Annotated in this window: 51 protein-coding genes, 1 pseudogene and 1 riboswitch (2 of these 53 cut by a window edge); of the genes and pseudogenes, 25 read left to right on the plus strand and 27 right to left on the minus strand. The window is 69.6% G+C overall.

What is annotated here, in order from left to right; translation table 11 throughout:
• Positions 1-235: the 3' portion of a hypothetical protein gene (locus ACIQD6_RS27910; protein WP_401887366.1), read on the plus strand. 203 nt of this gene lie to the left of the window's left edge; only the last 235 of its 438 coding nucleotides appear in the window; its start codon lies beyond the left edge, outside the window; its stop codon occupies positions 233-235.
• A 33-nt stretch (positions 236-268) separates the two neighbouring features.
• On the opposite strand, the gene ACIQD6_RS27915 is transcribed toward ACIQD6_RS27910, so the two are convergent.
• From ACIQD6_RS27915 to ACIQD6_RS27940, 6 genes are all read right to left on the minus strand, one after another.
• Entirely contained in the window at positions 269-868 is a 600-nt protein-coding gene (locus tag ACIQD6_RS27915) for a hypothetical protein (RefSeq protein WP_401887368.1), read from the minus strand.
• Between the two features lie 181 nt (positions 869-1,049).
• A complete protein-coding gene (locus ACIQD6_RS27920) occupies positions 1,050-1,739 on the minus strand; it encodes a uracil-DNA glycosylase (RefSeq protein WP_401887370.1) in 690 nt (229 codons plus the stop codon).
• Positions 1,740-1,844: 105 nt separating this feature from the next.
• Positions 1,845-2,606 carry an SDR family oxidoreductase gene (locus ACIQD6_RS27925; RefSeq protein ID WP_401887373.1) on the minus strand — a complete coding sequence of 254 codons (762 nt, stop codon included), beginning with the start codon at positions 2,604-2,606 and terminating at the stop codon, positions 1,845-1,847.
• Positions 2,607-2,718: 112 nt separating this feature from the next.
• Complete coding sequence (fabG, locus tag ACIQD6_RS27930) at positions 2,719-3,480, minus strand: 3-oxoacyl-ACP reductase FabG (protein WP_401887376.1); 762 nt, start codon at positions 3,478-3,480, stop codon at positions 2,719-2,721.
• Positions 3,481-3,693: 213 nt separating this feature from the next.
• A complete protein-coding gene (locus ACIQD6_RS27935; protein ID WP_401887379.1) occupies positions 3,694-4,077 on the minus strand; it encodes a DUF3037 domain-containing protein in 384 nt (127 codons plus the stop codon).
• Positions 4,074-4,994, minus strand: a complete 921-nt coding sequence (locus ACIQD6_RS27940; RefSeq protein WP_401887382.1) for a HipA family kinase — start codon at positions 4,992-4,994, stop codon at positions 4,074-4,076. The genes ACIQD6_RS27935 and ACIQD6_RS27940 overlap by 4 nt, the downstream gene beginning before the upstream one ends.
• A gap of 337 nt (positions 4,995-5,331) precedes the next feature.
• On the opposite strand from ACIQD6_RS27940, the gene ACIQD6_RS27945 reads away from it, so the two are divergent.
• The 3 genes from ACIQD6_RS27945 to ACIQD6_RS27955 all read left to right on the plus strand — a co-directional run bounded on the left by ACIQD6_RS27945 (position 5,332) and on the right by ACIQD6_RS27955 (position 8,440).
• Positions 5,332-5,655, plus strand: coding sequence for a putative quinol monooxygenase (locus ACIQD6_RS27945; RefSeq protein WP_401887384.1), 324 nt, complete (start codon positions 5,332-5,334; stop codon positions 5,653-5,655).
• A gap of 220 nt (positions 5,656-5,875) precedes the next feature.
• Entirely contained in the window at positions 5,876-7,768 is a 1,893-nt protein-coding gene (locus tag ACIQD6_RS27950) for an SMI1/KNR4 family protein (RefSeq protein WP_401887387.1), read from the plus strand.
• A 219-nt stretch (positions 7,769-7,987) separates the two neighbouring features.
• The gene (locus ACIQD6_RS27955) at positions 7,988-8,440 is read left to right on the plus strand and encodes a VOC family protein (RefSeq protein WP_401887390.1); all 453 of its coding nucleotides are present in this window, start codon (positions 7,988-7,990) and stop codon (positions 8,438-8,440) included.
• A 160-nt stretch (positions 8,441-8,600) separates the two neighbouring features.
• Here ACIQD6_RS27955 and ACIQD6_RS27960 read toward each other — a convergent pair whose 3' ends face one another.
• Positions 8,601-10,019: a DEAD/DEAH box helicase gene (locus tag ACIQD6_RS27960; RefSeq protein WP_401887393.1), complete on the minus strand. Its 1,419-nt coding sequence runs from the start codon at positions 10,017-10,019 to the stop codon at positions 8,601-8,603.
• 470 nt (positions 10,020-10,489) lie between these two features.
• On the opposite strand from ACIQD6_RS27960, the gene ACIQD6_RS27965 reads away from it, so the two are divergent.
• The 3 genes from ACIQD6_RS27965 (at position 10,490) to ACIQD6_RS27975 (ending at position 12,332) form a co-directional block, all read left to right on the plus strand.
• Positions 10,490-11,152 (plus strand): transposase, encoded by a 663-nt coding sequence (locus ACIQD6_RS27965; RefSeq protein ID WP_401887395.1) that lies wholly within the window; start codon positions 10,490-10,492, stop codon positions 11,150-11,152.
• Between the two features lie 236 nt (positions 11,153-11,388).
• Positions 11,389-11,745, plus strand: coding sequence for a winged helix-turn-helix domain-containing protein (locus ACIQD6_RS27970; RefSeq protein ID WP_401887398.1), 357 nt, complete (start codon positions 11,389-11,391; stop codon positions 11,743-11,745).
• Positions 11,742-12,332, plus strand: coding sequence for an IS630 family transposase (locus ACIQD6_RS27975; protein WP_401887400.1), 591 nt, complete (start codon positions 11,742-11,744; stop codon positions 12,330-12,332). The genes ACIQD6_RS27970 and ACIQD6_RS27975 overlap by 4 nt, the downstream gene beginning before the upstream one ends.
• Positions 12,333-13,106: 774 nt before the next feature.
• Here ACIQD6_RS27975 and ACIQD6_RS27980 read toward each other — a convergent pair.
• Positions 13,107-14,141, minus strand: a complete 1,035-nt coding sequence (locus ACIQD6_RS27980) for a hypothetical protein (protein WP_401887403.1) — start codon at positions 14,139-14,141, stop codon at positions 13,107-13,109.
• 194 nt (positions 14,142-14,335) lie between these two features.
• Here ACIQD6_RS27980 and ACIQD6_RS27985 point away from each other — a divergent pair, with 194 nt between their 5' ends.
• Positions 14,336-14,833, plus strand: a complete 498-nt coding sequence (locus ACIQD6_RS27985) for a hypothetical protein (RefSeq protein ID WP_401887405.1) — start codon at positions 14,336-14,338, stop codon at positions 14,831-14,833.
• A 103-nt stretch (positions 14,834-14,936) separates the two neighbouring features.
• Here ACIQD6_RS27985 and ACIQD6_RS27990 read toward each other — a convergent pair whose 3' ends face one another.
• On the minus strand, positions 14,937-15,425 hold the full coding sequence (locus tag ACIQD6_RS27990; RefSeq protein WP_401887407.1) for a hypothetical protein: 489 nt from the start codon (positions 15,423-15,425) through the stop codon (positions 14,937-14,939).
• Positions 15,426-15,545: 120 nt separating this feature from the next.
• Positions 15,546-16,316, minus strand: coding sequence for a transposase (locus ACIQD6_RS27995; protein WP_401887409.1), 771 nt, complete (start codon positions 16,314-16,316; stop codon positions 15,546-15,548).
• A 22-nt stretch (positions 16,317-16,338) separates the two neighbouring features.
• On the opposite strand from ACIQD6_RS27995, the gene ACIQD6_RS28000 reads away from it, so the two are divergent.
• The 3 genes and pseudogenes from ACIQD6_RS28000 to ACIQD6_RS28010 all read left to right on the plus strand — a co-directional run bounded on the left by ACIQD6_RS28000 (position 16,339) and on the right by ACIQD6_RS28010 (position 19,405).
• Positions 16,339-16,773 (plus strand): hypothetical protein, encoded by a 435-nt coding sequence (locus ACIQD6_RS28000; RefSeq protein WP_401887413.1) that lies wholly within the window; start codon positions 16,339-16,341, stop codon positions 16,771-16,773.
• Between the two features lie 517 nt (positions 16,774-17,290).
• A pseudogene (locus tag ACIQD6_RS28005) lies at positions 17,291-18,052 on the plus strand (ATP-binding cassette domain-containing protein); the annotation flags it as partial.
• Between the two features lie 165 nt (positions 18,053-18,217).
• On the plus strand, positions 18,218-19,405 hold the full coding sequence (locus ACIQD6_RS28010; RefSeq protein WP_401887416.1) for a DUF418 domain-containing protein: 1,188 nt from the start codon (positions 18,218-18,220) through the stop codon (positions 19,403-19,405).
• Between the two features lie 60 nt (positions 19,406-19,465).
• Here ACIQD6_RS28010 and ACIQD6_RS28015 read toward each other — a convergent pair whose 3' ends face one another.
• Positions 19,466-20,899, minus strand: a complete 1,434-nt coding sequence (locus ACIQD6_RS28015; protein ID WP_401887418.1) for a M20/M25/M40 family metallo-hydrolase — start codon at positions 20,897-20,899, stop codon at positions 19,466-19,468.
• Between the two features lie 958 nt (positions 20,900-21,857).
• Between ACIQD6_RS28015 and ACIQD6_RS28020 the strand changes: the two genes are divergently transcribed.
• Entirely contained in the window at positions 21,858-24,059 is a 2,202-nt protein-coding gene (locus ACIQD6_RS28020) for a prolyl oligopeptidase family serine peptidase (RefSeq protein WP_401887421.1), read from the plus strand.
• A gap of 62 nt (positions 24,060-24,121) precedes the next feature.
• On the plus strand, positions 24,122-24,628 hold the full coding sequence (locus ACIQD6_RS28025; protein ID WP_401887424.1) for a Rieske (2Fe-2S) protein: 507 nt from the start codon (positions 24,122-24,124) through the stop codon (positions 24,626-24,628).
• 148 nt (positions 24,629-24,776) lie between these two features.
• Here the strand turns inward: ACIQD6_RS28025 and ACIQD6_RS28030 are convergent, their stop codons facing one another.
• On the minus strand, positions 24,777-26,108 hold the full coding sequence (locus tag ACIQD6_RS28030) for an aminotransferase class I/II-fold pyridoxal phosphate-dependent enzyme (protein ID WP_401887427.1): 1,332 nt from the start codon (positions 26,106-26,108) through the stop codon (positions 24,777-24,779).
• 35 nt (positions 26,109-26,143) lie between these two features.
• Here ACIQD6_RS28030 and ACIQD6_RS28035 point away from each other — a divergent pair, with 35 nt between their 5' ends.
• Positions 26,144-26,881 carry a pyridoxamine 5'-phosphate oxidase family protein gene (locus tag ACIQD6_RS28035; RefSeq protein WP_401887430.1) on the plus strand — a complete coding sequence of 246 codons (738 nt, stop codon included), beginning with the start codon at positions 26,144-26,146 and terminating at the stop codon, positions 26,879-26,881.
• Between the two features lie 120 nt (positions 26,882-27,001).
• Here ACIQD6_RS28035 and ACIQD6_RS28040 read toward each other — a convergent pair whose 3' ends face one another.
• The 3 genes from ACIQD6_RS28040 to ACIQD6_RS28050 form a co-directional block, all read right to left on the minus strand.
• Positions 27,002-28,006 carry an EamA family transporter gene (locus ACIQD6_RS28040; RefSeq protein ID WP_401887433.1) on the minus strand — a complete coding sequence of 335 codons (1,005 nt, stop codon included), beginning with the start codon at positions 28,004-28,006 and terminating at the stop codon, positions 27,002-27,004.
• 106 nt (positions 28,007-28,112) lie between these two features.
• Positions 28,113-28,664: a Clp protease N-terminal domain-containing protein gene (locus ACIQD6_RS28045; RefSeq protein WP_401887436.1), complete on the minus strand. Its 552-nt coding sequence runs from the start codon at positions 28,662-28,664 to the stop codon at positions 28,113-28,115.
• 267 nt (positions 28,665-28,931) lie between these two features.
• On the minus strand, positions 28,932-29,537 hold the full coding sequence (locus ACIQD6_RS28050) for a PadR family transcriptional regulator (protein ID WP_401887439.1): 606 nt from the start codon (positions 29,535-29,537) through the stop codon (positions 28,932-28,934).
• A 296-nt stretch (positions 29,538-29,833) separates the two neighbouring features.
• Between ACIQD6_RS28050 and ACIQD6_RS28055 the strand changes: the two genes are divergently transcribed.
• Both ACIQD6_RS28055 and ACIQD6_RS28060 read left to right on the plus strand, forming a co-directional pair.
• Complete coding sequence (locus ACIQD6_RS28055; RefSeq protein WP_401887442.1) at positions 29,834-30,223, plus strand: VOC family protein; 390 nt, start codon at positions 29,834-29,836, stop codon at positions 30,221-30,223.
• Positions 30,224-30,646: 423 nt separating this feature from the next.
• Positions 30,647-31,294, plus strand: a complete 648-nt coding sequence (locus tag ACIQD6_RS28060) for a DUF6518 family protein (protein ID WP_401887445.1) — start codon at positions 30,647-30,649, stop codon at positions 31,292-31,294.
• 282 nt (positions 31,295-31,576) lie between these two features.
• On the opposite strand, the gene ACIQD6_RS28065 is transcribed toward ACIQD6_RS28060, so the two are convergent.
• The 4 genes from ACIQD6_RS28065 to ACIQD6_RS28080 form a co-directional block, all read right to left on the minus strand.
• Complete coding sequence (locus ACIQD6_RS28065) at positions 31,577-32,653, minus strand: HEAT repeat domain-containing protein (protein WP_401887448.1); 1,077 nt, start codon at positions 32,651-32,653, stop codon at positions 31,577-31,579.
• A gap of 118 nt (positions 32,654-32,771) precedes the next feature.
• The gene (locus ACIQD6_RS28070; RefSeq protein ID WP_401887530.1) at positions 32,772-33,701 is read right to left on the minus strand and encodes a DMT family transporter; all 930 of its coding nucleotides are present in this window, start codon (positions 33,699-33,701) and stop codon (positions 32,772-32,774) included.
• 44 nt (positions 33,702-33,745) lie between these two features.
• Positions 33,746-34,354: a TetR/AcrR family transcriptional regulator gene (locus ACIQD6_RS28075; protein WP_401887451.1), complete on the minus strand. Its 609-nt coding sequence runs from the start codon at positions 34,352-34,354 to the stop codon at positions 33,746-33,748.
• Between the two features lie 131 nt (positions 34,355-34,485).
• The gene (locus ACIQD6_RS28080; protein WP_401887454.1) at positions 34,486-35,142 is read right to left on the minus strand and encodes a HEAT repeat domain-containing protein; all 657 of its coding nucleotides are present in this window, start codon (positions 35,140-35,142) and stop codon (positions 34,486-34,488) included.
• A 240-nt stretch (positions 35,143-35,382) separates the two neighbouring features.
• Here ACIQD6_RS28080 and ACIQD6_RS28085 point away from each other — a divergent pair, with 240 nt between their 5' ends.
• The 5 genes from ACIQD6_RS28085 (at position 35,383) to ACIQD6_RS28105 (ending at position 42,644) form a co-directional block, all read left to right on the plus strand.
• Positions 35,383-37,191: a sensor histidine kinase gene (locus ACIQD6_RS28085; RefSeq protein ID WP_401887456.1), complete on the plus strand. Its 1,809-nt coding sequence runs from the start codon at positions 35,383-35,385 to the stop codon at positions 37,189-37,191.
• Entirely contained in the window at positions 37,188-37,886 is a 699-nt protein-coding gene (locus tag ACIQD6_RS28090) for a response regulator (RefSeq protein ID WP_401887459.1), read from the plus strand. Before ACIQD6_RS28085 ends, ACIQD6_RS28090 begins: the two co-directional genes overlap by 4 nt.
• A 264-nt stretch (positions 37,887-38,150) precedes the next feature.
• Positions 38,151-38,936 (plus strand): ABC transporter ATP-binding protein, encoded by a 786-nt coding sequence (locus ACIQD6_RS28095; protein WP_401887462.1) that lies wholly within the window; start codon positions 38,151-38,153, stop codon positions 38,934-38,936.
• A 121-nt stretch (positions 38,937-39,057) separates the two neighbouring features.
• Entirely contained in the window at positions 39,058-41,631 is a 2,574-nt protein-coding gene (locus ACIQD6_RS28100) for an ABC transporter permease (RefSeq protein ID WP_401887464.1), read from the plus strand.
• A gap of 191 nt (positions 41,632-41,822) precedes the next feature.
• On the plus strand, positions 41,823-42,644 hold the full coding sequence (locus ACIQD6_RS28105) for a PhzF family phenazine biosynthesis protein (RefSeq protein WP_401887467.1): 822 nt from the start codon (positions 41,823-41,825) through the stop codon (positions 42,642-42,644).
• A 143-nt stretch (positions 42,645-42,787) separates the two neighbouring features.
• Here ACIQD6_RS28105 and ACIQD6_RS28110 read toward each other — a convergent pair whose 3' ends face one another.
• Positions 42,788-43,567: a CPBP family intramembrane glutamic endopeptidase gene (locus tag ACIQD6_RS28110; RefSeq protein ID WP_401887470.1), complete on the minus strand. Its 780-nt coding sequence runs from the start codon at positions 43,565-43,567 to the stop codon at positions 42,788-42,790.
• Positions 43,568-43,784: 217 nt separating this feature from the next.
• On the opposite strand from ACIQD6_RS28110, the gene ACIQD6_RS28115 reads away from it, so the two are divergent.
• Positions 43,785-45,560: a substrate-binding domain-containing protein gene (locus ACIQD6_RS28115; RefSeq protein ID WP_401887473.1), complete on the plus strand. Its 1,776-nt coding sequence runs from the start codon at positions 43,785-43,787 to the stop codon at positions 45,558-45,560.
• 92 nt (positions 45,561-45,652) lie between these two features.
• On the opposite strand, the gene ACIQD6_RS28120 is transcribed toward ACIQD6_RS28115, so the two are convergent.
• Positions 45,653-47,152 carry a glutamate--cysteine ligase gene (locus tag ACIQD6_RS28120; protein ID WP_401887476.1) on the minus strand — a complete coding sequence of 500 codons (1,500 nt, stop codon included), beginning with the start codon at positions 47,150-47,152 and terminating at the stop codon, positions 45,653-45,655.
• Positions 47,153-47,663: 511 nt separating this feature from the next.
• Between ACIQD6_RS28120 and ACIQD6_RS28125 the strand changes: the two genes are divergently transcribed.
• Entirely contained in the window at positions 47,664-48,272 is a 609-nt protein-coding gene (locus ACIQD6_RS28125) for a hypothetical protein (protein WP_401887479.1), read from the plus strand.
• Between the two features lie 295 nt (positions 48,273-48,567).
• Complete coding sequence (locus ACIQD6_RS28130) at positions 48,568-48,774, plus strand: DUF5999 family protein (RefSeq protein ID WP_401887482.1); 207 nt, start codon at positions 48,568-48,570, stop codon at positions 48,772-48,774.
• A gap of 299 nt (positions 48,775-49,073) precedes the next feature.
• Here the strand turns inward: ACIQD6_RS28130 and gcvP are convergent, their stop codons facing one another.
• Positions 49,074-51,959 (minus strand): aminomethyl-transferring glycine dehydrogenase, encoded by a 2,886-nt coding sequence (gcvP, locus tag ACIQD6_RS28135; RefSeq protein WP_401887484.1) that lies wholly within the window; start codon positions 51,957-51,959, stop codon positions 49,074-49,076.
• 177 nt (positions 51,960-52,136) lie between these two features.
• Positions 52,137-52,234, minus strand: a riboswitch (glycine riboswitch).
• Between the two features lie 113 nt (positions 52,235-52,347).
• Here gcvP and ACIQD6_RS28140 point away from each other — a divergent pair.
• Positions 52,348-52,746: a PRC-barrel domain-containing protein gene (locus tag ACIQD6_RS28140; RefSeq protein WP_401887486.1), complete on the plus strand. Its 399-nt coding sequence runs from the start codon at positions 52,348-52,350 to the stop codon at positions 52,744-52,746.
• On the opposite strand, the gene ACIQD6_RS28145 is transcribed toward ACIQD6_RS28140, so the two are convergent.
• The 5 genes from ACIQD6_RS28145 to ACIQD6_RS28165 all read right to left on the minus strand — a co-directional run.
• Entirely contained in the window at positions 52,698-54,239 is a 1,542-nt protein-coding gene (locus ACIQD6_RS28145; protein ID WP_401887488.1) for a DNA polymerase IV, read from the minus strand. The two genes, ACIQD6_RS28140 and ACIQD6_RS28145, sit on opposite strands and share 49 nt — an antisense overlap.
• A 114-nt stretch (positions 54,240-54,353) precedes the next feature.
• Complete coding sequence (locus ACIQD6_RS28150) at positions 54,354-54,923, minus strand: MerR family transcriptional regulator (protein WP_401887491.1); 570 nt, start codon at positions 54,921-54,923, stop codon at positions 54,354-54,356.
• A gap of 179 nt (positions 54,924-55,102) precedes the next feature.
• Complete coding sequence (locus ACIQD6_RS28155) at positions 55,103-55,576, minus strand: bifunctional nuclease family protein (RefSeq protein WP_006123076.1); 474 nt, start codon at positions 55,574-55,576, stop codon at positions 55,103-55,105.
• Positions 55,577-55,629: 53 nt separating this feature from the next.
• Positions 55,630-56,370, minus strand: a complete 741-nt coding sequence (locus ACIQD6_RS28160) for a MerR family transcriptional regulator (protein WP_401887493.1) — start codon at positions 56,368-56,370, stop codon at positions 55,630-55,632.
• Positions 56,371-56,386: 16 nt separating this feature from the next.
• On the minus strand, positions 56,387-56,458 hold the final stretch of the coding sequence (locus ACIQD6_RS28165; protein ID WP_401887533.1) for an FHA domain-containing protein. 750 nt of this gene lie beyond the right edge of the window; the window shows 72 of its 822 coding nt (coding positions 751-822); its start codon lies off the right edge, out of view — the gene reads right to left on this strand; it ends in the stop codon at positions 56,387-56,389.

A 56,458-nucleotide genomic window follows, 5' to 3' on the forward strand; every position in this document is an offset into this window, starting at 1 on the left:
CCCCTCCCCGGAGGTCCACCGGTCCACACCGGACCGGACACCCGGGACCGTACGGACCTCGGCCACGCCCCCGCCCAAGGATCGTCCGGGCGAGTGGCCGACGGAACGGTGGTCCCTCCGGCTCCCGACGGCCTCGGCGGCCATCACCGACGTCTGCGCCCTCGGCGAGACGTACGGCGACTGGCCGGCGGGCAGCCTCCAGGACCGTATCTGCCGCGAGGCACACCGGAATTGACCGGCCGCGCCCCTGTCGGCGGCCGGCGCTTCCTCACCGCTCCCGCAGCCGGCGCTCCAGCCGGTCGATCCCCGCCCGCACTCCGTCCCCGTATCCGTCGTCCCCCAGGGCGTCGGCCGCGTCGCGCGCCCGGTCGAGATGGAGCCGCGCCGCTTCCGGCCGCTCGAGCTTCACGTAGTCGGCGGCGAGGTTGAGATGGAGCGAGGGATAGAAAGAACGCACGGCCGGCGAGACATCAGCTGCCCTGACCGGCCGTGCCTCACCCCCGTCGCTCTCCCCACCCCCGTCGTTCTCCCCGCTTTCGCCGCTCCCTCTGTTTTCCTCGCTCCCGTGGCTTTCCTCGCCCTTGCCGTCCTCCTCGCCCCGGGCGTCGCCCGGGGCTCCCCCGTTCAGCCCGTCGGCAGCGGTCAGCGCCCGCAGATCCCAGGCCAGTTCATCGCCCGGGTCGTCCTGCGTGTCCGCCATGTAATGCGCGAGTGTGCAGCGGTGGAGGGGGTCACCCGCCTCCCCGATCTCCGTCCAGAGCTGGCCGAAGCGATTGCGCGCCTCTTCTCGGTCACCGCCGTGGAGGAGCATGGCCGCCTGGCCGATCCTGGTCATGACGGCGTCCTCCGACGCCTCCTGCTGCTCCATCGCTGCCGCCTTCGCTGCCGCCCGTACCGGGATGATCCGGATTCGACGGTAGCCGCCGTCACCGGCAATCCCCCTCAGGCTCGGGCACACGGCCCGAGCCTGTCGGCCGGCCCGGGCGAATCCCCCGTACCGCGAACCAGCCGTACCGCGAATCCCCCCTACCGCGAATCAGCCCAGATCCTCAGTGCGCGCCCAGATCGGGGATGCGCCAGTCGATGGGCTCGTGGCCCTGGGCCGCGACCGCCTCGTTGATCTGGGTGAACGGACGCGATCCGAAGAACTTCTTCGCCGACAGCGGCGAGGGATGCGCGCCCTTCACCACCACATGCCGCTCCTCGTCGATCAGCGGCAGCTTCTTCTGCGCGTAGGCACCCCAGAGCACGAAGACCGCCGGGTCGGGCCGCTCGGCCACCGCGCGGATCACCGCGTCCGTGACCTTCTCCCAGCCCTTTCCCTTGTGCGAGTTGGGCTCGCCCTCGCGGACCGTCAGCACGGCGTTGAGCAGCAACACCCCCTGCTCGGCCCATGGCATCAGATAGCCGTTGTCGGGAACCGGGTGGCCCAGCTCCTCCTTCATCTCCTTGTAGATGTTCCGCAGGGACGGAGGCGTCTTGACCCCCGGCCGGACGGAGAAGCACAGCCCGTGCCCCTGGCCCGCGCCGTGATACGGGTCCTGGCCCAGGACCAGGACCTTGACCTTGTCGTACGGAGTGGCGTCGAGCGCCGCGAAGACCTCGTCACGCGGTGGGTAGACCGGCCCCTTCGCCCGCTCCTCCTCGACGAACTCGGTCAGCTCCTTGAAATAGGGCTTCTGCAGTTCGTCGCCGAGGACGCCGCGCCAGGACTCGGGCAGCATGTCGGTGTCGGTCACGTCAACAACCTCCGGTAAGCGATCACTTGTCTGCCACTGAACCTACCGGTGACCACTGACAACGGCCCTCACCAGGCCTCTTACCGGAGAACGGCGGCAGTACCGTCACCCCACTCCGGCGTTGAGGAAGATCCCGCCGTCGACCACCAGCGTCTGGCCGGTGATCCAGTCCGACTGGTCTGAGGTGAGGAAGGCGGCGGCGCCGCCGACATCCTCCGGCACTCCGAGCCGGCCCAGCGGGTACGCGGCGGTCACCTCCGCCTCCCGGCCCTCGTAGAGCGCCTGGGCGAACTTGGTCTTGACGACGGCGGGTGCGATGGCGTTGACCCGTACGGCAGGCGCGAACTCGTGCGCCAGCTGGAGGGTCAGGTTGACCATCGCCGCCTTGCTCATGCCGTAGGCGCCGACGAAGGGGGACGCCGAAATCCCGGCGACCGACGCGATGTTGACGATCGCGCCGCCGTTCTCCTTCTGCCAGGCCCGCCAGGTCCGCTGGGCGAACCCGAGCGCCGAGATGACGTTCGTCTCGTACACCTTGCGGACCACGTTCAGGTCCAGATCCGCCATCGGCCCGAAGACCGGGTTCGTCCCCGCGTTGTTGACCAGGAAGTCGACCCGGCCGAACGCCTCCATGACGCGCTCGACGGCGACCGCCTGGTGCGCCTCGTCATGCGCCTTGCCCGCCACACCGATCACCCGGTCCGAACCGAGCTTCTCGACGGCCTCCTTGAGGGCGTCCTCGTTGCGTCCGGTGATGCAGACCCGGTCGCCGCGCGCGACGAGCGCCTCGGCGATGCCGTACCCGATGCCCCGGCTCGCGCCCGTGATCAGGGCGACCTTCCCACTGTCCTGCGGCTGCTCTGTCATGTTCGCCTCGTCCACGTGATCCGCCATGTTCCGTGCTCCGGGCCGCGGGCCGTACCGTCCGGCCTCCGATCACGGCCGTACTGTCGGGTCCTCAAGCCGTGCTGTCCGGCCGTCAGTTGAGGGGGCCGCCGGCGACGTACATCACCTGGCCGGAGACGAATCCGGCCTCGTCGCCCGTGAAGAAGGCGATGGCGTTCGCGATGTCCTCCGGCCTTCCGACGCGCTGGACCGGGATCTGGGAGGCGGCAGCCGTCTGGAAGTCCTCGAAGGCCATACCGACACGGGCGGCGGTCTGGGCGGTCATCTCGGTGACGATGAAGCCGGGCGCCACGGCGTTGGCGGTGATGCCGAACTTGCCGAGTTCCTTGGCGAGGGTCTTGGTGAAGCCCTGGAGGCCGGCCTTGACGGCGGCGTAGTTGGCCTGGCCCCGGTTGCCCAGCGCGGAGCTGGAGGAGAGGCTGACGATACGGCCGAACTGGGCGTCCACCATGTGCTTCTGGCACGCCTTGGCCATCAGGAACGCGCCCTTGAGGTGCACATTCATGACGGTGTCCCAGTCGGACTCGCTCATCTTGAAGAGCAGGTTGTCCCGGAGCACACCCGCGTTGTTGACAAGGATCGTCGGCGCACCCAGCTCGGCGACGACCCGCGCGACGGCTGCCTCCACCTGCCCGCTGTCGGAGACGTCACAGCCGACGGCGAGTGCCGTGCCGCCGGCCGCGGTGATCTTCTCGACGGTGTCCTTGCAGGCCGCCTCGTCGAGGTCGAGTACGGCGACGGCGCGGCCCTCGGCCGCCAGCCGTACCGCGGTGGCGGCGCCAATGCCCCGCGCCGCCCCGGTCACAACGGCGACACGCTGCTCGGTGGTGGACATCCCTGATCTCCTCGCCCTGGGGAATGTGCGGCTCTCACTCACTGAGCAACCGCTTAGTAGCTCAGCAGACGAGACGCTAGAAGCCCCGGCACCCGGTGTCAACGGCCCCTGGACCGACAGGGCGATCCGCCGGGGGACGTCACACCGAGGAGCGGCGCCGATCGGTGAACCGGGCGGCGGAGTGATCAGCGATCCGAGCCCTTCATCGGCTCGTCAGCGGACCAGCAGATCGAGCAGCCGTTCCGCCTCGGCCGCCGGATCGGCCGTCAGCCCGGTGTGTACCGGGCCGGGCTGTACGACGGTGGAGCGCGGCGCGATCAGCCAGCGGAACCGCCTGCCCGCGTCGTCGCCCGCGGCCTGTCCGGCCGCGTCGCCGCCGCAGCAGACGCTCTCGACGGCGCGGAGTGCCGCCCGTACCCCCACGACATCCACCCGCGGGTCGAGAGCCGTCAGCCTGGCCTCGTCCACATGCGTCCTGGCCGCGACATAGGACCGGGCGCGGCAGTAGACCAGCACCCCGGCGTTGACGAACTCGCCGCGTTCCACCCTCGGCACCACCCGCAGCAGCGCGTATTCGTAGACGTCCTTCGCGCTCACCGGCCGCCGCCCTTCGCATCGTTCATGGCCGTCGCGTCGTTCATGGCCGTCGCGCCGTCGGCGCCGGTCGGCTCGGCCCGTTCCGCTTCCCGTTTCGCGTGCGGCCGGGGAGTGAGGCGGTCGACCAGCCAGCCGGGGGCCTGCGAGGGCCTGCTCCGCTCCGGTGCGTCGAGTGTGATGCGCTCGTGGATCGTCGCGGCCCGCGCCAGCAACGGCTCCACGTACGCGCGGCGCAGCGCGTCGGCGGAGTCGAAGCCGGGCTCGCCGGCCAGCCACGCGTCCGGTACGTCGGCGGCCACCTCGGTCAGCAGCTCCTCCGTGACCAGCGGCGCCAACTCCTCGGCAGCCGCCGCGATCTGCGGGCCGAAGGGGGCGAGCACATGGTCGGAAGCGTTGTACGGCTTGGCCGCCGAAGCCTGCGCGCCCGGCCAGTTGTGGTGCCAGATCATGGTGGCTCCGTGGTCGATCAGCCACACATCACCGTGCCACACCAGCATGTTGGGGTTGCGCCAGGAGCGGTCGACGTTGTTGATGACCGCGTCGAACCAGACGATGCGCCCGGCCTCCTGCGGTCCCACTTCGTAAGCCAGCGGGTCGAAGCCGATCGATCCCGGCAGATAGTCCATGCCGAGGTTCAGCCCACCGCTCGCCTTCAGCAACTCCTGTACTTCCTGGTCCGGCTCGGACAGTCCGATGACGGGGTCGAGCTGCATGGTCACCAACTCCGGCACCCGCAGGCCCAGCCTGCGGGCGAGTTGACCACAGATGACCTCCGCGACGAGGGTCTTGCGGCCCTGCCCCGCGCCGGTGAATTTCATGACGTACGTACCGAGATCGTCGGCCTCGACGATCCCCGGAAGCGAACCTCCCTCACGCAATGGCGTGACATAGCGAGTCGCTGCAACTTCTGTCAACATTTTCCCAGGCCATCCGGCTCTCTAGCCTTACAATCAACGGTCAATTCCAGGCACGCACGGTCCAGGGAGTCATCCCGTCAACGACGGCGCGCGCCTTGCTCCCGGACCCCCGCCCCCGTACCCCCGACCCCCGACATGAAGTGAGCATAGTAACCGAGGGTGACAGCCGGTGAGGAGTGGCGGAGCCACCGCACCAAGGTCACCACGGGCCCCGCCGCCAGGCAACGCCCCTCGGCACAGCCGCTCCCATGCATGGGTGACGATCCGGCGGGCCGTGTCTCCGCCGTGGGCCGGCCGGGGCCAGGCCGCCCCTGTCGGAACGCCCTACGATGGACGGATGATTTTCATCGTCGTGAAGTTCCAGGTGAAGCCCGAGTACGTCGAGGAATGGCCGACGCACGTGGCCGCCTTCACCTCCGCCACCAGGTCCGAGCCGGGCAATCTCTGGTTCGAGTGGTCACGCAGCCTGGAGGCCCCGGACACGTACGTACTGGTCGAGGCGTTCCAGGACGACGCGGCGGCCGCCCATGTGAACTCCGACCACTTCCGCGCCGGCCTTGAGGCCATGCGGCCCCTGCTGAGCGGCACCCCGGAGATCGTGAGCACCACGATCGAAGGAGCCAACGGCTGGAGCGAGATGGGCGAACTCAAGATCGGCTGACGGGACGGCGAAGCCCCGCCGCGAAGCCCCGCCTCCCGAACCGACGCGGAACGGGAAGCGGGGCTGGACGGCGACGGAGCCGGACGGGTCACCGTCAGCCGGTGTCCCCGGGGTGGCTGTTTGATCCACACACTGGCGTTGGTGGCGCAGTGGTCGAGCCACGATCGCCGGAACCCACGTACCACTGTCGATGTCAGTGGTGGGTGGCAGCATCGGGCACATGACGGACAACACGGCATTCGACTGGCGGCCCTTCCTGCTCAAGTGGAGCGGGGAGTGGGCGGATTCCACGCCGGACGGCAAGACGCGGAGCGAGGACGACGAGGCCGCGCGACGGGCGAGGTGGCTGGGGTTTCCACCCGCGTCGGAGGAGCGGATCGCGGTCTTGGAGAAGCGCCTCGGCAGACGAATGCCCCCGTCATACCGGGAGTTCCTCAAGGTCAGCGACGGTTGGCGGCACGCGGGCGGGTCCGTGTGGCTGCTGGCGGGGACCGAGGCCGCGTGCTGGCACAACAACAAGTCGGGCCTCGCGGACATGCTCGAGGGGTACCTGAACGAGGATGCCGGGCCCGAGGAGCGGCGGGAGGCGGACATCTGGCGGCGCGGGCTGCAACTCGACGTCAAGTCCGATATCACGCACGTCCTCTTGGATCCCGAGGACGTGGATGAGGACGGTGAGTGGGCCGTGTACACGTGGGCGAGCTGGCGGGCCGAGTCACCCGAGCGGCACGCGAACTTCGTCGAGTTCATGCGGGACATGCACCGGCAGTTCCACAGCCTGCGGGCGCTGCCCGGCGACGGGGAGCCGGTGTTCGAGAACGACACGACGCGAACGCTGGACGGCCTGGTGGAAGAGGCCCGGCTGGAGGCGCTGCGTGGCGGCTGGGAACGGGCCGGCAGGACGCTGGACGAGGCCAAGGGATACGGCAGACCTCGGGCCGCCGGGATGGGCGACCAGATACGCCGCCTGCTCGGACAGACCCACTTGGTCCGTTTCGAGCACCTGGTGACGGACCCGCGGTACGCGCCCGATCTGCTGCCGCCGTTGGTCGCCGAGCACGCGGAGCACTCGTACCGGGACGACTCCACGCTGACGTTCCTTTTGCGGGGAGCCGACGACGACCTGCTGTCACTGGCTTACGCGATGCTGGATCAGGTGCGGAATGGCACCTACCGGTACACGGCGGCCGGACCCTTCGGGGAAGCGGCCGAGCGGGCGCGGGAGCTTGCGCGGTGGGGAGACACCGACGGGGCATGGCGGACGCTGAGGGACGCTCTGCCCCTGTGGGAGCCTCTGGGACCGGACCACCTGGCGCCGCTGGGGTGGGTGGCCGACCCCTTGCTGGGACGGCTGCTGACCCCGGAGCGGGGCCGCGAGCTGCTGTCCACTCCAAGGGGCGGGCAGGCGGGTGAGGCACCGAGTCCGACGGCCGGGCTCGACCGGGACGACCTGGCGTGGCTCGCTGAGCCGGACCCCGGCAACAACCGCACGTGCTACCGGTTCGTCCTGGTGGAGGGGGTGGAGCCGGAGGAGTTGCCCGGCCGTCTCGCGGACGGGGACGACACCGTGCTGAACGAATCCATGACCTTCTGGGAGGCGCGCGACAGATCGCTGCACAACAAAAGAGAGTTCTCGTCCTACGACGACAGGGCTCTCATGGCAGTCGGCCGGGCCGGCACCGGCTGGAGCTTCGCCTTCGACGGCAAACCTGCCTCGTTCGACCGGCGGCGGTTCGTCTCTCCGGCCACGGCCGCCGGCACGGGCACCCGCGCGGTGGTGGTGTGGAGCGGCCTGAGGACATGGCACGGGGAACCGTTCTTCCACCTTTCGGTGGCGCGAGACGGTGCCGAGCAGTACGCGTTCACGTACGCGGACAGGGAGGTCCGGTCAAGCGGGGAGATACCGCAGGCGCTGGACCCGAGCCGGTTCTTCGGTGACCTGGAGGACGGCGCCGAGGTGGAACGGTCGCTTCTGGAAGCGGTGACCGAGGAGTTCGGTGCCCGTCTGCCCCGTCATGCGATCGTGAACGGGCGGCTGCACACATTCACCTCCCGCTCCTGGACGCGACCGCCGAGGGACGGCGAGACGTACGCGGTGCTCCGCATCGAGTGAGAAGCCGCGCGCCCGGTGGATGGCGAGCGGACGGGAGACGACGGGGGCCTCCGTGCTGACGTGCCCGGGACCAGCGCCCGGGCCGCCGGCCACGGGCACGAGGGCACGGAGGGCCCGGAGGCAGGCACGGTCGGCTCTCTCCCGGCCGCGTTCCTTCGGGGCTACGTACCTCCATCCGCCACTATGTGGGGAAACATCCGATTCGCCTGGAGGCCTCGTATGCACCCTGATGGTTTTCCCGCCCCGGAAACCGGGCTCCTCCTCACTCACTTTCTGACAGTGGCCGACGTAGCCCGATCTCGCGCCTTCTACACCGACGTTCTCGGCGGTGAGGTGGTGCTCGAGGAGAATCCCTGCACCATCAAGCTCGCCAACGGATGGATCATCATGAACCCGGGCGGCGGCCCCACCCCGGACAAGCCGGACGTCACTCTGCGCCCGCCCACCGACCCGAGCACGGTCAGCAGCTTCTTCAACCTCCGCGTCGCCGACATCGAGGCATGTCACCGGGAGTGGAGTGCGAAGGGCGCCGAATTCCTCACGCCACCCATCGATCGCAAGGCCGAGATCCGGTGCTACTTGCGCGACCCGGACGGCTATCTCATCGAAGTCGGGCAGGCCACCGGCATGCTGCACGGCGTCTACGCCGACCCGCCCGCCGGTACGAGTTAGTGCCACGACCGGCAATGTTTGCGCGACGGGGCAAACATTGCCGGGAGGGACAGTGGATCCTTGGCCGGGTGATCGGCCCGGCCACCCTCGACGAACTGTCCGGCGGCCACGCGGAAGGCGCTCTGTCCAGCGGTGACTGCCCAGGGCTGCCGAGGGTTTGTCAACGCGCCCTGCGCACCCGGGCGGCTTTGCGGGCCTCGGCGACCTTCCGGGCTTCGGCGGCCTTGCGGCTCTGCTTCGCGGGAGGGCCGGTACGGGTGCCCATGCCCCTGAAGGGGGCGTTGGCGTTCTTCGCCGGCTCCCCCGCCGGGGGACGCTTGGCCCCTGTGATGCTGGTCAGTGTCTCCTCGCCGGACCGCACCCGCGTGACCGTCGGCCGGATGCGGGCGTCCGACATCATCCGGTTCACGTCGCGCTGCTCTCCGGGAGTGACCAGGGTGACCACACGGCCCGACTTGCCCGCGCGCGCCGTGCGCCCGCTGCGGTGGAGATAATCCTTGGGATCGGCGGGCGGATCCACGTTGACGACGAGATCGAGGTCGTCGATGTGAATGCCACGGGCGGCGACATCGGTGGCCACCAGTACCGTGATCCCGCCGTCCTTGAAACGGGCCAGCGTGTGGGTTCGCTGCGGCTGCGACTTCCCGCTGTGCAGCGCCCCGGCCCGTACACCACTGTCCCGCAGGTGGCGCGTGAACCGGTCCACGGCCACCTTGGTGTCCAGGAACATCAGCACCTGCCCGTCGCGGGCCGCGATCTCGGTGGCCGTGGCGTACTTGTCGGCCGGATGGATGAGCAGCACATGGTGCTCCATCGTGGCCACCGAGCCCGACGGCCGGTCGACCGAGGTGAACACCGGGTCGTGCAGGTGGCGCTGGACCAGACGCTCGACATCACGATCGAGCGTGGCCGAGAACAGCATCCGCTGACCGTCGGGGCGCACCTGGTCCAGGAGTTCCGAGACCTGCGGGAGGAACCCCATGTCGCACATCTGGTCCGCCTCGTCCAGCACGGTGATCCGCACCCGGTCCAGGTGGCAGTCCCGGCGGGCCACCAGGTCGGTCAGCCGTCCCGGGGTGGCGACGACGATCTCGGCGCCCGTCCGCAGCGATGTCGCCTGCCGTCCGATCGAGAGGCCGCCGACCACCGTCGCCAGCCGCAGGCCGAGCACCTGAGCGTAAGGTGCCAGCGCGTCGCTCACCTGCTGTGCGAGTTCCCTGGTCGGTACGAGGACCAGGGCGAGGGGCCGCTTCGCCTCGGCGCGCCGGCCCGCCGTACGGACGAGCAGCGCGAGACCGAAGGCGAGCGTCTTGCCCGAGCCGGTCCGCGCCCGGGCGAGGACGTCGCGGCCGGCGAGGGCGTTCGGCAGGGTGGCCGCCTGGACCGGGAAAGGCTCCCGCACCGCGAGGCCGGTCATCGCCCGGACCAGCTCCGGCGGCAGGTCCAGCTCGGCGAACGAGTCGATCGGCGGCAGGCCCGGGGACACCGTCTCGGGCACCGAGACCTCGCCCCGTGCTGTCGCGGCACGGTCGTTGTCACCGGCGCCGGAGCGCCCGGAGGCTGACAGCTTCGCGTTCATGGGGACCTTTCCTCGGCTGACGCCCGGAACGGGACAGGATGGCGGCCCTGGTCTCCTCCGCGGCTGTACCGGGCTCAAAACCGCCGCCCCGAATGATGAAGTCGGCGATCACGCCGTGCACCGTACGAGTCTATCCCCCGCCCACGGACGTTCCCCTCGACGCACAGCCAGCTTCGAACCGGCAGAGGGCGCTCCGCGGCATCTACCGCGCCCACGGAGCGCATCGAAGGTGCGCTTGGCTGTTGACCAGCCATGATCGTGAACTGCCGTGGAAGGATCACGTGCTGACGCGTCGGCCCGCCGTGAACGCGTGGCTCCGGGCCTGCCAGGTGTGTGGCGTACGGCGCCCCCGGGGAGGTGTAGGAGTACGTCGGCAGCAGCCTTTCGTCGCTGTGGAACTGGCCGAACCACCTCCGGAGTTCACCAAGCCGCGGGAGGGTCCGGCGGCCGACCGTTGAGGTCCGGGACCCGTGCGCAACCGAGCCCGCCGCACCTGGCAGGGCGAGCCCCTGGGTGCGGACGAGTACGTCATCAGCGCCGACGAGAAGACCTCTGTCCAGGCCCGCTGCCGCTGCCACTCGACCCTGGCCCCCGGGAGAGCCCGCGCGATGCGGGTGAACCACACCTACGGGCGCGGCGGCGCGCTGGCCGACCTGGCCGCCTACGACGTCCACGCCGCGCAGGTGTCCGGCCGCTGCGAGAAGACCACCGGCATCGAACCGTTCATGAACCTGGTCAGCCAGGTCATGAGCAAGGAGCCCTACGCAAGCGCGAAGCGGGTGTTCTGGGTCGTCGACAACGGCTCCTCCCACCGCGGCAGGAAGGCCGCGGACCGGCTGTCTGCCGCGTTCCCGAACGCGATCCTGGTCCACACCCCGGTGCACGCCTCCTGGTTGAACCAGGTAGAGATCTTCTTCTCCGTCGTGCAACGCAAGGTCGTCTCGCCGAACGATTTCACCGACCTGGCCCAGGTCAGAGACCGGCTCCGAGCATTCGAAGACCGCTACAACGCCACGGCACAGCCGTTCCAGTGGAGGTTCACCACTTCCGACCTGGACGATCTACTGGCCCGGCTCGACCGACGTACATCCGCCGACCGACAAGAGGAATCCTCCGTCGCCCTGGCAGCTTGATCAACCCCCGAAGGACTTCCGGAGCCGACCACTTACTGATCTTTTCGTAAGTTCGGTGGGTGGTGGGTGTGTGGGTGGGAGGCTGTCGGGGTGGCTTATCAACCTTCGCCTTCGGTTGCCGACTCCTCCCTTCCTCCTTTGTCGCGGCCTCAGTTGGCGGAGGCGCGTCGTGTTCGGGCAGTCGAGTTGTTCGAGGACGGCGTCTCGAGTGCGGAGGTCGCGAGGGCGGTGGGAGTGTGCGGCGTTGGCGGCGGGCGTGGGAGCAAGGCGGTGCTTCGGCCCTGCGGCGACGGGCGGCCACCGGGCGTCCACCCAAGCTGGACGACGCCCAGGTCGAGACGGTCCGAGCCGCGTTGGAGCAAGGTGCCCAGGCTCATGGTTTCGAGGCTGACCTGTGGACCCTGGAACGAGTCAGCGCGGTCGTCACCGGGGCAACGGGGGTGGTGTTGTCGAGGGCGTCGGTGTGGCGGCTGCTGACCGGCCGGCTCGGATGGAGCCTGCAACGGCCCGAGCGGCGGGCCGTCGAGCGGGACGAGTCGGAGATCGCCCGCTGGCTCGCGCACGAGTGGCCGCGCATCAAAAAGGGGCCGTGAACACACGTGCCTGGATCGTCTTCCTCGACGAATCAGGCGTCTCCCTGCTCCCTCAGATCCGCCGCACCTACGCGCCCCGAGGCCGGACTCCGCTCCTGCGGCACCGCCTGAACTGGAAGCGCGCCTCGATGGCCGGGGCCTTGGGCTACCACTCCACCGACCCCGATCGCGGGGCCCGCCTGTGCTTCCACCTCAAGCCCGGCAGCTACGACACCGCCGGACTCATCGAGGTCCTGGAGCAGATGAAGGTGTTCTACCGCGGCGAGCGAGTGGTCCTGGTCTGGGACGGCCTGTCCGCCCACTGGAGCCGGGCGATGCGGGCCTGGGTCGCCGAACAGGACTGGCTCACCCTGGAACGATTACCCGCCTACGCCCCCGAACTGAACCCGGTGGAACTGCTGTGGTCCTCGCTCAAGAAGCGTGAACTCGCCAACCTTGCCGGCGACCACCTCGCCGATGTCGCCGACGCCACCGAGCAAGGCATCCACCGCATCAACGCCAACCCCCGACTGCCATGGTCATTCCTCGCCCATACCGGCCTGACCATCCGCCCACCACACCCACCGAACTTACGAAAAGATCAGTAGTGGGGGTGGCTGGATGTCCGGTCCGAGGGTCTCCCGAAAGCGCAGCAGGTACCTGGCTCTATCGACGAGAGGTGAGCAGAGCCAGGGGGCCATCACCTCTGCTGAAGCAGAGTTCGCAGACGCCACGGTGTCATCCAGTATGCCGCTATCCCTACGGTCAGCAGCCCCAAACTCATCCCGAGACTGGTCGGCTGCTCCATCACGGGTGAGCGGGTGAAGTCCCACCATGGGTAGCTGCCTGTTTCATCCTGGACGCCCCAGTAGCTGACGAGCAGAAGAACCAGTGCAGGCAAGATCCACCCCTGCCGCCAACCGCACACGCGCCCGCTCAGAAGCGCTAGTCCGGTCCAACCCGGAAGAGCTCCAGCCATGACTTCGAGTACTCGACCCTCCGCGGATACGGCGCACACTCCTAGGAAGATGGCAGTGCTAACGGCCCACAGCGTTGTCAGTCGCAGCGCCCTTCCGCGGTAAAACCGGGTAGTGCCGACCGCCTCCAACTCGGCCATACGGCTGTGGAGGGACAGGACCGGCAGGACGCCCGCGAACATGGCCAGCATCCGCCAGCTAGGTGTGCCCGGGGACTGCGCACCAGCCGCGGTAGGCAGAGGGGTCAGTGTGTCCCCCAGCCAAGCTACGGACAGTCCGCTGAGCAGAACCATGAGCAGGACGCCGCCCGGGCGACGTACGCCGCAAGGTGGGTTGAAGCGCCTGCTGAGGCCCAGCCGCCGGGGCGGCAGCAGTGCCATGCGAGTACCCGTACCGGGACTGCCGTCAGGCACAGTACTTCTCCATGACGCGTTGCACCGTTGCCGTGGCCCACCTGTTCTGCTCCGCTTCAGAACGGTCTGCCATTTCCTTGCCGGTCTCCATTGCTTTCGCCATGGAATCCGTCATTCCCGCTTCCTTGTACTCCGGATTGCCACCGCCGGCCAGTCGCTTCTCAAGCCAACGTTCCACGGCAAGAACCGACTGGTCGTCAGCCTCATCTTGAGCCGCATAGCCCTGGAAGTCATTGTCCTCGCACGCCTCAAACGTCTGCGTGCTGATCGCTCGTGCCACACCGTCGGCCATCGCCCAGGCGGAGCCACTGTCCAGGTAGAAGTCACCACCCCATCTGCGGTCCATGGTGTATACGAGGCCGCTTGAGTACACCTTTTTGGGCATTGCCAGGACCGGAGGCAGGTCTTCGGTTCGCGCAAGCACATCCTGGGCCATCGACTTGTACTTGTCCTCCTCGGGCCACAGGCAGATCTCGGCACTGCCCTTGACGCAGGTCATGCTCGTGGGGCCCTGCCGCTCATCGATGACTGGGTTTCCAGCGGCTGCCGCGGTCGCGACGAGCGTCAGCACGATGGCAAGCCCCGCTAGTGGGTTGACTCGCGAGATCCTCGAGCCGTATGGCAGCCACAGACAGGCCGTGAGGAGCAGCAGTGCAGCCAGCAGGCGCAGGCTTATCTCCAAGAGGTCCGGCTGCATCCGGGCCGGGCCATTCACCACGGACAAATCGGTATCGAGCATCATGGGGATGAGGAGCCAGCCAAGCGCTCCGACCGCTGTCCCCCAGCGAGTGGACACCAACCGCCCGACAACCCAGCCGAACCCTGTCGCCATCAGGAGGTTCGAGACACCGAGCAGAAAGTACCCCAGGTACTGGTAGAAGCCGGGCGGCCAGGAGGGCGCGGTGATCGCAAAGCAGACCGCCTGCCCTATCAGGCATGGCACCAGAAAGAGAAACAAGACCACGGCGGCGGTTTGCTGCTTTTGGGCAGAAGAGGCCAATGTTGCGCGGCGACTGGTTTTGGCCACGTAGGGCATAGGTTCTACTTACGCATGTCGTGACTGGACTCAGCAGCCCCGCATGCTCATGGCCGAGGAGGCGTCACTGCGACTACCCGCAGTGTCGGCCTGGTTTTTGTTGATTGCGTTCAGCGCGCGGTGAAGGACTTTCTGAACTTGGCTGTGGGTCGAGATTGTGGCCACCCACGCCCCGGGGCCCGGTAGTGGTCGACGACTGGCGCCGCCTCGATACGGTAGACCTCCATTCGCTTACGAACGGTGGTCTCGCGGTCGTCTTCGCGCTGGCAATACAGCGCCCCTGGCAGGCGATCATGGACATGCCGACGGATCTCGCCAAGCACCACGGAACCACCGTCACCCCCGAGATCATCGACTACGCGCGCGGCCTCTACGAGTGGGCGTTCGATGCCAACTCCTCACCCAAGCACGCGGCGCAGATCATCGAGCAGCAGCTGGCAGACGCGGACCACGTCTCACGGCGCTCCAGCGTCCGCGGCGCGTCCTGGACTAAGCCCTGCTGGATCGCAAGCACCGCATCGCCGACCTGGAAGTACGCCTCAACCAGATGGAGGCGACGCTTACCGCCGAGCGCGAGCCAGCACGGCGGTCATGGCGAGCAGGTTATCGAGCCGGTCGTCGACCGCCAGCCGAAGGGAGTTGAGAGGATCGCGACCAAGTCCGGTGGCATTGCCTCGCCCTGATCTCGTCCTGCGAATCCTCCTGGCAGCACGAGGCCCCCGGCGCTGCCGGGGGCGGAGAGTCGGTGACGTGGTGCAGGGCGTGACGTTCACCGCCGTTGGGTGCTCATGCTCCGGCTGCTTTCGGCTCGTCGTCTGCCAGCTCGATCAGAGCGAGCACCGAGGCATGGCGGTCCGCGTCGCTGCCCAGCGGCCGGCCGCGCTCGACTTCTCTCTGGTGGAGTTGGTGCTGACGCTCAGTCCAGTCGCGCAGGACGGCGCGGGCCTCGTCCGGTGTGGTGTCGATCGCGGCTGCGATCTCGGTCCAGGTGGCCCCGAGGAGGATGGCCTCTCGGATGTCGCCGCCGCGGCGGGCGGCGAGGTCGCGCCGAATCGACTCCGACAGGGCGAGCACAGCCAGCACATCGCCGGCGTCACCACGCTCGACAGGGTCGGGGAAGTCTTCAGGCAGTGTTCTGTTCATCAGCCGGTCGATATGACCTGCGCGCTTCTCCATCTGCCAGGAGAGCGAGACCCGTCTGCCGGTGATCGTGCGGACGTCGTCGGGACGGCGGACGGTGAGGTCGGTCCAGTGCTCGTGCGCGGATGTGTCCATGAAACCCCCTCAGCCGGCCGGGCCCGGTGGCGTCGGCGTCCGATCAGCACTCTAAGGGTTGTCCCGTAAATGATCTTCGAGTCGACTGGGGCATGCTCGGTCGTCGTGTGGACCGCTCGCCTATCCGGTGAGGGCGAGGTTGTGCATCCGGGCGATGCCGAGCATGGCGTGGTGGACTCTGTCGCCCTTGAGGCGGTAGTCGCGGAGGATCTTCCAGGTCTTCATGCGGGCGAAGACGTGCTCGACGCGGGCCCGGACCTGCTTGTGGGACTTGTTGTGTTCCTCTTTCCAGTCCGGGAGTTCGGTCTGGCCGCGCTTGCGTCGGTGCGGGATGACAAGTCCGGTGCCCGGGTAACCGCCGTCGGCGATCGTGAATGTCTTGCCGACGGCGGCCTTGGCGCCGGATTCCTCCCATGCCTTGCAGTCGTTGCGGTTCCCGGCGGGCGGCCGGCCGACCACGACGACCAGACGGGTGTCGGCGTCGATGACGACCTGGTGGTTGGTGGAATACCGGTGGTTCTTCGACCGCTCGGCGATGGTGTGGTCGCGGGTGGGGATCAGGGTGCCGTCCACGATGAGCACGGTGTCCTTGGCGAACCGCTTACGGGGCTGGAGGGCGAGCATGGGCCCGAGGTGGTCGATGATCCGGTCCGCCGCCGACTTGGACACCCCGAACAACGGTGCGAGCTGGCGCATGGTCAGGTTCGTGCGCCAGTAGGCCGCGACCAGCAGTACCCGGTCCTCCAGCGGAAGGCTCCACGGCCGGCCCTTGCGGACCGCGTCCGCACCCTGGCGCCGCAGAATCGTCACCAGCTTCCCGAAGGCGCGAGGGCTCAGCCCGGAGAACGGGGCTATCCAGGACGGCTCCGACGCCGTGATCACACCAGCCACGCGGCGATCATTTCAGTTGCCGATGAAGCTCGTTCTGGCCGATCCTGTCCACTTCGCAAGCGAGGAGGACCACGTGGGCTTGACCCTGTTCCCAGGAGACGGAGACATCAGCAGCCCGGACGTCTCATGGTCCTGCATCCACTTCAACGCTTTCCGGGAACGGCTCGCACAGGCCGAGGGGTTCAACCTCCCGGAGATGTGGGGCTTTGGCGGCGACCGGCCGTGGAGCAACATCTCCACCACCCTGGAGCCGCTCCTCGATCACCCGGATGTCGGTGGTGACGATCTCTCTACTGCCGACTGCGCTGCGATGCTGCCTCGCCTTCAAGCGATCATCGGCGAATGGCAGGAGGAGCCCGACGATCCACTCCTCCAGCAGCACATCCAGGACGCTCAACAGCTGACGGTCGTCCTGCGTTTCTGCGTAGACGAGAGCGTCGAACTCGTCTTCATCTGACGTTGAGGAGTGCCCAGGCAGCCGACACTCCACCCTGGCCGCAGTTACGGGACAGCCCTTAGCTCCAGCTGACTCTCGAAGATCACCTGGGTGCCCATCGTCGACGACCAGTAACTGCCAGGCAGATGTGTCTGCCCGCGTCTCGGCCGCGTCGCCCGCCATGGAACAGAACCGCCGAAATGCCGCTGCCCAAGCCGCTCGAACGAGACTTCCCGCACCTCATCGGCGCCGTACCGGATCCACACCGCCGCTCCTGCGGCACCACGCTCACGTATTGCGACCATCGCGCACCTTCGCGCCCAAGCCCGTGTTGATCACGAGCAACTGGCCCACACGATCACGCAGTCGACTCCCGAGCACCCTTATTGATCACTGAACTTCACTCTCACCGGTAGTTGTTCGAGGTGCCGAGCATGCACCACTCCGCAGTGGGCATGATTGCGAAATGCTCAGTGGCGCGTTCCCAGGCACTGTTCAATCAGTGTTCAGGAAGTACCCGCATTGTTCATTCGGGCGCGGAACCTACAAGATTCTGCCCATGGGTTCGGTGACCGCGGTGGTGGGTGAGAACGGTTCGGGCAAGAGCACGTTGATGAAGGTCCTGGCGGGGCTGCTGCTGCCGCAGAGCGGCACGGTGCGCTGGGGTGAGGCGGCACTGTCCGGCCTGGACCGTTCCCAGGTGTTCGACCGCGTCTCCCTGCTGACCCAGGATTTCCAGCGCTGGCCGGTAACAGCCGCCCTGAACATCCGGATCGGCCGTCCCGGCCGGAAGGCCGAGCACGAGGAACTGCGGCCGTCGGTCGACTACGCCGGCGCGTCTCCCGTCATCGCGAAACTGCCGCACGGGCTGAGAACCCTGCTGGCCCGGATGTTCCGCGGGGCCTCGGAGCTCTCCGGCGGCGAGTGGCAGAAGATCGGACTGGCCCGCACACACTGGCGCACCGCCACCTGCCCCGCGGACAGTGTGCTGATCGTCGACGAGCCCACCTCCGCGCTCGACCCCGAAGCGGAGATCGCCGCCTTCGACCGCATCCGCCAACTCGCCGGACCACACCGGGCCGTGGTCCTGGTCACCCACCGCATGTCCGGCGTCCGCCACGCCGACACCATCCACGTCCTCAGCCAGGGCCGCCTCACCGAACACGGCAGCCACGACGAACTGATCGCCGCGGACGGCCGCTACGCGGCCATGTTCCACACCCAGGCCGCCCAGTACGCCGCGGAACCCCGCGCCGAGGTGCCGCGCCCCAGCACCCCACCCGTCCCGGACCGCTCATGACCGGAAGGTCCGAGCCTCGCCCCCGGAAGGTTGGACCAGCCGGGCACACACCGGCCCGCGCGACGGATGACGGCACCGCGCGCGGGCCTCGTACATCTTTCGATGTAGCGGCTGTTCGTCTGCGGTCATGACGAGATCGGCCGGACGCGCCGAGACGATGAACCCATGACCGAGACCTTGACCTCTCCGGCCACGACGCCTGGCCGGCCCGCCCGTCTCCCGCTGCTCGATGTGATGCGAGGGGTCGCGATCCTCGGCACGTTGATGACCAACGTCTGGATCTTCACGAGCCCCGGCGCGGAATGGGCCGTCCTCAGCGGCGGGCAGGGCGAGATGTCCTTCGGCTCCTTCCCGGCGGCGGCCGAGAGCACGATGCGGCTGCTGGCCAACGGCAAGTTCCTGTCGCTGCTGACAATCCTGTTCGGCGTGGGCCTGGCCATCCAGTACAGCGCGGCCGAGCGGCGCGGTGAGCCCTGGCCGGGCCGGTACCGATGGCGGGCCCTGTTCCTGTTCGCCGAGGGGACGCTGCACTTCATTCTCGTCTTCGCCTGGGACGTCCTGATGGGGTACGCGGTCACCGCGCTGCTCGTGGCCTGGCTGCTGACCCGTACGCCAAAGGCGCGGCACCGGGTGATGTGGTGGGCGGCGGGGCTGCATCTGACCCTCATCGGGCTGCTGACGGCAGGTCTCCTGGCGGACGGCCCGCAGGGCGGGACACAGGGCGGCGAGTCCGTGTCGCGCGAGGTGGTGGACCTGTACGCGCACGGCGGCTACCTCGAACAGGTCAGGTTCCGGCTGGACAACGCGCTGGCCTTGCGTGTGGAGCCGCTGCTGTCGTTCTGCCTGCTCGTCTTCCTGTTCCTGCTGGGTGTACGGCTCTTCCGCGCGGGCGCGTTCGGCTCCGACGCCACGGGGCGCGGCATACGCGCCCGCCTCCTCGCTTGGGGCCTGGGTCTCGGGCTCCCGCTCAGCGTCGCGCTCTCGCAGGCGGGCCCGGAGTTCTTCCTGCTGGACCGGTATGTCGGGGGTCCGCTGATGGCGCTCGGCTATCTCGGGCTGATCGGTGCGCTGGTGGAGCGGGTACGGCGTCCGGGCCCGCTGCTGAACGGCCTCACCGGCGTCGGCAGGACCGCGCTCTCCGGCTACGTCCTGCAGAACGTGCTGTGCGTGTTCGTCTCGTACGGCATCGGCCTCGGACTCGCGCACCGGCTCGACGAGTCCTGGCGCCCGTGGTGGGTGATGGGACTGTGGGCGGTGGTGTGCGCCGTGCTGATGGCCGGCTCCACGCTGTGGCTGCGGCGCTTCCGGACGGGCCCGCTGGAGTCGGTCCAGAAATGGGCCCTGCGGCACTGAGCCCGCGCGCGAGCCGAGGCCCCGGGGCACCCGCCCCGGGGCAACGTCACGAACAGACGGTCAGCGCTGAGGCGTTGGGAAGGCCACCGGGCTGCGGTGACCGGCTCGGTTCACCGCGCGGACGCCGAAGAAGACATTGTCCTTGGACAGGTCCACGGTGTGACTCGTCGCGTCACCCGCCCTGATCACATGGGTCCACTCCGGCTCGGTCGTCTCGCGCCACACCACCTCGTAACCGGCCAGATCGGGTTCGGACCCCGGCTCCCACACCAACTCGGTGGCGTTGGTCAATGTGCTGGTGACGATCTTCACCCCGCGCGGAGTCCCCGGGGCCTGGGCCAGGGTCCACAGCGCCGCCCCGTTGACGCGCGCCACGCGGGCGATGTAGCCGAAGTCGCAGAACTCGGGCAGATCGCCGTACTGCCGGCCGTCCTCCACCCGGACGTCCTGGTGCTGGTGTGCGAAGTCCTCGGCCGGCTCGGTGAACCGGGCCGCGCTGTAGCCGCGTTCGAGGAAGGGGATGTGGTCACCACCGCGCAGATAGCGGTCGCGGCGGTAGACCACCCGCACGTCCATTCCCGTGGCGTCGCGGCTCGCGACGTCCCGGACGAAGCGCGCGAGCTGGCGGGTCGCCGAGTCGTTCTCGCCGCCGACCGAGCGGCGGGTGGCGGCCTCCTGCGGGGTCTCGGAGGTGGGCACGCCCTCGGCGAAGAGCCGCACGGTGTACGGGTCGCGGGTGCCGTCGTCGGCCCGGGAACTGCCGACGATGTCATTGGTGAACATGGCCCGGACATCGGCGCCCGCCGCCTTGAACCGCTCCGCCATGTGCGCGGCCCCGTACAGCCCCTGCTCCTCACCGGCCACGGCGGCGAAGACGATGGTCGCGGCGGGCCGGCGTCTCGCCATCACACGGGCCAGCTCCATCGCCACCGCGACACCGGAGGCGTCGTCATCGGCGCCCGGCGCGTCGCTCACCGCGTCCATGACGTCGGTGGCACGCGAGTCGTAGTGGCCGGAGACGACATGGATACGGCCGGGGTCGACCGAACCGCGCAGTGTCGCGACGACGTTGGTGATACGGGTCGCCACCGGGATCCGTGAGGCCGGCTCCTGCACATACGACTGGAGTTCGACGGTCATCCGGCCGCCGGATGCCTCGGCGTACCGCTTCAGCTCGGCGTGGATCCAGTCCCGGGCGGCACCGATCCCTCGCTCGGGATCGTCCTGGGAGGACAGTGTGTGCCGCGTCCCGAACGCGGCGAGCCGACGTACGGTCGCCTCGATCCGGTCACGATCGATCTCCTTGAGCAGTTCCCTCAACTCGCGGTCGGGGGACTGGGCGGTGGCGGGACGGTCTCCGGCCTCCCGCCCGGTGGACGCGGCCGAGGGGACCGCCGACGCCGTCGACGCCAGTGCCGGAACCCCCACCATGGCGGTCGCGACGGTGGCGGACAGGGCGGTCCTTCGAGGTATCCCGGTGGAGTGCTGCGACATGGCGAGTTCCTTCCACGGCTGCGTCGGTGATCCGGCGCTCCATGGTCATGGACAGGCCAACCGCGGTACAAGGCCGTCAAGCCACAATCACGCCGCACGGCAGGTCAGTTGGCGGTTTGACCGTGGATGGGGTGTGCACTCCACAGACGCACGCCCGACCAGGACTCGCCCTTTGGTCTCGCGCTCCGGGCGCTCGTCCGCCGCTTCGGGCTCGCTGCCTGGACGTGCGGAGCCCCGTCACCTGGTAGACGGCCATCACGGACGACATCCTCCAGGAGGGACTCCGGCGGCTCCCGACGCGAAGAACCGCGCGCTGCCGGATGGTAAAATGACCGGGTCGCACGCACCGCCCGTGACCTCCCGAGTGTCCTGCCGGGCCTGGTGTCCGGCGCCCCGCTCCTAGGGCCTCTCGTTTGGATCTTGCCGGGCTCGCGTGCCCTGGCACCGCGCCTCGCCGCGTTGTCGTCACTCCACGACGCTCCGCGTCGCCTCACTCCTCCGCCTTGCGATCCACGGCACCAGACCCCGCTCCCTGATCCGGCCAGATCCAAACGAAAGACCCTAGCCCCGGATTTCGCGGGCGAGGGAATTTCCGACACAAGCCGGGCGGAAAGCCCTGTGATCGCGGGCGAGTTGCCGGGGCGTCGAGCCGGCGCCGGCATCGCGACGATGAAGACAGAGTCCGGATGCGATTCCGAGTCCGGATGCGGTCCGGGCGCCATGGTGGTGGCATACAACCGGGGCTCCTGAGCGCCCGGCCGCGAACTGCCCCGCGTTCCGCGCCCCATGCGTTGCGCACCCTGTGCGTTCCCCGCCCGTTGCCCCGTTGCCCCGTTGCCTCCTGGCTCCTTCCTCCGACGCGCGGGCCCCGGCGAGAACCACCACGCCCACACCGAAGCCCGCCCGACGGGCCTCGCTCCATCCCGAACAGAAGGAAGCCAAGGAAGCCATGGAGTCCATGCGAAACAGTGTGTTTCCCCGCCAGTTCGCCCGTACCCGGCGCTTCTCGCTCGGCGTGCCACGCCAGTTCACCGTCTCCCCCGACGGCGAACGCGTGCTGTTCGTACGGTCCGTTTCCGGCGGCGATCCCCACGGTCTGCTGTGGTTGTACGAGAACGGTACGGAACGGATCCTCGCCGACCCGCGGACGCTGCCGCCGGCCGCCAGAACAGACGAGATCCCGGCCGCCGAGAAGGTCCGCCGGGCGCGGGCCGGGACAAACGGGGCCGGAGTGGTCGCGTACGCCACCGACCGGGAGGCTCGGCTCGCGGTGTTCGCGCTGGGCGGGACGCTGTGGGTGGTACGTACGGACGGCGGCGCTCCCCGGCGGATCGGCACGGCGGGGCCGGCGGTCGACCCGCGGCTCTCCCCCGACGGCACATGGGTCGCGTATGTCACCGACGGCGCGCTGCGCGTCGTACGGACCGGCGGCACGGACACGGCGGACACGGCGGAAAAGGCCGAGAAAGGCGAGAAGGCCGAGGACCGGCCGCTCGCCTCACCGGAGACCCCGGACGTGACCTACGGGCTGGCCGACCACACCGCCGCCGAGTCCATCGGCAGGTCACGCGGCTACTGGTGGTCGCCGTACAGCGACGCGCTCCTGGTGGCGCGTATCGACACATCGATGGTGCGGCGCTGGTACATCGGGGACCCGTCGAACCCCGACCGGCCGCCCCGGTCGGTCCCCTACCCGGCGGCCGGCACACCCAACGCGGAGACCTCGCTGCGTCTCGTCACGGTCGAGGGCACGCACACTCCCGTCCAACTGCCCCACTCCGCATCCGAGGAGCACGCCCCGCGCGGCGACTGGAACGATCCCGCCTTCGAGTACGTCGTGACCGCCGGCTGGGAGAGCGTCGGCCCGGTCGTCTCCGTCCAGACACGCGACCAGCGCACGATGTGGATCCTCGCGGTCGACCCGGCGACCGGTGGCTTCGAGCCGCTGTCCGTGACGACCGACAAGGCCTGGGTGGAGTGCCGGCCCGGCACACCGCTGCACACCGCCTCGGGTACGCCGGTGACGTCCTGGGTACGCGACGACGTCCGCACGATCCGGATCGGGAACACCTTCGCCCCGGCCGGACTGCATGTCCGTGAAGTGCTGGGGACGGTCGGCGAGCGGGTCTTCTTCACCGCGAGCGAGGAGCCGACCGAGACCCATGTCTGGTCGTTCACACCGGCGGACGGTCCTCGGAGCGGCTTCGTCCGGCTGACGGACGAGCCGGGACTGCACACGGCCGCCGCCGGGGGCGACACACTCGTACTGGACAGCCGGACCGCGGCCGGACACACGGTCACAGTGGTACGCGACGGCACACCGTCCGGCCGGATCGCGGTCCTCACCGAGGAGCCGCTGATCACCCCCCGACCGGTCGATCTCAGCCTGGGCGAACGGGAGTTGCGCAGTCAGCTGCATCTGCCGTCCTGGTACGAGCCGGGTTCGGGCAAGCTGCCCGTGCTGCTCAGTCCGTACGCGGGCCCGGGCATGCAGGTCGTGACCGCGGCACGCGCGTGGCACACCGTGGTGCGCCAGTGGTTCGCCGAGCAGGGCTTCGCCGTCCTGGTCACGGACGGGCGCGGCACCCCCGGACGCGGGGTGGAGTGGCAGCGTGCCATCGTCGGCGACCGGCTGGGGCCCGTTCTGGACGACCAGATCGACGCGCTGCACGCGGCGGCCGCGCGGTACGACGCCCTGGACCTGCAACGGGTGGCCATCCGGGGCTGGTCGTTCAGCGGCTATCTGGCGGCGGGCGCCGTGCTGCACCGTCCCGATGTGTTCCACGCGGCGATCGCGGGGGCCCCGCCGACCGACCGGCGGCTCTACGACACGTACTGGGAGGAGCGGTATCTCGGGCATCCGGACGTCCAGCCCGACCAGTACGAGCGCAGTTCGCTGACCCCGTACGCCCATCAGCTGTCCCGGCCGCTGATGCTCGTCCATGGGCTCGCGGACGACAACGTGGTCCCGGCCCACACACTGCGCCTGTCGGCGGCGCTGCTCGCCGCGGGCCGGCCGCACACCGTACTGCCGCTGCCGGCAACGGGACACCTCGTCGCCCGGGAGGGGACGGCCGACAGCCTTCTCCTCCTCGAACTGGACTTTCTTAAAAAACTCTTGGGACCTGAACATCCCGGCGCCTCTCCCCGTACCTTCTGATGAACCCGGTCGATCGAGGGGCCGACCGGGGACAAAGTTGGGATGATGGGACGGAGCTGGGCATGACGGGTACGCAGGGGACCGCACGGATCGTGGCACGCAGGACCGTGGTCGCCGCGGCAGGAGCCGTGGGGCTGGGCGCGGCGCTCACCGCGTGCGGCGGCTCGGACTCCGGGTCGGAGCCGGACGCCGCGAACGGCGGCTCCGCGGACACCGGTTCCACTGGTTCGACCGGTTCCACCGGCGACGGATCCACCGGTGGTGACAGCGCGGCCGGCGCGGGCGCCGCCATCGCGAAGACCACCGACATCCCGGAGGGCGGTGGCAAGGTCTTCGCCGACCAGGGTGTGGTGATCACGCAGCCCACGGCGGGCGAGTTCAAGGCGTTCTCGTCCAAGTGCACCCACGCGGGGTGCGCGGTGAAGGGCATAAGCGACGGGGTGATCAACTGCCCGTGCCACGGAAGCAAGTTCAGCGCGACGGACGGCAGTGTGCAGACCGGGCCGGCGACCAAGCCGCTGCCCGCCACCGCCATCAAAGTCTCGGGCGACTCGATCACTCTCGCGTAACAGGGCGCGGGCGGCCGACAGCTGACAGACTTCACTTTTCGTCGGCAGCGGGTGAAGTCTGTCAGCCGTCGACCGCCCGCGCTTCCTTACGTTGACGTACGTGACCCCCGGCTGCCGGACGGCGGCCGGGGGTCACGTGTGCGGCCCGTCAGCCGTAACTGCGCGCGGGCGCCGGGCCCGCCGCCGCTGCCACCGCGTCGGCGACCGCCTCGATGTCGTCCTCCGTCAGCGCCGACACCGTGAGCCGCACTCCCTGAGGGGCCGTCATCCGGAAGCGCGCCCCGGGGGCGACCGCCCAGCCGGCGTGCAACAGCCGCGCCACCGCCCCGGTCTCGTCGGCCACCGGCACCCAGACATTCATCCCACTGCGTCCGTGCGCCTCGACGCCCCGGTCCGCCAGCGCCTGTACGAGGGCGTCGCGACGCTCCCCGTAGGCCCGCGCCACCTCTGACACGTCCACGGCTCCCGAGGTCCAGAGCCGTACGACGGCGCGCTGAAGAAGCCGGCTGACCCACCCGGGTCCGAGCCGCTGGCGCCCGGTCACCCGGTCCACGGTCAACGCGTCCCCGGTCAGTACCGCCAGCCTCAGATCCGGTCCGTACGCCTTCGCGGTGGAACGTACGAGCACCCAACTGTCCGTCACCCCGGCGAGCGGGTGCAGCGGCAGATCCACGATGTGATGGCCGTGGTCGTCCTCGATGAGCAGCACCTCGGGACGTTCCGCGAGGAGAGCGCGCAGTTCCCCGGCGCGCGCCGAGGACACCGACGCGCCTGTCGGGTTCTGCGCGCGGTCGGTGACGACGACCGCGCGGACGCCGGACCGCAGAGCGCTCTCCAGATCACCGGGGAGCGGTCCGTCGTCGTCGAGCCGTACCGGTACGGGCCGCAGTCCGAGCGCGGGCACGAGGTCCAGCAGACTGCCCCAGCCCGGATCCTCGACGGCGACCGCGTCGCCCGGCCGCAGATGCGCCGCCAGCACTCGTTCGATCGCGTCCAGCGAGCCGGAGGTCACGGCGACCGGCCCGGCGGGCACTCCGTCGGCGTCGAGCCCGGCACGGGCGAGCCGGGCGAACTCCGGGTCGACGGGGTCCTGTCCGTACAGCCCCGGCTGTTCCGCGTTGTGGAGCGCGGCGGCCGCGAGAGCGTCGTGCAGTGGAGGCAGCAGGGCCGGATCGGGGTTGCCCTCCGACACGTCCCGTACGCCGGGCGGCGGGTCGACCCGGATCGACCCGCGCGACGTACTGGCCGGGCGCGGGCGCACCCGGCTGCCCCGGCGACCCGCTGTCTCGATGACCCCGCGCTCACGCAGGGTCCGATAGGCGGCCGCGACGGTATTCGGATTGACCCCGAGATCCGTCGCCAACTCCCGCATGGGAGGCAGCAGTTGCCCCGGCACCAATGCGCCCGCGCCGACCGCGCGCTCCACGTCGGCGGAAATCTCCGCCGCACGCCGACCCGTAATCCGATACTCTCCTAGCACAAAGAATAGTATGCACTAGTGCAATGGAGAACGCAATGCCGGAGACCCCCTCCCCCCACACCCCCACCCCCGCCTCCTACCGGTCGACCGCACGCACCGTCCCCACCCGCGCCCGGGAGCGGGCTTCGTACGACCACGAGTCGGTGCACGGAATACTGGACGAGACCTACATCTGCCATCTGGGTTTCGTCCGCGACGGCGCTCCGGTCGTCCTTCCCACGCTCTTCGCACGGGTGGGCGAGCGGCTGTACGTCCACGGCTCGACCGGCTCACGCCCCCTGCGCATGGCGAGCACGCCGGAGCCGGCACACCGGGGCGGCACGGACGCGGGCTCGGGCCCGGACTCGGGAGACCCTGGCCTCGCCGTCTGTCTGACCGTCACCCATGTCGACGGCCTGGTGCTGGCGCGCTCCGCGTTCCACCACTCGATCAACTACCGCTCCGTGGTGGTCCATGGCATCGCCCGCCAGGTGACCGACCCGGACGAGCGCCGCGCCGCCCTCGACGCGATCGTCGACCATGTGGTCCCCGGCCGCTCCGAGGACTCGCGCCGCGCCAACGACCGCGAGCTGGCCGCGACCGCCGTGCTCAGTCTCGATCTGGACGAGGTCTCCGCCAAGGTCCGTACGGGCGGCCCCGACGACGAACCGGAGGATGCCTCGCTCCCGTACTGGACCGGAGTCGTCCCCGTCACACGCGGCTACGGCACTCCGCTCCCGGCCGACGATCTCGATCCGTCCGTGACACTGCCCGGTTATCTCTCGACGCTCTGAAGCAATCCGCGGAGAGAGGGCTGCCCGACTGGGCGGCGCCACGGGAGTGGCGGGGGCGGCGCCACGGGAGCGGCGGGGGTGCGGACCACGAATCCGCGCCGCCGCCCTCGCCGGAGGCCGTTAAGACCGGTCGGTCTGAGCTGCGGGGCTCCCGCTGGACAACCGCGCCGGATCGTCCGCCCCCGTACCGCCCGCCACCGGCCCCGATGGCGCCTTGGGTGTCGACGACTGGGCGATGAAGGCGCCGATCAGTACGACCACACCCCCGATGATCTGGGGCGCCGAGAGGTGCTCCCGCAGCAGCACCCAGGCCAGTACGGTCGCGACGACCGCCTCCAGACAGGCGACGACCCCCGCCACCTGTGGGGAGAGCCTGCGTACGGCGAGCACTCCGGTCGTATAGGCGAGCACGGTGGCGATCAGCACGATCCAGCCGAGCAGCAGGGCGGCGGGCACCTGCGAACCGCCCATCCCGGCCGCACCGCCGAGCACGGACCATTCCATCCGCCAGGGACGGGCGACGAAGGTCAGCACCACGGTCCCGACGAGCAGCCCGTACGCGACCACCCCCAGCGGATCCGCCCGCGTGGAGTCCGCCGAGTCGCTGCCCTGGTCGGACAGGACGAAGTAGCTGACCTGGCAGAAGGCGGCCCCGAGGGCAAGCAGCACCCCGACCGGGTCGAACCGCAGCCCGGTCCAGACCTCGACCACGCAGGCGAGACCGCCCACCGCGAGGACCACCCCGACCGCGGCCGCGCGGGTGACCGGGCGTCGCTGGACGAAACGGACCCAGAGCAGGACGAGCGCCGGACCGAGGTATTCGATGAGCAGCGCGACGCCCACGGGGATACGGGAGATCGCGGCGAAGTAGAAGGCCTGGACGCCCGCCACGGCCAGCAGGCCGAAACCCGCGAGCAGCACCGGCTTGCGGCGCAGCAGGTCGCGGTGGCGCCAGGCCACGGGCAGCATGACCACGGCGGCGCCGGTGACCCGTAGCCAGACCACATGGAGCGGGTCGAGCCCCGCTTCGATCAGCGGCTTGGCCGCGACACCCGAACCGCCGAATGCGAACGCCGAGCCCAGGGCAAGGCCCAAGCCGACGCTCCTCCCCTGAGTCGCGTTCATGCCGTCATCATGACAGCTGGCGACAGGAGCGTCACCCCTGTGACACCTGTCGAGGCGCTCTGGCCGGTGACACCCGCGCTCAGGCCGGTGACACCCGTCGAGACGCTCAGGCCAGCCGGCCCGCCAGCGACCGCGCGTCCACTCCGGCCCGTTCGAGCACCTCGACTGCCCGGCACTCCCGGTCGGCGGCGAGTGCGGCGAGCAGATCGAGGCCTCCGGCCCGCAGGTCACCGCGCCGCGCCGCGCGTTCCATCGCCGCTGTCAGGGCGATGACGGCCGGCGGCGACCAGCCAGGCACGGCGCGGTCCCGCACCGTGGGAACAGCCCCGGAATCCTCCACCGTCCCCTGCCAGCGCAGCCCGTAGCCGATGCTGCGCTGTACGAGGTAGCCGAGCACCCTCGCCACCTGGTGGCCGCCGTCGAACGCGGCACGCACCTCGGGATCCGCTTCCAGCAGTGAGTGCAGCAGATGAGCGGTGTCGACCTGGGTGTCCCTGTCGCGCAGCGCCCTGCGGCGCGCGCCCGAAAGAACCGAGGCCAGCTCCGCGGTGAGCCGGGCGTCGGCATCGGCGGGTCCCGCGGAACCGGTAGGCATGGGTACGGAATCGGTACGCGTCGGCGCGATCTGTTCCGGCATCCGCGGTGAAGGGCTTTGCACCCTCCCACCCCATCAGCCTCGTCGGCTGCGGGCATCCCCGGCGGGGAGCATCTTGGGGTCCCACCGGAGTTGGGTACATCTGGACGGGTTCTCCTCCTTGCGGATGAGATCACCCCGTTCCTCTCCGGTGGATACACGACACGAGGGCCCTGCGGTCGCGGCCGCAGGGCCCTCGTATCGGTCACGGGACGACCGGCGGGCCGTCCCGTGACGGGACTGGAGTCAGTCCCTGGATCAGACCTCGGTCAGTCCTTGGTCAGTCCTCGGTCAGTCCTCGTCGGCGAGGATCAGATAGAGCTTCTTGCGTGATTCGTTGATGACACCGAGCGCCTTCTGCCGCTGCTCGGGCGTGCCGGTCTTCCAGACCTGCCCGAACGCCTCCATCAGCCCGAAGCCGGCCTGACGGATCTCGTTCATCGTGTCCCAGTCGATTCCTCGCCCGGCCTCTTCCCACGGAGCGTCGGGCCCCGATTCGGCCTCCGTACGCCCGGCCTCGGTGAGCGTGAACAGCTTCTTGCCGCCCTCGCTCCGGCTGGCGATCAGCCCCTCGTCCTCCAGCAGCTGGAGCGTCGGGTACACCGACCCGGGGCTGGGGCGCCAGGCCCCGCCGCTGCGCTCGCCGATCTCCTGGATCATCTCGTAGCCATGCATCGGCCGGTCCTTCAGCAGCGCCAGGATCGAGGCGCGCACATCACCGCGCCGCGCCCTCCCCCGGCCACCGCCGCGCCCCCGGCCGCCACCGCCGAACGGACCTCCGAAGGGCGGGCCGAACGGGCCGAAGGCCCCGCGCCGCCCCTCGAAGTCCCCCCGGCCCGGATGGCCGGGCCCGCAGTGACCGGGTCCCGGTCCGTGCTCATGCCCATGTGAACGCATCCCTACGCTCCCTTCATCGTTGATCTGTCGCGATGCGTCAACGATATATCGGAATGCATCGCGCGACAAGCCCCTTCAAGCCGGCACTCCTGTTGTCCTGTCTCAAGGGACCTGGTCCCCGTCTCAGATGATCTGGTCTGATCCGCTTGTGGCCCCAAGGACCTGGTCCTCGGATGCCCTCTTCACCGGATGCCACTGAAGATTGGCCGCCGGGCAGCTCGTGTCATCGGAGTTTGTTTCCGCCTGGTCGGAGCCTCGCCGCCGAGCGGCCTTGCACCCTTGAGAGGATCGAGGGCATGGCGGACTCCCCTATGCAGGTCAATGCCCTCATCGTCGATGCCATCGACCCCGAGCGGCTCGCCGCGTTCTGGTCCGAGTTGCTCGGCAGGCCGGTCGTGGGTCGTACGGGCCCGTATGTATGGCTACGGCGAGAGAACGGTCTCGGCCTAGGCTTCCAGCAGACCAACGAACCCAAGTCGGGCAAGAACCGCGTGCACTTCGACATCACCTCGCCCAACCCCGCAGCCGAGCAGCAGCGAGTGGAGACGCTCGGCGGGCTCAGACTGGAGCAGTACGACGACGGAGGGTTCCTGGTAATGGCGGACCCTGAGGGCAATGAGTTCTGCATCATCCCCGAGGGCGCCTTCGAACTCGACGACGAGGGGCGCGCGAACTACCTCGACTGACCAACTGCGGGGGTGCATACGCTCAGCCATTCGAACTTGGGTGGCACGCGCGCGGGCCTGCAGAGGCGGGATCGGCCTGGGAGTACGCGCCAGACGTCCGAGTGCGGTTCGTGGGCGTCGACGGAGTCGGGCATCTCGGATCCCTGACCCTGTTCCGGGATGAGCACTTCGAGCATGCCGCGCCGGCACGGAAGTTCGTCGCGTTCAAGGGGCGGAAGAACTTCTTTGCATCCAATCTGCGCCGGCCGGCGCGCCAACGGTTGAGATGAATACCGCAAGCTCATGGCAACCCCGCATCCGATCCAGGTCGAGAGGCTGGAGACGGAGCTGGTCGCCATGATCACTCGATATCTGGCGTGACAGTCCCCACAAAACCTATGCGGGTGTTATCGCGATGGAGTACCGGCACTGATAATCGCCGCTATGAACGAGACGTCTCTCCCCGCGGCCACCCTCGTCACAGTCGCGCGAGGATGGACATGCGCGGCGGCAGGGGCACTGGGCGGGGGGCTCGTTCTCGGAGTCCTGACCAATCTCGCCCAGGGCTGGCTCCACACTCCCTGGGATCAAATCCCCAATTCAGGTGCCGTCTGGTCTGCCGTCGCGTTCGTCGCCGGTGCCCTGCTGGCCAGGTGGGCGTCCCCGCACGTGGTGGCTGTGACCGGCCTGCTGGCCGAGGTCGGCCTGGTGGTCGGGTACTACGGCTACGCGGAGTTCGGCCGCGGTGGCATGGGCGATTTCGCCTATCCCCTGGTGTGGCTGACGTTGGCTTGTGTCGCCGGACCGCTCTTGGGTGTCGCTGGCTCCTGGTGGCGGCGAGGCCACACCGCGCGGCGCCGTGTGATCGGGCTGGCTTCGCTCGCGGGCGTTTTCGGTATGGAGGGCATCCACTATGCCTGGGTCTTGCACTACACCACCCAGGCATGGACCTGCCTGGCTGTGGTGCTCCTGGTCTCGCTGCTGATGGCCCGCAACCGCAAGGAGCGGGCGCTGGCCCTCAGTGCTGCCGCTGCGTTCTCCCTCGTCGCCTATGCGGCCATCCAGCTTCCTCTCCTGTACTTCTCTGCGTGACGCCGAGCGAGTCAGGCCGCGTCCGGGCGCACGTATGAACGGCTTTCGCATTGTCGGAGGCCCGATGAGTGGCCGGCGGGGTTGAGTGGCAGTCCCAGGAGCGTCCCGGCCTTGAAGAGAGAGCCGCCGACTGCGATCTGGCACAGGTCGAGCACGGCTGTTCGCCGGGTGCTGGACGCCGGGATTCCCCCCCCATGTGCGCGAAGTACCTTGCGTATCAGCCGTCTTCGAGGAAATGGGGGTTGTGCCGGGAACCGAAGCGTGTCCTGCGGACCGGACGTTTCAGTGCGCGGGGCCGTGGTTCTCGGGCGTAGGTCCGCAGCACGGAGGCGACAGCCTGCGGGCGACCTTGGGAACAGTCGGGTTACGTATCCCGAGAATGTATGCGGCGGTGAGTGCCACGGCACGGTCTTCGTCATGTGACAGATCCGCGAGGGCACGTGACGTTGTGGTTCCCGGGATATCCGCGAGCGCCTGCGTCAGCCGTCGTCGTACAGACGATTCAACGGTGCCGTGGGTGAGGCGGTCGACGAGCCTGGTGGCGATCTGATCCGCCAACGCGGGATCACTCGCCAGCGCGCTCAGTGCATCGGCCGCATCGACGTCGTTCGTCTCCTCGACGACCATGTCGATGAGCGTCGGGACCGCGTCGGCCACTCCACGTGCCCCGAGCGCCAGGGCCGCGTACCTGCGGACCACGATGTCGGGATTCGCGAGAGCGTCCCGCAGCAGTACGGTCGCCTCAGCGTTCGGCATCTCAACGATGGACTGGACGGCCCGTTTCCGGACTTCGGCCGCTGGTGAGCCGAGGCCCTCCGCGAGCAGGGCCGATCCACCATCGCCCAATTGCGCCAAAGCCCATCGCAGGGCTCCGGCGACATTCGGGTCCGTCTCGCTCAACGCCGCCTCGACCAGGGCTTCCACTGGTCCCGGAACCTCTTCGACCGAGGACAGGGCCGCGCGTTGGCGCGTTCCAGCGCTCTTTGACCCCAACGCCTGGAGGAGTGCGACGATCTGGAGGACGTCCTCCCAGCCGGCGGGTTCCGCGGCACCGATCCGACGGAGTCGCGTGAGCAGTTCCGTCTCACTCGCAATGCGCTCTCGCGTCTGGCGGATGAGGTCGTCGACGAGTTCCGAGGGCTTGAAGCCGGGATCATCCAGCGCGCGCCCGACCTCACGCAGCGTCAGCCCCAACGACCGCAGGCTCTCGATATGGAGGATGCGCCGGATGTCCTCGCTGGAGTACTCCCGATAGCCGGCGTCGGTACGACCCGTTGGCCGCACCAGGCCGAGCGACTCGTAATGCCTGAGCATGCGGGCGCTGACCCCGGACCGTCGTGCCACATCACCGATCAACACTGTCTATCGCCCCTCTTGGCTGGTCGTGCCGAAGGTTACGGCCCTGTTCTCGTCCGGAAGGTGCTGCGTTCCCGTCCGAAAGATGCTGCCGCAGACCGGCGCCCAGAGGCGGGCGCGGTCAGCCGGTGGAGACCTTTTCGGATTCGGCGGCGGCCACCACCCGTGATGTCGCCGTCCTGCGGGGTGGTGCGGTGAGGACGGCGAGGCAGCCGACGACCAGGGCGATACCGGCCCAGCCCAGGGCAGGGAGGCGTTCGCCGACGACCAGGACCGCCAAGACGGCCGCTACGGCGGGCTCCAGGAGGGAGAGGGTGGTCGCGGTGCTCGCCGGGACGTGCGCCAGGCCCCAGCCGAACAGCACGTAGCCGAGGAACATGGGAACCAGCGCCATGTAGACGCCGACGGCCGCGTTCGACGGCGACTCCACCAGTGGCGCGCCGGTGACCAGCAGCACCGGCATCAGCAGCAGTGCGCCGATCCCGAATATGGTGCCCATGGCGGCGCCGGAGGTGGCGCCGCGGTTGATCAGGCGGTGGGCCGCCCATGAGTACAGGGCGTAGGTGAGCCCGGCCACCAAGCCCAGGCCCAGGCCGAGCACGGTCTCCCCGGCAGACCGGGCCCCGGGGGCGGAGTGCGCGTCGGCGGCTTCGGCCACGCACAGCAGTGCCGTCCCGGACAGCCCCAGAGCTGCGCCGGTCATCCAACGGCGGGTGAGGCGACGGCCGTCGGCGAGCCGCTCGATCACCGCAGAGGCCAGCGGGGCGGAGCCGATCGAGACCACCGTCCCCGCGGCGACCCCGGCCAGGTGCATGCTGCTGTAGAAGGCCAGGGGGTAGGCGCCCACCGACAGGGCGCCCAGCAGCACCACGCCGCGCTGCGCGCGCAGCCGGGGCGCCTGCCGCCGGATACGGGGCGCGGCCATGAGGGCCTGGAGCAGCCCGCCCAGGCCCATGGCGACGGCCCCGATCGCCAGCGGCCCCACGGCCGGGGCGAACGTCGCGGCGGTGCCCGTGGTGCCCCACAGCACCGAGGCGACCAGGACGCACATCGACCCCACGCCCACCGACGCGGTCTTGTGCCCACCGGGCCCGGTCACAGCCGCTCCAGCAGGTCGGACGCCATCGCCCGCGCACGCTCCACACGCCCGGCCGTGCCCTCAAGGCCGGCGCGCGCCATCGCGCCCTCCAACAGAAACGCCAGGTGCTCGGCCACCGCGCGGGCCTCCTCGGGCCGGCCGGGCAGCAGTTCCCCGACGTGTCCGGCGAGCAGGGCCTCGACCTCCTCCTTGTGCCGGCGCACCACGGTGCGGCCCTCGTCCCCGGCGGGCAGTTCGGCGGCGGCGTTGAGCAGGCCGCAACCGCGAAAGCCGCGCTCGTAGGCGAACGCCGCGTGGTCGGCGTAGGCATCGAAAACCGCCAGCACGCCACCACGTCCGTCCCGGACTCCCTCCAGCCGACGCCGGTACAGCTCCAGCCACTCCCCGTGCCGGGCATCGAGGTAGGCCAGCACCAAATCGGCCTTGGAGGAGAAGTTGTTGTACAGGCTCATCTTCGCCACGCCCGCCTCGGCGGTGATCACGTCGATCCCCGTCGCCGCCACGCCGTCCGCGTAGAAGCGGCGCGACGCGGCGGCGAGCAGCCGCTCCCGCGCCACCCCCCGCCGTTTCGCGGGCTGCGGAGTCGCACTGCTGGTATCGCTCATCGCACTCCCTCTCACTAGGTAGGTCAGTCTACCTAGAAGCTGGAAGGATGCGCACGCCCCGACGAAGGCCCAGACCCTCGCTCCTTCTCCCATCCCCAATTGCCGGTCGGTCTCGTACGAGAACAGGGCCGCTACGAGAACAGGGTCGTCACGATGCGCTTCGCCTCCTCGATCGCGAACTCGAATCCGGCATCCGGGTCGCGCAACAGGCGTTCCGTGGCCAGCGCGTGCTGACGAACGCGAGGGTCGAGATCCGTCATCGCGGTGCGCAGGGTCGGCATGACCACCTCACCGAGCGCCATCAGCGCCCGGCTGAGGCTCAACTGTGTCTCCCGCTCGCCGCGCCCGAGCTGTGTCGCCAACACTGCGGCCAACTCGGGTTCTTCACCTTCGGGTACGAGTACGACCCCTGCTCGCCAGGCGCTCCGCGCCACCTCGTCGTCGGCGTCGGTCAGAAGTGCCCGTGTGATCGCCGACCACGCTTGCCCGTCCCCGATCTTGGACAGCGTGTGCAACGCCTGGCTTCGTGCCTGGGCACGCTCCGAGCGGAGTTCATCGATGAGCTCTGGCACCGTCATTGATGATGAGTGGCGGGTGAGTGCCCACGTAAGCATTTCGCGCACGTAGAACTCGGGCTCCTTCGCGCATCGTTCGATGAGCTTGTCGATGAACCGCGGATCCGGGGTCGTGCCGACTGCCACCGCCGCCTGCAGCCGGACCGAAGAGTTGCTGCTATCCAGCCCCTGGAGAGCTCGCATCGTGTTCGTGTCTTCTTTCGGCATGGTCATCAGGACCACCTCCTTGACACAGTGGAGACCTTGTCACTGTGTCAAGGTCAAGCGGAGCCACGCCGGCCGACGTGAGCGCGAGGTCAGCAGCGCGGACACGGCTTCGGCGAGCAGTGCCCCGCATCCCATGGCCGGATGGCCCGCATCCGTCGCCTGCTCCACGCCTCTGGCTTTCGGCATAGCGGCACCTCATCCCCAGGTCGCAGCGGACACGCATCACTCACCGCCGACAATTGACCGATGGCCCCCACCTCCCGAAATCCCTTCACGGCCCCTGGCGAACAGGGCCGGAGACTGTGGCGCGCACTCGCGGAAGTGACCGGCGGCGCGCTGCTGATGATGCTCGTCGGATACCTGTTGGACGACCCGTTGAGCGTGATTCAGCCCCTCCTCGGTGCCGTGGTCCTCGCCCTGCTCGCCGTCCGTCGTCGCCTCCCCACGATGAGCCTGCTCGGCGTCTCCGCCATCGTGGGCCTGCTGCCCGCCGCCGGGCTGCCGGCCGCCGTGATCGCGTACACCACGACCAAACGGCTGGTGGGCCCCCGGCGCCGGAACGCTGTGCTGCTCGCCTCGGCCGTTCTGGCGACGCTGGCCGGCGCCGCCTTCGCCCCGGACCTCGCGCTCGGCAGCCCTCCGTTCGGGCTCGCGCTCGGCGCCGTACTCGCCGCCACCACGCTGATGGTGCCGGCACTTCTCGGTATCTCGGGCGGACAGCAGGACCGGCTGCTGCTGGCGCTTCGGGAACGTGCCACCGCCGCGGAGGAGGCCCGCCGGCTCGCGGACAGCGAGTCCCGGATGCGCGAACGGTCCCGGATGGCCGCCGAGATGCACGACCTGGTCGGCCACCGGCTCAGCCTGATCTCGCTGCACACGGGCGGCCTGGAGATGGCACTGCAGAAGGAGTCGCCCGAACTGCGCGACGAGGCGGCCCTGGTACGCCGGGCCACCGGAGACGCGATGCGGGAGCTGCGCGAAGTGCTCGGTGTCCTGGGCCCGTTGGGGCGGGACACCGGGACCGACGCCCTGACCGACACGACGGGCACCCGATCCGATGTCGAGACGCTGGCCGAGGAGTCGCGCGGCGGCGGCATACCCGTCGATCTCACCTGGGCAGGCCCCGACCTGACCGACCGCGCGGCCCAGGTGCGGCGTGCGGTGCACCGTGTGGTGCGCGAGTCGCTGACCAACGTGCACCGGTACGCCACCGGAGCCCATGTCACCGTGGTGGTCACGCACACCGAGGACCGTATAGAGGTGCTCGTACGCAACGGGCTTCCGCCCGTGGCCCCGGAAGCGGCGACCGGCCTCGGCTCGGGACGCGGCCTCGTCGGGCTGCGGGAACGGGTGGCACTGCTCGGCGGCACCCTGGAGGCGGGCCCGACACCGGCCGGAGGCTTCTCGGTGGCAGCTCGGATCCCGGCTCGGCCGGACCCGGGAGCGAGCCTCGCCACCACGGGCGCGCCGCCGCGCGAATCTCCGCACGAACCGCACGAACCGCACGAACAATCCAAGCCGCATGAACCGTCCAAGCCGTCCGAACCGCGCTCCGACGACTCACCCGTCGGTACCCGCCGCCGCGCCATGAGTGCCCTCACCGGATTCCTCGGCCTCGCGGGCGTGGGCGTGCTCATGATGTTCGGCCTCCTCCTGGTCACCCAGGCGTTCCCGCAACCCGACTATCCCGCACCCGAGGAGCCCCGGATCGGAATGTCCCGCGAGAAGGTGGACGAGGCGGTGTACGGGGACCACGCGTCGGTGCGCGCGGCGGCGACAGGTCGGGAGCCGGCCCGCGCGAAGTCCGTGACGAGCTGCATGTACCCGCTGGTCCCGTACGAGGACTTCAGGCCGCTGACCGAGGGCGCCGGCCCAGGGTCCGGGGACTCCGGGTCCGGGGACTCCGAGGCCGTGGACCCCGAGGCCGTGGACCCCGAGGAGGGGCCCGGTCACCTCATGATCGCCCGGTACTGCTTCCGTGGCGATACGTTGGCCACCATCGACCGCTTCACCGTACCGGTGGTGTCACAGACATCACCGTGGGAGTCCCCATGACCGAGCTTCCCTCTTCCGACCACCGCCCGATCCGGGTCCTGCTCGCCGATGACGAGGAAATGATCCGGCACAGCGTCCGGCTGATCCTGCGTCATGCCGAGGGCATCGAGGTGGTCGGCGAGGCGACGAACGGCGAGGATGCCGTGCGGGTCGCCGGCGAGACCCGTCCCGACGTGGCGCTGATCGATGTCCGGATGCCCGTACTCGACGGGCTCGCCGCGATCGAGCGGCTCCTCGCTCTCCAGCCACGGCCGCAGGTCGTCATGCTCACCACGTTCGGCGACGAGGAGAACGTGACGCGCGCGCTGCGGTCCGGCGCCACCGGCTTTCTGCTCAAGGACGAGGGCCCGCAGGAGCTGATCAGCGCGATACGGGCCGCCGCCGCGGGCGACGCGGTCCTCTCGCCCGGCGTCACCGGCGCCGTCATCGAGCTCATGCTCAACGGCGATACCGGTACGCGGAGGGCGCCGGCGTCCGGCCCCGTCCCCGAACAGCGGCTGGCGGCGCTCACCGGCCGGGAGCGCGACGTCCTCGCGCTGCTGGGCCGGGGCCTCTCCAACGCGGAGATCGGCCGTCAACTGGGCATCGGCGTGGGCACGGTGAAGACCCATGTCAGCGCCGTCCTGGTGAAGACGGGCACGGACAGCCGGGTCCAGGCGGCGGTACTGGCGTACCGGACGGGACTGTTGTCCTGAACGCCGCTGTCCTGAACAGCGGCCTCGGGGGCCGCTGTCGCTGTCCTGAGCAGCGGCCCCGCGCACCGTCTCCGCCGCGGGACACCCGCACATCGTCTCTGTCCTCGGACAGATCCGGCGGTCCGTCCAGAGGAGTACGTACGCGCCCGGGTCCGACGTTCGGCAGACGCCTCATTCCCGCCCTGAGGCTGACAGTTGGGCAGTACGGCGCACCGAGGATGAGAAGCGGTCGCACAACCTCTTCCCCGTACTTCCGGAGCTCACATGTCACTGCCGACAACCGCCCCCGTGCCCGTCCACTCCCCCTCGGATTCCGCCGCCGCACGGGCCACCGGGCTGAGCAAGGTCTACGGCGAGGGCGAGACCCGAGTCATCGCCCTGGACTCGGTCTCGTTGGAGTTCGGGCGTGGCCGGTTCACCGCGATCATGGGGCCGTCCGGCTCCGGCAAGTCGACTCTGATGCACTGCATGGCGGGTCTGGACTCGGTCTCCGCGGGCTCCGCACGGATCGGTGACACCGAGCTGTCCAGCCTCAACGACCGACAGCTCACCCGGTTGCGCCGGGACAGCATCGGCTTCGTCTTCCAGGCGTTCAACCTGCTCCCCACACTGACGGCGCTGGAGAACATCACACTGCCGATGGCCATCGCGGGCCGCAGGCCGGACCAGCGGTGGCTGGACACGGTCGTGGGGACCGTCGGCCTCTCCGGACGGCTGAACCACCGCCCCGCTCAGCTGTCCGGCGGCCAGCAGCAGCGCGTTGCCGTGGCCCGCGCCCTCGCGTCCCGGCCGGAGATCATCTTCGCGGACGAGCCGACCGGCAACCTGGACTCCCGCTCCGGCTCCGAGGTCCTGGGCTTCCTGCGGGATTCCGTACGGGAGTTGGGCCGGACCGTCGTGATGGTCACCCACGACCCGGCGGCCGCCGCCTACGCCGACCGCGTGGTCTTCGTCGCCGACGGCCGGCTCACCGACGAGCTGATCGCACCGACCGCCGAGAGCGTCCTGGACCGGATGCGGCAGTTCGACGCCAAGGGCCGTACGAGCTGACCCAACTGCCCGCTCTCCGACCGTACTTCTGCCACACGCTCCAGAGCCGCACCCTCCAGAGCCGCACCCTCCGAAGCCGCACACCCCCGAAGCCACAGACCCCAGAAGCGGGACCATCACCATGCTGCGTACAGCCCTGCGCAACGTCTTCGCGCACAAAGCCCGATTGGTCATGACCGCCCTCGCGGTCATGCTCGGCGTCGCCTTCGTCTCCGGCACGCTCGTCTTCGGCGACACCGTCACCCAGGCCCTTCGCGGCGCCTCCGCCAAGAACCTCCAGGACGTCGCCGTATCCGTACAGGCCGAGTCCGAGTGGGACTCCGGCAACGCGGCGGACGACCGCCGGTCCACGGCGCTCACCAGTGATCTCGCGGACCGGGTCCGTGCTGTTCCCGGCGTCACGTCCCTGCGCCCCGTCGTCAACGGCGCCGCCACCCTGGCCGCCAAGGACGGCCGGCCGCTGAACGCCGACAACAGCTGGCAGAACCTGGCGGCCAACTACGCGCCGGACACGCCCCGCGGCGACCGGGACAGCCTTTTCCCTGTCAGCGCCGGGCGCGGCCCCACCGCCGGTGGAGAGATAGCTCTGGACCGCCGTACCGCCGAGAAGGCCGGTTACGGCATCGGTGACTCCGTCCGCTTCGCCACCGAGGGCCCCGCGCTCACCAAAAGGCTGGTCGGCACCGTCGACACCGACGACCCGCGCGTGACCGCGGGCGGCACCCTCGCGCTCTTCGACACCAGGACCGCACAGCAACTCTTCCTGCGGGCAGGCCAGTTCGACGAGCTGGCCATCGGTTCCGCGCCCGGCACCGACAATCAGGAGCTCGCCGGCAAGATCCGCGAGCTGCTGCCAGCCGAGGGCGTCACAGCCACCAGCGGAGCTCAGCTCGCGGACGAGCAGGCGGAGCAGATCGCCGAGGACACCAAGGGGCTCACCCGGATACTCCTGGGATTCGCCGGGATCGCGCTGTTCGTCGGTGTCTTCATCATCGCCAACACCTTCACCATGCTGATCGCTCAGCGCAGCCGCGAGACCGCGCTGCTGCGTGCCGTAGGGGCCTCGCGCCGCCAGGTCGTCCGCGCGGTGCTCATCGAGGCCGGGCTTCTCGGACTCGGCGCCTCCGCCGCCGGGTTCGGTCTCGGGCTGGGTATCGCGACCGGCTTGAGGCCGCTCCTCAACGCGAGCGGCGCGGGTCTGCCGGACGGCCCCCTGGTCATCTCCACGGACGCGTTCGTCTGGTCCCTCGTGGTCGGCGTCGGCGTCACCGTGCTCGCCGCCTGGCTGCCGTCCCGCAAGGCCGCGAAGATCGCACCGGTGGAGGCGCTGAGCACCGTCGACCAGGCGCCGCCGAAGCGCGGCATGGTGCTCCGTAACAGCCTCGGCGTGCTGCTCACCGGCGCTGGTGTCCTCATCATGCTGTACGTCTCCACACGGAAGGACGGAGCCGACGCCAACCTCATCAGCGCCGTACTCGGCTCGGTGCTCACGATGACGGGCATGATCGTGATCGCACCGCTGCTGTCCGGACCGCTGATCCGGCTCGCGGGCGCGGTCACCACCCGGCTCTTCGGCGTCACCGGCAAGCTCGCCAAGGAGAACGCGCTGCGCAACCCGCGCCGCACCGCCGCCACCGCCTCCGCCCTGATGATCGGGCTCACCCTGATAACGGCCCTGAGCGTGACCGGCAGTTCCACGGAAGCCGCCCTCAAGGAGGCGGCAGTGCGGGGCCTGACCGCGGACTACAAGGTGTCCAACGCCGGCTTCGGCGGCATCGACCCCGCACTCGGCGCGAAGGTCGCCAAGGTCCCGGGCGTCACGGAGACGGCGCCCGTCGCGTCCTCGACCCTGGGGGCGCGGGGAACGTACGCCACGCTCACCGGCGCGGACCCGCGGCGGCTCGGCACGGTCTCCGACCTGACATTCAGCAGCGGCTCGCTCGCGGACATCGGCCCCGGCAGGATCGCGATCTCCGACGAACTGGCCAAGGAAACCGGCCTGTCGAAGGGCGACACCTTCCAGGGCGCGCTGGGCTTCGACGACGAGAAGAAGAAGCTGACCGTCGTCGGTGTCTACCAGCAGACCCGCGCCGTCGACGACGCCATGGGCACCTTGGACGATGTCCTGCCGTACGCGGACGGAGGAAAGCTCGACAGCATTCTGGTCAAGGCCGCGTCCGGGCCGAACACGAGCGGCCTCGACCAGGACATCCGCGAGGCCCTCGGCAACAGCCCGCTCCTCCAGGTGCAGAACCAGGAGCAGTTGACGAAGGCGGAGTCCGGCGAGGTCGATACGATGCTCAACATGATGTACGGCCTGCTCGCCATGGCCGTCGTCATCGGAGTGCTCGGCGTCATCAACACCCTCGCCATGTCGGTCTTCGAGCGGACCCGGGAGATCGGGCTGCTGCGCGCCATCGGCCTCGACAGCAGGGGCGTCAAGCAGATGGTCCGCCTGGAATCGGTGGTGATCTCGCTGTTCGGCGCGGCCCTGGGCATCGGTACGGGGATCTTCCTGGCCTGGGCGTGCGGCAGCCTCACCGGATCCTCGCTCTCGCAGTACGAGATCGTGCTGCCCTGGGCGCGACTCGGCCTGTTCCTGCTGCTCGGCCTGGCGATCGGGGGCCTGGCGGCGCTCTGGCCGGCCCGGCGGGCGGCCCGCCTGAACATGCTGCGGTCGATCAACGCGCATTAGATCCTGTCCGGCGGCGCACTCGCACCGCCGCATGACGAGACCGTGAGCGTTCCTGCCGTGTGGTGCCCGCCGTGCTGCCGACCGATGTCTCACATCCGGCCACGGCCGGCCACCGCGGAAAGCACCTGGCGGGGCCAGTTGCTCCCGATTGGCCTTGGCCTGCGAGTTCCCGCACCTCCTACGCTCGGCGCATGCGGATTCGAATCGTCGACGCCTTCGCCGACCGTCCCTTCACGGGCAACCCCGCCGGAGTGCTGCTCCTGGACTCCGGCACGTTCCCCCACGACACCTGGCTCCAGCAGGTGGCGGCCGAGGTGAACCTCTCCGAGACGGCCTTCGCCCACCCCCTGCCACCCGGCGGCGACGCCGACTGGGCGCTGCGCTGGTTCACCCCGGCCACCGAAGTGGACATGTGCGGCCACGCCACCCTGGCCACCGCCCATGTGCTGCACTCCACCGGACGTACGACCGGCGCGCTGCGCTTCGCCGCCCGCCCGGGGATCCTCGGCGCCGTCACACACGACGACGGCTCTCTCACTCTCGATTTCCCGACGTCCTCACTCACGCCGGTGCCGGTTCCGGACGGGATCGCGGCGGCGCTGGGCGCCGAACCGGTCTCGGTGCACGACACCTCCGAGGACATCGGTGACCTGCTGGTGGAGCTGGCCGACGAGCGGACCGTGCGTGGCCTCGCTCCCGACTTCGCCTCGCTCGCGGCGCTCTCCCGGCGCGGCGTCATCGCCACCGCCGTCGCCGACGATCCGGGTCGTGGCTACGACTTCGTCTCGCGGGGCTTCTTCCCCAGGGTCGGCATCGACGAGGACCCGGTGACGGGGAGCGCACACACGGCACTCGCCCCGTTCTGGTCCGCCAGGCTGGGCCGGGCCGAGCTGACCGGCCTCCAGGTCTCCGCCCGTACGGGGTTCGTCCGTACCGCGCTGCGCGGCGAACGGACCCTGCTCACGGGCCGGGCGGTGACGGTCATCGACGGCGAGCTGTTCAGCTCCCCCTGAAACGGCCACATGAACGGCCCCATACCGCTGCTCGCGGCTGCCCCGGGGGCCGTACGGGACCCGAGCTCACCCGTACGCCCCTCACCAACCCCGCCCACCGACACCACCGACCCCACCGGCCAAGCTGACCAAGCTGAACGGACCTACACCGTGGGCAGCCAGCCCACCTTCCCCGCCAGCAGCGCGTACCCGACAAACGCTCCGATGTCGAGCAGAGCATGGGCCGCCACCAGTGGACCGACCCGCCCCCACCGCCGGTACAGAAGTACGAAGACCACGCCCATCACCATGTTCCCGATGAAGCCGCCGATCCCCTGGTACAGGTGGTACGAGCCGCGCAGCACCGAACTCGCCACCAGCGCGGCCATCGGCGTCCACCCCAACTGTCCGAGCCGGCGCAGCAGATAACCCACGACGATGACCTCCTCCAGCACGGAGTTCTGCACCGCGGAGAGGATCAGCACCGGGAACTTCCACCACACGTCCGGCAGCGACTCCGGCACCACCGTCAGGTTGAACCCGACCGCCTGCGCCACCAGGTAGAACGCGAGCCCGGCGCTGCCGATACCGGCCGCCACCAGCGTTCCGCGGCCGAGGTCCGGCCAGGGCCGGCGCCCGTCGAAGCCGATGTCGCGTACGCCACTGCCTTCGCGCAGCAGCAGATGCGCGACCAGCGCGACCGGCACCAGCGCGGTGCTGATGCCGAACAGCTGCCAGGCCAGATCGAGCCAAGGTCGGCCCGGGGCCGCCGACGAATTGAGCGTGGCCGCCTGGCTGTTCAGCGACTCCGGTTTGGTCAGTGAACCAACAAAACTGATCAGCGCCGACACACCGCTCGCGCCGAGCGAGAGCGCCAGCACGAGCACCGTCTCGGAGCGCAAGGTCTTCCGTGAGATGGCCTCCTGGGGAAAAGAACCGGCCATCTGGCCCGCCTCCGCCTGCACACCTGCCTCCAGTTGAGTAATCCCGCCTTCATGCCCATCACAGCGCCGCTAGGGTTCGAATGCAGGTACGAAGATCACACGCGACAGGCCGGGGCCGGACGCCGTACCGCGGCGAAGCCCTGCCCGTCCGTCCTTCAGGCCCGTGTCCATTCTCCCGGCCCTTGTTCACCCTTCACGAAGGAGGGGCTCCCCCACCATGGGACGTCACAGCTTGCCCGACAGACGCGCGAGGATCGCGGGCAGGGCCCGTTCGCCGCGCCGTCAGCACGTCACCCTCGCCACCGCGCTCGTGCTGGCCGTGGCGGGAACAGGAATCGTGGCACAGAGCGGACTGCTCTCCTTAGCCGATTCGTGCGAGACCGACCCCGTACGGCTGGACCTCGTGGCGTCCCCCGACATCGCCCCGGCCCTGCGCGGCGTCGCCGACCGGGCCAGGCGGGACGGGGTCACCTCCGACGACCGCTGCCTCGACGTCCGTGTCACCGCCCGCGAGAACTACAAGGTCGCGGACGCGCTCGCCAACGCCTCCAACACCCCCGATTTCCAGGTCTGGGTGCCCGACTCCGACGTCTGGGTGGACCGCGCCGGCGACATCGGTGACAGTGTCCCGCTGACTCCGGCCGGCAATGTGGCCGCCTCTCCCGTGACACTGGCCGCGGTGCCCGCCTCCGCCCAGGCGCTGGGCTGGCCCCGGAAGACCTACACATGGGCCGAGGTGGCGACCGCGGCGACCGGCACGGACCGGCTCCTCCTCGGCTCGGCCGACCCGGGCCGCAGCGCCACCGGTCTCCTCGCGCTCAGCAGCATCGCCGAGTCCGCACGGCAGGAGGGCCCCGGCGGCGACACCCGGACCGCCGCCACCGCCAGACTCCTCACCCGGCGCGTCTCCGACTCGGACACCCAGGTGCCGCAGACCCTGGCGATGAACGACTCGGTGACGGAGAAGGACAACCCCCGCCGCAACGGTGCCGTACTGCTCTCCGAACAAGCCGCGTTCGCCCACAACTCCGAGAGCGACGGCTCCGCGGACCTCGAACTCTTCTATCCCACGGACAGCGCGCCCGTACTCGACTATCCGTACAACCTGGTCGACCAGACCCAGCTGACCCCCGAGCAGAGCCGCGCCGCCATGCGGTTCATCGCCCTGCTCGGCGAGGAGCCGTCGTACCGCACGCTGGAGAGCCACGGCTTCCGGACGAGGGACAGCCAAGTCAAGTCCGCCCTGGTCCGTACGGCCGGTGGCCGTTCACCCCAGCCGTACGAGAAGGGCGACCTGGGACCACCGTCCGCGGAGAGCCTCCAGCAGACGCTCGGCCTGTGGGCCGTGTCGGTACAGAGCGCGCGCCTGACGACGGTCGTGGACGCCTCGGGTTCGATGACGGAGTCCGTGCCGGGCCGCAAGGGCCAGACCCGGATGGATCTCACGAAAGCCGCGCTGCTCCGGGCTCTCGCCACCTTCACCTCCGAGGACGAGATCGGCCTGTGGGAGTTCAGCACACGCCTGGACGGCGCCAAGGACTACCGCGAACTGGAGCGGACGGCCCGGCTCGGCGCGCCGGTGAAGGACGGCGGCACCCACCGCGAACGGCTGTCCGAGGCCATCGACGCGCTCGAGCCCATCGTGGACGGCGACACCGGTCTGTACGACACGACGCTGGCCGCCTACAAGAAGGCCCAGGCCGACTACGTACGCGGCAAGTTCAACGCGGTCATCCTCCTCACCGACGGCTCCAACAAGGACGAGGACTCCATCTCACGCGGCACGTTGATCAAACAGCTGCGGAAGCTCGCGGATCCCAGCCGTCCGGTGCCGCTGATCGCGGTCGCGGTGGGACCCGACGCCGACCGGGACGAGGTCGGCGAGATCGCGGAGGCGACCGATGGTTCGGGCTACGAGGTGACCGACCCGGCCGACATCCAGGCCGTGATCCTCCGGGCCATCATGGCGATGGGCCGCGCCCACGAGTCCTGACGCCCGGCCACCCGTACGGGCCGGGCGCCCGGCCCGTACGGGTGGCCCACCGCGATGAGCCACCCGGCCCGGCGGGACTTTCGCCCCACGCCCTACGGGAATCCCACCGGCCAGGTGTGCACCGGCTCGCCCTGGTGCATCAACTCGCAGTAGCGGCGCGTGGTGGCCGCGAGCGCGGCTTCCCGCTCCAGCCCGGCCTCCAGCGCCCGGTGGAAGGTGTCCACCTGCCACGACGCTCCGTTCATCCGCCGCTTGCACCGCTCCTCGATCACGCCGAGATAGAAGTCGCGGTCCATGGGCTCGACCTGCCACGCGTCGAGTCCGGCCGCCGCGAGGGGCAGCAGTTCGTCACGTACGAGCTTCACCACCGGCACCGTGGTGATCCCGGCGGCCCGCCCGGGACGCGGCCACCGCAGTTCGGCTTCGATGCCGTGGCGGCAGGCGGCGTCGAAGTTCGCGGCCGCGTCGGCGAAGGGCAGCCTGCTCCACACCGGCCGGGCGTCCTCGGCGAGCGCGCGCACCAGGCCGTAGTAGAACGCGGCGTTGGCGATCACATCGGTGACCGTGGGGCCCGCCGGCAGGACGCGGTTCTCCACCCGCAGATGCGGTACGCCGTCGACGACCTCGTACACGGGCCGGTTCCAGCGGTAGACCGTGCCGTTGTGCAGCGCCAGTTCCTGGAGGTCCGGCACCCCACCGGCGTCGAGCACCCGCAGCGGATCCTCGTAGCCGGAGATCGGCAGCAGGGGTGGGAAGTACCGCAGATTCTCTTCGAACAGGTCGTACGCGGAGTCGATCCAGCGCTCACCGAACCAGGTACGCGGGCGCACGCCCTGCGCCTTCAGCTCCGGCGGCCGGGTGTCGGTGGCCTGCTCGAAGAGCGGCGGCCTCGACTCCCGCCACAGCTCGCGGCCGAACAGGAACGGCGCGTTGGCACCGAGTGCCACCTGCACCGACGCCACGGCCTGGGCGGCGTTCCACACGTCGGCGAACCGGTCGGGGGTGACCTGGAGATGCAGTTGCACGGAGGTGCAGGCGGCCTCGGGAGCGATGGAAGCCGACGTGGTGGACAGCCGCTCCACGCCCTCGATGTCGAGCGTGAAATCCTCGCCCCGCGCCGCGGCCATCTGCTCGTTGAGCAGTGTGTAGCGGTGGACGTCGGAAAGATTCGCGGAGACCACATCGTGCTGGGTGAGGGTCGGGAGAATTCCGATCATCACGACCCCCGCGTCCACCTCGCTGGCTTTACGGTGCGCATATCCGAGGCCCGTGCGCAGTTCCTCCGCGAGCTGATCGAGAACCCGGCCGCCGATCCGGTGCGGAGCGACATTTACTTCCATGTTGAACATTCCGAGTTCGGTCTGGAAATCACCGCTCGCGATGCGCTTCAGCACCTCCGCATTCATCATGCGCGGCATCCCGTCGGAGCCCGCCAGATTGAGTTCGATCTCCAGCCCCATCAGGTTCTTGGGCCGGTCGAACCTCTCGTCCGCCAGGAGCCGCTCCAGCACCGCCAGGCACTGTTGCAACTTCCTGCGGTATTTCTGCCGATCGGACAGGTCGGAACCGCCCGCCTCGACCTTCTCCCCCATCGAAGTGTCCCTCCTCGAGTGGGCGGCCCGCGGCACGGGCGCTCGCATCACGATCGATAATGCCCACACCTCGTGATCCGTAACGTCCCCGTCGGCGCCCCGCTACCACTACTGTGTTGACTTCGGTCGTTCGGCACATTCCTTTGGCATGACGGGGCACTCTGTTTCCACTGCCCGACCCTCGGTAAAAGACGCCGCCGGGTTACCGACGAGTTTCGGCCGTACCCGGAACAAGGGTAAGCCCAGGCCAGCGGCCTGGCTTCAGTGTTTATCAACGGAAAACCCGCGGGAGATGGTCCGGATAGCGACTTGTTCGCAATATCTGTGAGAGCTAGCAGAAACATGGTGTGAACACGTGTCGTATAAACTCCGCCTACGAGGCAGAGAGTCGGCGTCCGGCCTTTTGGCCCGCAAGCCCACCTCTGACCCCGCACGCTGACAGTGACGTCCGCACCCGCTCACGCTCCATTTCACGCATCACCCTGTCTCCTGAAGTGAGAGGCAACCCACCATGCCGCTGCATATTCCCCCGGCTCCCGCGCCTGCCCTGCGCAGCGTTCTCGCGGCACTCAGTTCCCCCACCGCCGTGCGCGATGCCCGCACCCCCGCTCTGCAGTCCGTCCAGGGACCGCTGAGCCCCGAACTGCCCCTGCCCGTCCATGTGCTCGACCATGTCACCCCCGTGGACCGGGCGGCGTCGGACGCGGGGCGTACGCCACGGACCAGGCTGACCGGCTGGCGCTTCGTCATCCGCAGCGGCGACCGTGCCGTGGCCGCCGCCGACACCATGCTCACGGCGGACGGCTGGGCCTTCTCGCGCTTCTTCGAGGGCCCCTACATCACCGCCACGGAGCGCGCGCTGCGTCAGGCCGAGAGCCTGGGAACCGCTTACCAGCCCCGGCTGTTGTCGGTGCCCGAGCTGTACATGCTCACGCTCTGGCTGCACGGGGACACCGAAGCCGACGCCTCCGCGGGGGCGCCCGCACCGGCCGACATCCTCGTGCCCCTCGCACCGGCCCCACCGGGCATCGCGGCCCACCGCCCGCACCGGGTGGCCGAGTTGCTTCCGATGATCGGGCTACGGCTCTCGCCCGCGCCGCTCCTGGTCACTCCCGCCTGAAACCGTACGGTCCGAACCTCCCGTGCCCCGGGGCCCCAGCGGTCGCGGGGCACGGTTGTACCCATCCGGACTAGCCCGGTTCGGCCACCCCGAACCACCCGAAAAGTTGGCGGAGTTGAGCTGAACCGTCCGGCTGGGTGACACGTCCTTAAGCAGAAGGAAGTGCTGCCGCGAAATCCCTGCGGATTGCCGTCCGTAGGGCAACACTAGGACTGGACCAGACAGATACGGGGGGGCGGCCATGAACACATCGAGCCGCAGGACACTCACCACGACACAGCGAAAGAACCCGCCCATGTGCCAGCACCAACCAGCCTGCCCGCCGGCCGACTCCGCCGACCACGACGCCGCACGACTGATGGCGCACCATCCGGAACAAGGCTGGAGCCTGCTGTGCAACGGCGTCCTGCTCTTCGAGGACACCGGAGAACTGCTGCCGGACGGGAAGGTCATCAACCCGAACCGGCCGCAGCGCGGCGACCAGGTGGTGACAGCGGCCTAGATGAGTAAGTCCGGCCGATCTTTGCCAGGCCCGGAACGCTCGGCACGGCACCTCGCCGCGTTGCCGAAACGCCCACAGGAAACCACCCCGCGGGCGCCCTGGCGCCTTGCGATGCTCCCCCTCGGCCCTGGGGGCCGGGGAGGTACCCCCTGCACCGGACGCCCCGGGCTGATCCGACAAGATCGACCGGACAGGTCCTAACCGCCGCCGGTATGACGGGGGCCGGCCCGGAGAGTCCCCTCCGCACCGGCCCCGACGCATGAACGGCCCGGCGCGAACCGGCTGTTCCTCCGCCCGCGTCAGTTGTCGTACGCGTCCAGCGGCGGGCAGGAGCAGACCAGGTTACGGTCACCGAACGCGCCGTCGATCCGGCGGACCGGCGGCCAGTACTTGTCCGCGGCGCTGACCCCGGCCGGGAAGACCGCCTCCACGCGGCTGTACGGGTGCTCCCACTCCCCGCCCAACGTGGCCGCCGTGTGCGGAGCGTTGCGCAACGGGTTGTCGTCCCTGGGCCATTCGCCCGACGCGACCTTCTCGATCTCCCGACGGATCGCGATCATCGTCTCGCAGAAGCGATCGATCTCGGTCAGATCCTCGCTCTCCGTGGGTTCGATCATCAGCGTGCCCGCCACGGGGAACGACATCGTCGGCGCGTGGAAGCCGTAGTCGATCAGCCGCTTCGCGATGTCGTCGACGCTGACGCCGGTGGCCTTGGACAGCGGCCGCAGATCCACGATGCACTCGTGCGCGACCAGTCCGTTCGGACCGGTGTAGAGCACGGGGTAGTGCGGTTCGAGGCGCTTGGCGATGTAGTTGGCGGCGAGGACGGCGACCTGGGTGGCACGCTTGAGGCCCTCCCCGCCCATCAGCCGTACGTACGCCCAGGAGATGGGCAGAATACCGGCCGAGCCCCACGGAGCCGCCGAGATCGGCCCGACGCCCGTCTCGGGCCCCGCCGCGGGCTGGAGCGGGTGGTTGGGCAGGTACGGGGCGAGGTGCGCCCGTACCCCCACCGGACCCACACCGGGGCCGCCGCCGCCGTGCGGGATGCAGAACGTCTTGTGCAGATTCAGATGGGAGACGTCCGAGCCGAACCGGCCCGGCTTCGCCAGTCCCACCAGCGCGTTGAGGTTCGCACCGTCGACATACACCTGGCCGCCCGCGTCGTGCACGGCGGCACAGACGTCGCCGATGTGCTCCTCGAACACACCGTGCGTGGACGGGTAGGTGACCATCAGCACGGCCAGTTCGTCGCCGTACTGCTCGATCTTGGCGTGCAGGTCCTCGACGTCGACGTCGCCGTCCTCACGCGTCCTGACGACGACGACCTTCATCCCCGCCATCACCGCGCTCGCGGCGTTCGTGCCGTGCGCGGAGGACGGGATGAGACAGACCGTGCGCCCCGTGTCGCCGTTGGCCCGGTGGTACGCGCGTACGGCCAGCAGCCCGGCCAGCTCGCCCTGCGAACCGGCGTTGGGCTGGAGGGACACCGCGTCGTAGCCGGTGACCTCGGCCAGCCGCTCCTCCAGCTCCCGGATCAGCGTCAGATAGCCCTGCGCCTGCCCGGCCGGGACGAAGGGGTGCAGCGCCGCGAACGCGGGCCAGGTGACCGGCTCCATCTCGGTGGTCGCGTTCAGCTTCATGGTGCAGGAACCGAGCGGGATCATGCCGCGGTCCAGCGCGTAGTCGCGGTCGGCGAGCCGGCGCAGGTAACGCAGCATCGCGGTCTCGGAGCGGTACTGGTGGAAGACCGGGTGCGTCAGATAGTCGTCGGTCCGCAACAGGGCGTCCGGCAGGGCGTCGTCCGTGGCCGCGTCCAGCTCCTCGATGTCGCCGTCAACACCGAACGCGGTCCACACGGCGGCCAGTTGGGCCCGCCCGGTGGTCTCGTCACAGGCGAGGGAGACCTGGTCGGCGTCCACGAGATAGAGGTTGACCCCGCCCTCGCGGGCGGCGGATACCACCTCGGCGGCCCGGCCCGGAACCCGGACGGTCAGCGTGTCGAAGTACCCGCCGTGCACGACCTCGACGCCGCCCGCACGCAGGCCCGCGGCGAGCAGAGCCGCGTACCGGTGCGTGCGCCGCGCGATGGCCCGCAGCCCTTCCGGGCCGTGGTGGACCGCGTACATCCCGGCCATGACGGCGAGCAGCACCTGCGCGGTACAGATATTGCTGGTGGCCTTCTCACGGCGGATGTGCTGCTCACGAGTCTGGAGCGCCAGCCGGTACGCCTTGTTGCCGTCGGCGTCCACCGAGACCCCGACGAGCCGGCCCGGCAGGTTGCGCGCGAACTTCTCCCGTACGGCCATGAATCCGGCGTGCGGTCCGCCGAAGCCCATCGGCACCCCGAAGCGCTGGGTGGTGCCCACCGCGATGTCCGCGCCCAGCTCGCCGGGGGAGGTCAGGAGCGTCAGCGCGAGCAGGTCGGCGGCGACCGTGACGATCGCGCCGAGGCCGTGCGCCTGCTCCACCACGGGCCGGATGTCCCGGACGGCCCCGGAGGCGCCCGGGTACTGGACCAGCACCCCGAAGACGCCTCGCTCGGCGACCTCGGCCGGGATGCCCTCGCTCAGGTCGGCGACCACGACCTCGACGCCGGTCGGCTCGGCACGGGTCTCGATCACGGCGACGGTCTGCGGCAGGGCGTCGGCGTCGACCAGGAAGACACCGTCCTTGACCTTGCCGACACGGCGGGAGAGCGCCATCGCCTCCGCCGCCGCCGTGCCCTCGTCCAGCAGGGAGGCACCCGACGTGGGCAGGCCGGTCAGCTCGGCCACCACGGTCTGGAAGTTGAGCAGCGCCTCGAGACGGCCCTGCGAGATCTCCGGCTGGTACGGCGTGTACGCGGTGTACCAGGCCGGGTTCTCCATGACGTTGCGCAGGATCACGGGCGGCGTGAAGGTGCCGTAGTAGCCGAGGCCGATCATGGGCGCCAGCACCTGGTTGCGGTCCGCGAGGGACCGCAGCTCGGCCAGGACCTCGGCCTCGGTGCGGGCATCGGGCAGCGCCAGCGCCTCCGCGCTCTTGATCGCGTCGGGCACCGCGGCGGCGGTCAGCTCGTCGAGCGAGCCGTAGCCGACCTGCGCCAGCATCTTCGCCTGCGCCTCGGCGTCGGGCCCGATATGGCGCTGCTCGAAGGGGGTGCCTCGCTCCAGCTGGGAGAGCGGAATGCGGTTGGCGGTCATTGAGAGGCCTCCTGGTCTGTCACGACCTGCGAGGGGCACCATGGCGCGAGTGCCCGGATGGCCTCCCCCTCTGTCATCTCGACCTGAGAGCTTCACCGGTCCGCCGTGAAGCGGTCCGGCTTTCACCGTCGGTGAGAGCGGGAGCCGTACGACGCCCGCCCTGCTTTCCAGAGTGACCTCGTCCGTGCGGTACGGGGGCCTGAGAGATTCCGGGGAGGAGTTGCTCCTTCGGCGCCTCCGGCAATCTCACCGGAGGACTCTCCCGCACGGGGTCAGCAGCCGCTTGCCAGCCTACCAGCGCACCCTTGCCCACAACTTTCGAGTGGCCGACACCCTCATTCTGCACTTTTGTAGTGTTTAGCAGCGGTTGCGACCAATTGGAGGGACCGTGGAGACCGATATCGATCCGCGCAGTCTGATAGGGCGCAAGGCCTTCGACAAGGACGGACACAAGCTCGGCACGGTGGACGAGGTGTATCTCGACGATGCCACCGGAGTACCGGAGTGGGCGGCCGTCCGCACCGGGTTCTTCAGCCGCGACGCCTTCGTCCCCCTCGCGCCCAGTTCCTTGCTGAACGGGAGCCTACGGATCCCGTTCGAGCGTGCGCTGATCAAGGACGCCCCCGATTTCGGCGTCGGCCGCCACCTCTCTCCCGAGCAGGAAGTCCAGCTCTACCACCACTACGGTCTGGCTCTTCCTGATCCCGAGCCGCCGGAGCCGCCCGCCTCTCTCTCCGATCAGGACTCCCAGCGCGATTTCGGACGCCTGGCCGGCCAGGACGACTGACCCGCCGCCCGGTCCGCCGCTTCATCGGCCACCGTCGGCACCAGGGGCAGCGGCTCGGAGAGCTCCAGATCGGGATCGTCGACCCAGAACGTCCGCACCCGTCCCGGCGCGGACCCCGGCTCCTCGAACCGCACGGTGACTCTCCGAAGCCCGCTGCCCTGCACCCAGCCCGCCCCGAACTCGGCGTGGCGTACGTCGTGTCCGGCGGGGAAACGCCGCTCCTCGGGCGCCACGGACACCTCGGCGGGCGGTGCTCCCCCGCTATCCGGCGCCGGGGGCAGCGGCTGCCCCACTTCGTCCTCCGCGGCAGTGGGCCCGCCCGTGGCCACCACGCCGCCTGTGACGCCCTGCTCCACATCCGCCGCCTCGGCGCTCGCCTCCTCGGTCCCCGGCTCCTGGAGAGAGGCGGCGAGTTCGTCGGCCGCCGCCTGGGCGAAGAGATCCTCCTGCGTGAAGTCCGCGAGGCCTGTCACGCCCACTCCCAGCAGCCGCACCCCGCCCGTGGTGTCCACCGACTCCAGCAGTCGCGCCGCCGCCTCCCGCACCACTCCCGGGTCGTCCGTGGGCCCGCGCAGTGTGTCCGAGCGGGTCAGCGTGGAGAAGTCGTAGCGCCGCACCTTGAGCACCACGGTCCGCCCCGAACGCCCCGCAGCCCGCAGCCGCTCCACACACCGGTCCGCGAGCCGCTCCACCTCGGTCCGCACCCGGGCCCGGTCATGCAGATCGACATCGAAGGTGTCCTCCACCGACACGGACTTGGCATCGCGCTCGGACACCACGGGCCGGTCGTCGTCCCCCCTGGCCATCCGGTACAGCGAGGCTCCGTGCGCCTTCCCCAGCAGCCGTACGAGCTCGTCCTCGCCCGCCTCGGCCAGATGAGCGACCGTGGTCATCCCGGCCCGGCGCAGGTGCTCCCCCGTCGCCGGCCCCACCCCGGGCAGGATCCGTACGGGCATGGGCCCGAGCAGCTCCCGTTCCGTACCGGGCTCTATGAGAACCAGGCCGTCGGGCTTGGCCTGATCCGAGCCGATCTTCGCCAACATCTTGGACCCCGCGAGCCCCACCGACCCCGAGAGCCCGGTGACCGCCCTGATGTCCTTGCGCAGCCGCTCACCGGCCGCCAGCGCGGAAGCCGTGTCATCCGCCGAACCGCCCGCCTCCAGGTCCACGAAAGCCTCGTCCAGGCTCAGCGGCTCCACCAACGGCGAGAGCCTCCCCAGAAGCTCCATCACCTGCTCGCTGATCGTGCGGTAGACCGCGAAGCGCGGCACGAGATAGGCGGCGTTCGGCGCCAGCCGCCGGGCCTGGGCCATCGGCATCGCCGAATGCACCCCGAACCGTCTCGCCTCGTACGAGGCCGTCGACACCACCCCGCGCGGGCCCAGCCCGCCGACCACCACCGGCTTTCCGCGCAGACTCGGTTTCGCCGCCTGCTCGGCGGCGGCGAAGAAGGCATCCATGTCCAGATGCAGAATGGTCGGCGCGGGTCTCACACTGCCGATGCTGCCTCACGCCACTGACAATCGGCCGGTGAAATCGGCGCGGGACCGGATACGGCCCCGCGCGAACCGCCCGATCCCGCCACCCGAGCGCCCGGATCCGGTCACTCAGACCGCCCGGTCGCGGCGCCTCCTGGCCAGCTCGTCGGCGGGATTGTTGCCGACCAGCGTCTCGCCGGTGTCGATCCGCTCCCCGTGGAGCTGCGACAAGGCCGCCTCGACATCCCGCCACACCACGCCGACGGCGATCCCGAAGACCCCCTGACCGCCCTGGAGCAGGCTCACGACCTCGTCGGGCGAGGAGCATTCGTGGACCGTCGCACCGTCGCTCATGAGCGTCATCCGCTCAAGGTCCTGGAATCCACGGGCCCGCAGATGCTGGACCGCTGCCCTGATGTTCTGCAGAGCGACCCCGGTGTCCAGGAACCTCTTCACGATCTTGAGGACGACCACGTCCCGGAAGCTGTAGAGCCGCTGGGTGCCCGATCCGTATGCCGGACGGACACTCGGCTCGACCAGCCCCGTACGCGCCCAGTAGTCCAACTGGCGGTAGGTGATGCCCGCCGCCGCGCACGCGGTCGGGCCCCGGTATCCGACCGTCTCCGCACCGAGGTCGGCCGTACTGCTGTGAAGCGGATACGGCCCGCTCGCCGCCGTACCGTCGCCGCTGCTTCTCACGCCGACCCTCCGTCCTTGACCTGCCCTGTCGAAGGTAGGCAGTCACCAGGGGTGCGTCAACGATCGCCACACTCGCCACGCCGAGTGATAATCACCCTGAGTGTGGTTTCCCGTGCCCCATTCCGGGGAAAGGCTGATCGAATGCGCTGCTGGAGCCCCGCGCAGCGCTCATCGGCCGCTCACTGACTGTTGGTTCCGAAGTCCTCCGGCGAGATCTGGTCGAGGAACTCGCGGAACTTCTCCACCTCGTCCTCCTGCTCGTCCGGGATGGCGATGCCGGCATCGTCCAGAACCCCGTCACTGCCATAGATCGGCGTGCCCGTGCGCAGCGCGAGCGCTATGGCATCGGACGGCCTGGCGCTCACCTCGACCCCGCTCGCGAAGACCAGCTCCGCGTAGAAGACCCCTTCACGCAGGTCCGTGATCCGGACTTCGGTGAGCTCCTGGCCCACCGCTTCCAGCACGTCCTTGAAGAGATCATGGGTCAGCGGCCGGGCCGGAGCCATACCCTGCTGGGCAAAGGCAATGGCCGTCGCTTCCCCCGGTCCGATCCAAATAGGGAGGTACCGGTCGCCTCCCACTTCACGCAGGAGCACGATCGGTTGGTTGGAGGGCATTTCCACCCGGACACCCACAACGTCGAGCTCGTTCACACAGCAACCCTAGGACGTGCCCGGCCGGTTTGGGTAGTCGGGCTCCACCATGATCACTGCTGATGGACCCCGAGAGCCGATCTGACCAGTGCCGCGTGCAGCCGCACGGAGAGGGCCGCCAGCTCCTTCAGGGTCTCCTCCGCATGGGCCCTGGTCTGCGGATTACGGTGCCGGCGCAGCGGCGCGACCAGCTGTTCGACCAGTCCGGCCTCACGTTCGGCAGCCGCTTTCATGGCTCTGAGATGCCGGGGTTCCAGACCGAATTTCCCCAGATCCGAGAGAAGTTTCGCCACCGTGACGGACTCGGCGTCGTATCCGCCGTCCGGCATCGGTGTGATGAGGCCGTACGACTCCCACTCGGCGAGACCGTCCCCGTCGACCTCGGCGGCGGCCAGCAGCTCCGCACGGCCGATCCGCGCGGCGGTGGGAAGTCCGGGCTCCGCCTCCCAGCTGCCTTCCGGCAGCAGCTCCCGCTGCGGACCCGGCAGCGGCGCACGCTCGCCACGGGCGACCGCGTCGAGATGCTCCTTGATGACCTTCAGAGGCAGGTAGTGGTCCCGCTGCATCCGCAGCACCTGTGCCAGGCGCTCGACGTCCTCGGGACTGAATTTGCGGTAACCGGAGGGGGTTCTGCGCGGCTCGACCAGGCCCTCGGCCTCCAGGAAACGAATCTTGGAGATGGAAACCTCGGGAAACTCGTCCCGCAGCCGGTTGAGCACCGCGCCGATACTCACCAGCGGCTCGCCCGTGGGGGCGGTGCCGTGACCGGCACCGCCCTTCGGTGTTCGCAGCATGGACCTTCCCTGAGGGTCACACGCCCCGCTGGCTCGCGTAGAAGACCAGCCGGTACTTCCCGATCTGGACCTCGTCGCCGTTCGCCAG

This window comes from Streptomyces sp. NPDC088400, assembly GCF_044753355.1.
Classification (GTDB): domain Bacteria; phylum Actinomycetota; class Actinomycetes; order Streptomycetales; family Streptomycetaceae; genus Streptomyces.

Bases quoted from the DNA above. Each gene is read 5' to 3' on its own strand.
- ACIQD6_RS27915 (WP_401887368.1), bottom strand. From the start codon at position 868: ATGGAGCAGCAGGAGGCGTCGGAGGACGCCGTCATGACCAGGATCGGC.
- ACIQD6_RS27925 (WP_401887373.1), bottom strand. From the start codon at position 2,606: ATGACAGAGCAGCCGCAGGACAGTGGGAAGGTCGCCCTGATCACGGGC.
- fabG (WP_401887376.1), bottom strand. From the start codon at position 3,480: ATGTCCACCACCGAGCAGCGTGTCGCCGTTGTGACCGGGGCGGCGCGG.
- ACIQD6_RS27940 (WP_401887382.1), bottom strand. From the start codon at position 4,994: ATGTTGACAGAAGTTGCAGCGACTCGCTATGTCACGCCATTGCGTGAG.
- ACIQD6_RS27945 (WP_401887384.1), top strand. From the start codon at position 5,332: ATGATTTTCATCGTCGTGAAGTTCCAGGTGAAGCCCGAGTACGTCGAG.
- ACIQD6_RS27950 (WP_401887387.1), top strand. From the start codon at position 5,876: ATGACGGACAACACGGCATTCGACTGGCGGCCCTTCCTGCTCAAGTGG.
- ACIQD6_RS27955 (WP_401887390.1), top strand. From the start codon at position 7,988: ATGCACCCTGATGGTTTTCCCGCCCCGGAAACCGGGCTCCTCCTCACT.
- ACIQD6_RS27960 (WP_401887393.1), bottom strand. From the start codon at position 10,019: ATGAACGCGAAGCTGTCAGCCTCCGGGCGCTCCGGCGCCGGTGACAAC.
- ACIQD6_RS27990 (WP_401887407.1), bottom strand. From the start codon at position 15,425: ATGGACACATCCGCGCACGAGCACTGGACCGACCTCACCGTCCGCCGT.
- ACIQD6_RS28000 (WP_401887413.1), top strand. From the start codon at position 16,339: ATGAAGCTCGTTCTGGCCGATCCTGTCCACTTCGCAAGCGAGGAGGAC.
- ACIQD6_RS28010 (WP_401887416.1), top strand. From the start codon at position 18,218: ATGACCGAGACCTTGACCTCTCCGGCCACGACGCCTGGCCGGCCCGCC.
- ACIQD6_RS28015 (WP_401887418.1), bottom strand. From the start codon at position 20,899: ATGTCGCAGCACTCCACCGGGATACCTCGAAGGACCGCCCTGTCCGCC.
- ACIQD6_RS28020 (WP_401887421.1), top strand. From the start codon at position 21,858: ATGCGAAACAGTGTGTTTCCCCGCCAGTTCGCCCGTACCCGGCGCTTC.
- ACIQD6_RS28025 (WP_401887424.1), top strand. From the start codon at position 24,122: ATGACGGGTACGCAGGGGACCGCACGGATCGTGGCACGCAGGACCGTG.
- ACIQD6_RS28035 (WP_401887430.1), top strand. From the start codon at position 26,144: ATGCCGGAGACCCCCTCCCCCCACACCCCCACCCCCGCCTCCTACCGG.
- ACIQD6_RS28040 (WP_401887433.1), bottom strand. From the start codon at position 28,006: ATGAACGCGACTCAGGGGAGGAGCGTCGGCTTGGGCCTTGCCCTGGGC.
- ACIQD6_RS28050 (WP_401887439.1), bottom strand. From the start codon at position 29,537: ATGCGTTCACATGGGCATGAGCACGGACCGGGACCCGGTCACTGCGGG.
- ACIQD6_RS28055 (WP_401887442.1), top strand. From the start codon at position 29,834: ATGGCGGACTCCCCTATGCAGGTCAATGCCCTCATCGTCGATGCCATC.
- ACIQD6_RS28060 (WP_401887445.1), top strand. From the start codon at position 30,647: ATGAACGAGACGTCTCTCCCCGCGGCCACCCTCGTCACAGTCGCGCGA.
- ACIQD6_RS28070 (WP_401887530.1), bottom strand. From the start codon at position 33,701: ATGTGCGTCCTGGTCGCCTCGGTGCTGTGGGGCACCACGGGCACCGCC.
- ACIQD6_RS28075 (WP_401887451.1), bottom strand. From the start codon at position 34,354: ATGAGCGATACCAGCAGTGCGACTCCGCAGCCCGCGAAACGGCGGGGG.
- ACIQD6_RS28080 (WP_401887454.1), bottom strand. From the start codon at position 35,142: ATGACCATGCCGAAAGAAGACACGAACACGATGCGAGCTCTCCAGGGG.
- ACIQD6_RS28085 (WP_401887456.1), top strand. From the start codon at position 35,383: ATGGCCCCCACCTCCCGAAATCCCTTCACGGCCCCTGGCGAACAGGGC.
- ACIQD6_RS28090 (WP_401887459.1), top strand. From the start codon at position 37,188: ATGACCGAGCTTCCCTCTTCCGACCACCGCCCGATCCGGGTCCTGCTC.
- ACIQD6_RS28095 (WP_401887462.1), top strand. From the start codon at position 38,151: ATGTCACTGCCGACAACCGCCCCCGTGCCCGTCCACTCCCCCTCGGAT.
- ACIQD6_RS28100 (WP_401887464.1), top strand. From the start codon at position 39,058: ATGCTGCGTACAGCCCTGCGCAACGTCTTCGCGCACAAAGCCCGATTG.
- ACIQD6_RS28105 (WP_401887467.1), top strand. From the start codon at position 41,823: ATGCGGATTCGAATCGTCGACGCCTTCGCCGACCGTCCCTTCACGGGC.
- ACIQD6_RS28110 (WP_401887470.1), bottom strand. From the start codon at position 43,567: ATGGCCGGTTCTTTTCCCCAGGAGGCCATCTCACGGAAGACCTTGCGC.
- ACIQD6_RS28115 (WP_401887473.1), top strand. From the start codon at position 43,785: ATGGGACGTCACAGCTTGCCCGACAGACGCGCGAGGATCGCGGGCAGG.
- ACIQD6_RS28120 (WP_401887476.1), bottom strand. From the start codon at position 47,152: ATGGGGGAGAAGGTCGAGGCGGGCGGTTCCGACCTGTCCGATCGGCAG.
- ACIQD6_RS28125 (WP_401887479.1), top strand. From the start codon at position 47,664: ATGCCGCTGCATATTCCCCCGGCTCCCGCGCCTGCCCTGCGCAGCGTT.
- ACIQD6_RS28130 (WP_401887482.1), top strand. From the start codon at position 48,568: ATGTGCCAGCACCAACCAGCCTGCCCGCCGGCCGACTCCGCCGACCAC.
- gcvP (WP_401887484.1), bottom strand. From the start codon at position 51,959: ATGACCGCCAACCGCATTCCGCTCTCCCAGCTGGAGCGAGGCACCCCC.
- ACIQD6_RS28160 (WP_401887493.1), bottom strand. From the start codon at position 56,370: ATGCTGCGAACACCGAAGGGCGGTGCCGGTCACGGCACCGCCCCCACG.